Source organism: Streptomyces finlayi (assembly GCF_014216315.1).
GTDB lineage: Bacteria > Actinomycetota > Actinomycetes > Streptomycetales > Streptomycetaceae > Streptomyces > Streptomyces finlayi_A.
In genome coordinates, this window is record NZ_CP045702.1 from 5,371,381 (window position 1) to 5,429,051 (window position 57,671).

Consider the following 57,671-nt stretch of genomic DNA (forward strand, 5'->3'; position numbering starts at 1 on the left):
GGGCCAGGGGCGGGCTGCGGACATGGTCCGGAGCCCGCCCCTTCTCATGCGCCCCACCCGGTCTCAGGCATCGGCCGGGGTGGCCCGTTCGACGAACTGGATGATCACGCCGTTCGGGTCGGTGACCTGGAAGGGGCGTTCGCCCCAGGGCTCCTCCCGCGGGGGCACGGTGATCGCCACGCCCTCCGCCCGCAGCCGCTTCTCCTCGTCCTCGATGCCGGTGAGGGTGAAGGCGAGGATCAGGCCGGAGGTGTGGGCCGCACCAACCCCCGAGATCGCCGCCGTCCTCGGGGACGAGGCCCCGACGCCTTCGGTCTGCTCGAACCGGCACTCGCCGGCTACGCCGTGGCCTGATCCCGCGGGGAAGGCTCCAGGCCGGTCGCGGACAGAACAGCCTCGACCGTCTCCTCCACCGACTGCCCCGAGGTGTCCCGGGTCCGGTTGCGTTGCCACGCGACATCCGGGTCCGGGGCCGGCACGACGACATGGAACCGGCCGGTCGTCAATGTCTCCCGGTAGAAGTCGAGATGGGTCCGGGCCTGCGCGGCTGCGACCGTGGACTTCCGCTGCCGGGAACGCCGGTCGGCAGGACGGCGCAGGGGGCGGGCTCCCGGTCGATGGGGCGGGGATCGAAGCTCACCGGCTTCCCCGCCCGGCGGGCGTGGCCGCTTCCAGCTCGTCGATACTGCCGGACATGATCGTGCGCACATGCTCCGTGATGTGCTCGGCGGGCCAGTCCCACCAGGCCACGGCGAGGAGGCGGGCGACGTCCTCGTCCGCGTACCGGGTCCGGATCAGCTTGGCGGGGTTGCCGCCGACGATGCCGTAGTCCGGCACGTCGGAGACGACCACCGAGCCCGAACCGATGATCGCGCCGTGCCCGATCCGTACGCCGGGCATCACCGTCGTGCGGTAACCGAACCACACGTCGTTGCCGACGGCCGTGTCGCCCCTGCCGGGCAGGCCGGTCAGCAGATCGAAGTGATCGGCCCACGAGCCGCCCATGGTGGGGAACGGGAAGGTGGAGGGCCCGTCCATACGGTGGTTGGCGCCGTTCATGATGAACCGCACCCCTGTGCCGATCGCACAGAACTTCCCGATGACGAGCTTCTCCGGCCCGTAGTGATACAACACGTTGCGCGTCTCGAACCCGGTCGCGTCGTCCGGATCGTCGTAGTACGAGAACTCCCCGACCTCGATCAGCGGCGAGGTCACGAGCGGCTTCAGCTGCACCACCCGTGGCTGCCCCGGCATGGGGTGCAGCACCGTGGGATCGGCGGGTACGAGTGGCATGCGCGCTGCTTTCGACGGTCTCGGCTCCGGACGGGCCCATGATGGCAGCCGCCTCCCGACGGCCGCGCGCTCATTTCCGCGCCGCCGACACACCTCACCTCAGGCCCGCAGGTCGTCCCGCGCGCTCGCGGCGATGTCCGGGAAGTCCGTCACGACGGCGTCGACGCCCTGTGCGTAGTGGAAGGCGTACTCGGCGAACGCGTCACCGAACTCCATGGGAACGGTGCCCCGGCGGTACGACGCCGGCAGGTACTGGTTCTCCGCTCGGAAGGTGTACGCGCCGACCTTGAGACCGGCCGCATGCGCGTCCGCCAGCAGGGTGAGCGGCGGGACGAGCGAGGACTTGTCGGGGCCGATCCAGTCCGCGTAACGGGCGATCTCGCGCAGCCCGGCGGGCGTCAACATCTCCTTGTACGTGACCGTGTGGCCGTACGGACCGCCGCTCGTTCCGAGCGCCTGCCAGAGCGGCAGCCCGAGCCGGGCCTCGGCCATCCGGTGCAGACTGGACGGTTCGAAGGACTGGACGACGCATTCGCGGGCGCCCAGGCGGTTACGGCGGATGACGCGGATCAGTTCCGGTTCCAGGGGCAGCCCGATCGACCGGAAGTACGTCGGGTGCTTCGTCTCGGGGAAGACCGCGATCCGGCGGCCGTGCTCCTTCGACAGGGCGCGGGCCAGATCGATGACCTCCTGGAACGTCATGACCTGCTCGCGGCCGTCGAAGACCGTGTTGCGGTTGCGGACCAGCGGCAGCCGTTCCACCGCCCGCAGGGTCTTCAGCTCGGCGAGCGTGAAGTCCTCCGTGAACCAGCCGGTGACCGCCCTGCCGTCGACGGTCTTCGTGGTGCGGCGGCCGGCGAACTCCAGGTGGGCGGCGACATCGGTGGTACCCGATATCTCGTTCTCGTGGCGTACGACGAGGACGTGGTCCTTCGTCGGGACGAGGTCGGGCTCGATCCAGTCGGCCCCGGCCCGCACCCCGAAGGCGTAAGCGGCGGCGGTGTGCTCGGGGCGCCATCCGGCCGCGCCCCGGTGCCCGATGACCAGGGGACCACGAGCCGGCCCCGCGGCGACGGAGGCGCCGGAAGCGGCGGCGGGACGTGCCACCGCGGCGGTCACGGCGGCCGTCGCCAGCAGGACCGAACGTCGTCTCGGGGCGTGGTTCATGCGGAACTCCTCGCGTGGGACGGAGGAACCACACAAGCGAGGAGGGGTTACGGCACGGAGGACACGACACCGCACGCAGACGCCGGACAGGCGGACAGAACAAGCCCGTCGAGGGTGTCCCCCCATGCCTTTCGGACAAGGGGGGACCAGGGCGAAACCGGCTACCGGACGGCCCCGGCACCCTTCCGCTGCCGCCACACACCGATCCCCGCCAGCACCAGCGTCAGCAACCCCGTCGCCAGCAACTGGTTTCGTGTGTCCGGCTGTCGCAGCATCAGCAGGAAGATCCCGGCCATCGCGGCCAGCGCGACGATCGTCAACACCGGGAACAGCCACATCCGTACGACCAGCTTCTCCGGAGCCTCCCGCTCCGTCCGCCCGCGCAGGAGCAGCTGCGAGACCGCGATGAAGATCCACACCACGAGGATCACCGCCCCGATCATGTTGAGCAGCCACGGGAACACGTCGTCCGGCCGCCAGTAGCTGAGCAGCACGCACAGGAATCCGAACACGGAGGAGACGAGGACCGCCCTGCGCGGCACCCCGGACGTGACCTTGCCGAGTCGCACCGGACCCTGGCCGCGCGACACCAGCGAGCAGGCCATGCGCGAAGCGCCGTAGATGTTGGCGTTCATCGCGGAGAGCAGCGCGACCAGGATGACCACGTTCATGATCTCCGCGGCGCCGCTGATACCGAGGTGGTCCAGGGCCGCGTAGAACGGGCCGACTTCGGCGACCTTCGGGTCGTCCCACGGGACGAGGGCCACGATGACCGCCATCGAGCCGACGTAGAACAGCCCGATGCGCCACATGGCCGTCCGTACGGCCTTCGCGACACCTTGTACCGGGTTCTCCGACTCGGCCGCCGCGATGGTGACGGTCTCCAGACCTCCGTACGCGAACACGGAGGCGAGGAGCCCGATGATGAAGCCGTTGGACCCGTTGGGCAGGAAGCCCCCCTCTCCCGAGAGGTTGGACGTGCCCGGCGCGTCCGTGCCCGGCAGGACACCGAGGATCGCCAGCAGCCCGAGCACCAGGAACAGCGTGATGGCGATGACCTTGAGCGAGGCGAACCAGAACTCGAACTCGCCGAAGTTCTTCACGGCGGCCAGGTTCGTGCCGAGGAACATCACCATGAACAGCGCGACCCAGGCCCATTCCGGCGTCCCGGGCAGCCAGCCGGTGACGATCTTCGCGGCGCCGATGCCCTCGAGGCCCACCGCGACACAGAGCAGCACCCAGAACGCCCACCCGGCGGTGAAACCCGCCCAGGGGCCGATCGCACGCTCGGCATGCACGGAGAAGGAACCGGATGCCGGATTCGCCGCAGACATCTCGCCGAGCATGCGCATCACGAACATGACGAGCAGTCCGGAAATGCCGTAGGCGATGACGATCGAGGGACCGGCGGCCGCGATCCCGGCGCCGGATCCGACGAACAGTCCGGCGCCGATGACACCACCGAGGGCGATCATCGACAGATGGCGCTGCTTGAGGCCGTGGGTGAGGGCGGAATCGACCGTGACGGTGCCGGGGGAGTCGGGTCCGGCGGTGGAGGGCGGCGCGGAGGTCCGGGACATGGACAAGCTCTGTTCAGTAGCTGGGACAGGGGGCGTCACAGTCTGTGCACGCACCTCGTTCACAGGGAACGGTTGTCCGCTATACGGTCACGAGGCTCGCACAAGGTGTGCACTCGGCTACGCCGGCGGCGGCGCGTGATGACCGACGCGAAGACCGACTCCTCGCCGATGACGGTGCCCTGCCGACCGACCGACAGGACAGGACAGGGTCTTATGCGCCGTTCGCCCGGCGGTCCCTGAACTCCCGTACGCCCGCGACCAGCAGCACCAGCCCCGTCGCCCCGGCCGACCACTGCGTGGGGGGAGGTGAGTCGTGCATGGGGTGCGGGTCACTCTCGGATCGATTATGGGGAACCTACAGTCTCACGCCGTGCGTCCCGGCCCGGCGAGGAGTCCCGCCCCGCCCCCCACCTCAGTGACGAGCATCACGCCCAGGTGTGATTGTGTTCCGCGCTTTGTCTGAACCCAACCAATTCCCCAACCCCCGCTTTGTGGGCGGCTGATGGTGATCGAGCGTTAACCCGTGGGCTAACGTCGGCCGGAGTCACCCGTCCTGCTGCCCTCACCCGCGGAGTTCCGATGAGTCTCGCCGCCACCCCCGTCCGCTCCGGAGCGGTCCTCGCCGACCTGCTGCCCGCGGCCCGGATCCGCTACGCCGTCGACACGGCCCTCGTCATGGGCGGCGCCGCCCTCACCGGCATAGCGGCCCAGATCGCCGTCCCGGTCCCCGGCTCCCCGGTCCCCGTCACCGGCCAGACCTTCGCGGCGCTCCTCGTCGGCACGGCGCTCGGCGCCCGCCGCGGCTTCCTCGCGCTCGGCCTGTACGCGCTGATCGGCATGGCCGGCATGCCGTGGTTCGCGGGCGGCACCTCCGGCGCGGGCGGCGCCTCCTTCGGCTACGTGCTGGGCATGCTGCTCGCCGCCACCGTGGTCGGCGGCCTGGCCCGTCGCGGCGGCGACCGCTCCGTGCTGCGCACCGCGGGCACGATGGCCGTCGGTTCCGTCATCATCTACGCCGTCGGCGTGCCGTACCTGGCGTTCTCCACCGGCATGTCGATGAGCGCGGCCGTCGCGGCGGGCCTGACGCCCTTCCTGATCGGGGACGCCCTGAAGGCGGCCCTGGCCATGGGCGCGCTGCCCGCCTCGTGGAAGCTCATCGGGCGTCGCGACTGACGCCGTACGCCCCACCGAAGAGGCTCGCCGGGTCGTGACGCGACACCAGACCGGCGAGCCTCTCGCGTGTCCGGGGTCCGTGTAACCCTGCGGTGCGGTCCCCGCCGGCGAAGGAGAAGTACGCCCACGGGCAGCCCGCGCGCGGCGGCGTACGCCACGGCGGCGCGTACGTCACCGTCGCCACCGGGGCGAAAAGGGGTGGCAGACGTGGCAAGGCTCTCCTTCGCTCGCTGAGGGCTTGCGAAGGAGAGCCTTCCGGTAATACCCGACACGAACTGTCCGGTATCGACTACTTCTTTCCGGAGTCCACGGAGTCCACGGAATCGGCGGAGCTGGTGAACTTCACGCCGTCGTCCACCGTGCCCGGCTTCCGGCCGCGGAACTCACGTACCAGCGAGATCGCCACCACCAGCGCCGCGACCAGCAGCGAGAGAATGACCTGCTCGCGCCCGGTGTCGTCGGTCAGCATGTAGACCAGCACGAACGAGATCATCGCGATCGTCGCCCAGGTCAGATACGGGAAGAGCCACATCCGTACGACCAGCTTCTCCGGCGACTCGCGCAGGATGATGCCGCGCATCCGCAGCTGGGTGAAGCAGATGACGAGCCAGACGAAGAGCGCGACCGCGCCGGAGGAGTTCAGCAGGAACGCGAAGACGGTGTCGGGCCACTGGTAGTTGAAGAACACGGCGACGAAACCGAAGACCACCGAGGACAGGATGGCCGCCTTGGGCACGCCGCGCTTGTTCACCTTGGCGAACGCCTTCGGCGCGTCACCACGCTGCCCGAGCGAGAACGCCATCCGCGAGGCCGTGTAGAGGCCCGAGTTGAGGCAGGACAGCACCGCGGTCAGCACGATGACGTCCATGACCTGGCCGGCGTGCGGGATGCCGATGGAGTTGAGCGCGGCGACGTACGAGCCGTCCTTGACGATCGACGGGTCGTTCCACGGCAGCAGCGTCAGGACGACGAAGATCGAGCCGAGGTAGAAGATGGCGATACGCCAGATCACGCTGTTGGTGGCCTTCGAGACGGCGCGCTGCGGGTCCTCCGACTCGCCGGCCGCCAGGGTGACGATCTCGCTGCCCATGAAGGAGAAGACGACCATCAGCACACCGGTGAGGATCGCCCCCGGGCCCTCGGGGAAGAACCCACCGCTGTCCGTGAGATGGGCGATGCCCGAACCGGGGTTGTCCGAACCCGGCAGGAAGCCGAAGACGGCGAGGAAGCCGATGACGACGAAGCCACCGATCGCCACGACCTTGATCCCGGCGAACCAGAACTCGAACTCGCCGTACGAGCCGACCGAGACGAGGTTCGTCGCCGTCAGCACCACCATGACGATGAGCGCCCAGGCCCACTGCGGTACGCCGGGTATCCAGCCCTCCAGGATCTTCGCGCCTGCGGTCGCCTCGACGGCGAGCACCACGACCCAGAAGAACCAGTACAGCCAGCCGATCGAGAAACCGGCCCAGCGGCCCAGGGCCTGGTCGGCGTAGGCCGAGAAGGAGCCGGAACTCGGGCGGGCGACGGCCATCTCGCCCAGCATCCGCATCACGAAGACGACCATGAGGCCGACCAGTGCGTACGACAGGAGGATGGCGGGTCCCGCGGCGGCGATACCGGCGCTCGAACCCACGAAGAGGCCGGCACCGATGACACCGCCGATCGCGATCATCGAGAGATGACGGTTCTTGAGTCCCGCCTGAAGGCCGTCCGGCGTACCGGGGCTTTCCGGCGTACCGGGCTGATCGCCCGGCTCCACCGGAGTCGTCTGCGATGTCATGGAGCGAGTCCTTTGGTTTTCTGAGCGCGCCTTGTGGGCGTTGCCGCGGTGGGGGTGCGGGTGATCTCGCGGTCAGCCACGCATTCAAGCCCGAGAGATACCGGAATGGGAACCCCCTCTTCCGTTTCATTCACCGGATCGTTGCCACTGTGGCCTTGCGCACACCGCCCGCGCACGGTCCGCACACGACCGGCAACGGCCCCGGGTGCTCCGACCCCGCTGCCGGATACCCCGTGATGTTCGTGCCACACTCAGTCCATGCGCGTGTACCTCGGCTCCGACCATGCCGGCTACGAACTCAAGAACCACCTCGTCGAGTGGCTGACGGCCCATGGCCACGAGGCCGTCGACTGTGGTCCCCACATCTATGACGCCCAGGACGACTACCCGCCGTTCTGTCTCCGCGCCGCAGAGAAGACTGCGGCGGACCCGGACAGCCTGGGCATCGTCATCGGCGGTTCCGGCAACGGTGAGCAGATCGCCGCGAACAAGGTCAAGGGTGTCCGTGCCGCGCTCGCCTGGAGCGAGCAGACCGCCGCGCTCGGCCGTGAGCACAACGACGCCAACGTGGTGGCCATCGGCGGCCGCATGCACTCCGAGGAGGAGTCCACGAAGTTCGTCGAGATCTTCCTCGGCACCCCGTACTCGGGCGAGGAGCGTCACACCCGGCGCATCGAGATGCTCTCGGCGTACGAGGCGACCGGCGAGCTCCCCCCGATCCCGGCCCACCACCCGCAGCAGGGCTGACCGAGCCCGCCACCCGCCCCGACCGTGCCGCCGGAGTCCACCCCCGGCGGCACGGTCATCTCTTCCTCCTGTGTGGATACCCCGTGCTTTGGCTCGGGGAGGAAACTCAGCCCGTGCGGAGCAGGGCGGTGGGCTGGGATTCGCCGCCAGGGCGGATCCCGGTGCCGCGACCCGCAGGTTTGATCTTAAGTCGCGGCACCGCTAGTTTGTGAGCATGACCACGAAGCAGGTGAAGCGGGCGTTCAAGTACCGCTTCTGTCCGACCGATGCGCAGGCAGCCGAGCTGTCGCGCACGTTCGGCTGCGTTCGCAAGGTCTACAACCTGGCGCTCGCCGCACGGTCCGAGGCGTGGACGCTCCGTCAGGAGCGGGTCAACTACAACGCCACCTCCGCGATGCTCACCTCGTGGAAGAAGACCGACGAGCTGGCCTACCTGTCCGAGGTTTCGTCTGTGCCGTTGCAGCAGACGTTGCGGCATCTGCAAGGAGCGTTCGGGAACTTCTGGCAGAAGCGGGCCAAGTACCCGGCCTTCAAGTCCCGGAAGAAGTCGCGGAAGTCCGCTGAGTACACCACCAGCGGTTTCCGCTACCGGGACGGCAAGCTGACCCTCGCCAAGATGAGCGAACCGCTCGACATCGTGTGGTCCCGCCCCCTTCCCGAAGGTGCGACGCCGTCCACGGTGACGGTTTCGCAGGATCCGGCTGGGCGCTGGTTCGTGTCGATGCTGTGCGACGACATCCCCGCAACCATGCCCCAGACCACGAACACGGTCGGGATCGACGCCGGGATCACCAGCCTGGTGACGCTCTCCACCGGAGAGAAGGTCACCAACCCCAGGTTCGAGCGCAAGGACCGCGCCCGTCTCGCCAAGGCTCAGCGGGTGCTGGCGAAGAAGGCCAGGGGTGACGGAGCGAACCGGGCCAAGGCCCGGCGCAAGGTCGCCAAGGTCCATGCCCGCATTACCGACCGCAGGCGTGACCACCTGCACAAGCTGACCACTCGACTCGTTCGTGAAAACCAAACGATCGTGATCGAAGATCTCACCGTACGCAACATGGTCAAGAACCATTTTCTGGCCCGCGCCATCTCGGATGCTGCCTGGAGCACGATGCGCGGCATGCTGGAGTACAAGTGCGCCTGGCACGGAAGGGACCTGGTCGCCATCGACCGCTGGTTCCCCTCCTCCAGGCTGTGCTCCGCCTGCGGCACCTTGCAGGGCAAGATGCCGCTGAACATCCGTATGTGGACGTGTAGGTGCGGTGTCACTCACGACCGTGACGTGAACGCCGCGAAGAACGTACTGGCCGAGGGGCTCTCGGTGACAGTCTGTGGAGCCGGTGTAAGACCTCAACGGAGTTCTCCGGGCGGGCAGTCGGCAACGAAGCAGAAAACCCCACGGCGCGAGCCGTAGGAATCCCCCTCCTTCAGGAGGGGGAGGATGTCAAGTCACCACCTGTACGGAGCCGACGTGCCCGAGGGACACACGATCCACCGCCTCGCCGCGGACCACGACGAGCGGTTCGCCGGCGCCCCGGTGCGGGTCAGCAGCCCGCAGGGCAGGTTCTCCGCAAGCGCCGCCCTGCTCGACGGCCATACCTGCACGGGCGTGGACGCCCACGGCAAGCACCTGTTCCTCGGCTTCGGGGACCTCGGCTGGGTACACATCCACCTCGGCCTCTTCGGCAAGCTCGGGTTCGGTACGGCCCCGGCACCGCCGCCCACGGACACGGTCCGGCTGCGCCTGACGAACACGGACCACCACGCGGATCTGCGCGGGCCCACCACCTGCGCCCTGATCACCCCGGCCGAGAAGCAGGCGATACACGACCGCCTCGGCCCGGACCCGCTGCGGACGGGCGAGGACGGCGAGCGGGCCTGGCTGCGGATCTCCGGCAGCCGCGTCACCATCGCGGCGCTCCTGATGGACCAGAAGGTCGTCGCGGGCGTCGGCAACGTCTACCGGGCCGAGGTCCTGTTCCGGCACGGCATCGACCCGTACCGTCCCGGCAAGAGCCTCAGGCGCACGGAGTGGGACGCGATCTGGGCCGACCTCGGGCTGCTGATGCGCGAAGGCGTCCGCAACAACCGCATCGACACGGTCCGCCCCGAGCACCTGCCGGAGGCCATGGGCCGCGCGCCTCGCGTGGACGACCACGGCGGCGAGGTGTACGTCTACCGCCGCACGCACCAGCCGTGCCACATCTGCGCGACGGAGATCCGCACGGCAGACCTGGCCGCCCGCAACCTCTTCTGGTGCCCAGGCTGCCAGCCCACGTGACCGCCCGCGCCTCCTGGGGGAGGGGTGTCCTCCATCGCCGGACGGGCTTGGATTCCGACAGACCGCTCGTGCTCGGTCAGCGCGGCCCAGAGTTCACGGGCCTCCGGAGGCATCCGCACCGAGCCGAACGCTCCAGGTTCCCGAACCAGTTGTCCCACTCGGAGGGGCGCAGCACACGAAGTTGTGTCGTCATATGCCATCCGTACCAGGGCTACGCCGGACGAGCGACCCGATTTCGAACGCATTGTCACCAGGGTCCCCCTGCCCCGGAGCCGCCGAGATGGATAGGGTCCCCGCAATGGCACGTCGTGGAGGACCAGACTCGTACGCGGCCCGGTGGCGAAGATCGGCGCACCGGGCCCGCATCGCCCTGCGCAAATCCGGGGTGGACTACTTCCGCGGTGACGGCTCCGACTGGATCGCTCTCGTCGGTCTGCTGCTCACCATTCCGGCCATCACCTTCACCACCCTGCTCAACCCGCTGTGGTCCGCGCCCGCGGCCCTCGTCCTCCCGATCGTCGCGGGCGGCCTGCTGCTGCGGCCGGCCAGTCTGCTCGGTCTGTACGCGACCGCCGCCGCCGCCCTGATCGTCGAGTCCATCGCGCTCGGCCCGTACGGCGCTGAGCCGGCCCGCGTCACCCCCGGCACCGTGCTGGTGGTCGCGGCCTGCGGATTCTTCGGCCTGGTCCTCGCCCAGTTCAGGGCGAGGGTCGGGGTCCCGTGGCGTCGCGGCGGCACCATGCTCTTCGACCTGCGCGAACGCATCCGCGTCCAGAGCGCCCTGCCCAGGCTGCCCCAGGGCTGGCACCGCGAGATGGCCCTGCGCCCCGCGGGCGGCCAGTCGTTCTCCGGGGACTTCGTCGTCGCCGCCCGCACCAACGGCGGACGCACCCTGGAAGCCGTCCTCACCGATGTCTCGGGCAAGGGCATGGACGCCGGCTCCCGGGCCCTGCTGCTGTCCGGGGCCTTCGGCGGCCTCCTCGGCTCCCTGCCCCCGCACGGCTTCCTGCCCGCCGCCAACGGCTATCTGCTGCGCCAGGACTGGGACGAGGGCTTCGCCACCTCGATCCATCTCGTCCTGGACCTGGAGTCGGGCGACTACGAGCTGCTCTCCGCGGGCCACCCCCCGGCCCTCCAGCTCCACTCGGGCAGCGGCGTGTGGGAGGAGATGGCGGCCGAGGGGCCCCTGCTCGGCGTCTACGACGGGGCGCAGTTCGACGCGGTCAAGGGCCACCTCGCCCCGGGGGACGTCCTGATGCTCTTCACCGACGGTCTCGTGGAGACCTCGGACCGCGACATCGCCGAGGGAATCGACCGGCTGACGGGCGAGGCCGACCGCTATGTCGTCACGGGCTTCGAGGGCGCGGCCTGGCATCTGATCGAAGCGTGCGCCAAGGACGTCAACGACGACCGCGCACTGCTTCTCCTGTCCCGCCGCACCTGAACCACACCCGAACCGTGCGCAAGCGGTCGAAACGCCTCACGCGTCAACCGGGCAGCGCCTCGTACTCCTTGTCGCGCCCTCCCGGCAGAATCCGGGCCAGGACATGAGAGCGTCCGGCGGCCGGCGGGGCGAGGACCGCGAGGACGAGCACGTGTCCGGCGATGAACGGAACTCGAGTCGTCCGGTCCGCCCGCCGACGCGGGCGAGATCGCACCTCTTCGGACCGGTTCCCGACGCCGGATCCCCCTTCCCGCCGTCCGCCCGTAGGGTCGGCACCGTGACCACCGCTCCCCAACTGACCCTGGCCGAAGTCGAGGCGATCGCCCGCGAGGCCCACGCGAACCAGACGGACAAGGCGGGACGCCCCTACGCCGAACATCTGGCGGCGGTCGCCGACGGCGTACGGAAGCGGGGCGGGAGCGACGAACAGATCGCCGCGGCGTGGCTGCACGACGCCGTCGAGGACGACGCGCTCACGCGGCAGTGGCTGGACGGGGCGGCTCTGCCGCAGTCCGTCAAGGACATGGTCCTCGCCGTCACCAAACGGGACGGCGAGAGCCTTCCCTCGTACACCGCGCGGATTCTCGCGACCCCCGGCGCCCTGCTCGTCAAGGAGTCGGATCTCGCCCACAACGCCGACCCGGCCCGGCTCGCGGTGCTCGAACCGGCTACGCGTACCCGTCTGACCGCGAAATATGCGCAGGTACGAGGGTTGTTGGGGCTCACGGACGGGTCATAGCCCCGAACGACGGAATCAAGCCAACCCGCCGGCGGGTCTGCTCAGAGCTCGGTGGCGTCCCGCCGGAACGCCCAGTTCATGTCCGGCTCGGTGGCGAACCGCAGGACGCGACGTACGGGCGGAGTGCAGAACAGGGTCACCGCGGTTACCGCGACGAGTGAGACGAACACGATCCCGCCGGGAGAGGCCAGCCACGCGAACCGGTCGAACACCCCGGTGAATCCGGCGCCCTTCACCAGGAAGCCGTGCAGCAGATAGCCGCAGATCGTCCCGGCGCCCAGCACGGTGAACCACATGTGGCGCCGTGGCACCCAGGCCAGGAACGCGGCGGTCAGGACCAGCGCGCAGCCGAACATGGTCAGCGACATCACGGCCCCTGACCACCAGGGCGCCCCCATCTCCTGCGCGCTGTTGCTGCGATAGAACCAGCCGAGCTGCATGCGCGGCGCCGCCCAGTAGGCGAACAGCAGGGTCCCGGCCAACAACGGCAGGCTCAGCAGCCGGACTTCGCGGCGCCGCACCAGCTGGAAGTGCTCGGGCTTCAGGATCAGGCCGAGCACGAAGAAGGGCAGGAACTGCAGCACGCGCTGGAGGTCGAGGTCGTCTCCGATCGCCGGTGTCACCGAGGCGAGTACGGCGATCCCGAGTGCCACGGGCAGCGGGTGGCGCAGGGACTTCCACACCGGTGTGGTGAGCCGCCAGACGAACAGGGCGATCAGGAACCAGGTGAGGTACCACGGATCGAGCAGGCTGATCTCCTGCTCCGGCGTCCCGCCGGCGTACCTCTTGAACAGGGAGTACGCGGTCTCGAACAGCACGTAGGGCACGGCGATGCCGGTGACCAGGCGCTTCACCTTGCCCGGCGTCATCTCGAACGAGCGGGAGAAGTAGCCCGAGATGAGGATGAACGCGGGCATGTGGAACGCGTACACCACCATGTACACCGCCCGGGCTGCCCGGCTGCCGTCCATCACCGGTTCCCAGGCGTGCGCGACCGCGACGAGCACGATCGCGAGGAACTTCACGTTGTCGAAGTAGGCGTCACGCCTTTTGGCCGGTGCGGCGGTGGCGGGACCGTTCGGCACGGTGGTGGGGGGAGTGCCGGGGGCCGTCAGGGTCTGCTCGTGTCCGGGCTCCGACTCCCGGGTCGCAGGGGGGAGTGGGGCCCTCTGGAATACGCTCGGAGCTTGGAACATCTAAGACACCCTAGACCCGCCGATTGCAATTCGTAAAACCCCCGACGAATATCGCGTGTTCCCGCGCATGTGCCCGCTCATGCGGCAGCGAAACCACCGAGGTCTGACTGCTATGCACCGTTTAATCCGCCTTAAATGGTGCATAGCGGGGGGTGGTTGAGGAGTGTGAATTTCATCTCGCCGATTCCTGGGAATGGGCTGTGAATGAAGTGTGGCGATATGGAAACGGTCACGCTCATTTGAATTCCCATACGCGGCCCACAGTTACTTCACAGCCGCTTCACAGGCGGGCCCGCGGCCCGTACGCCGCACGGGCCGCGGGTGCGGGGCGCCCATGCGGCGGCTCCCGCCCCGGGGTGTGCGCGGGCGCGACTATGGCGCGATTCGGACAGGTCGTTTCGTCACCTGGCAGCAACCACAGGGGAGTTGGTGGCACGATGGATGCGACGGGGCGTGCCGGAAGGCATGCCGCCGGGCCGGCAAGACGGACCGACCAAGGGTGTGATCAGTCGTGGCCATTTCACTGTCTGTGGTGCTTCTGTTGGCGATCATCCTGGTCGTCATGATCCGTGGTGGATCCATCAAGGCAGGGCCGGCGGTCGTCGCCGTGCTTTTCGGCTTCTTCCTGGCCTCGACCGGCATGGCGCCGTCGATCAACAGGTTCATGAACTCGCTCGCGGACACCCTCAACCAGATCAGCTTCTGATCCGGCGGGTCCGCGGGCGGACGCAAACAGGTCGCCCGCGTCCGTGCGAGCGCGTACGGACGAAAGCGGAAGGCCCGGTCCGGCAGTGACTGCCGGACCGGGCCTTCTGTATGGAGCGGGCGACGGGAATCGAACCCGCGTAGCTAGTTTGGAAGACTAGGGCTCTACCATTGAGCTACGCCCGCATACGCCGCACCGCGGGTCCGTGGACCTCGGCACGAACAGCATCGTAGCGGGTCCGCGGCCTGCTCCGCACACCCGTTGCGGGACCGGCGGCCGAGCCGCCGAACTCGCACCGCCGGACACCCGCTGTGAGACGCACCGTGCAAAGCGTGCGATGCACTGCCCGACGGCATGTACCCTACGTGTCGCACCGACGGGGTGTGGCGCAGCTTGGTAGCGCGTCCGCTTTGGGAGCGGAAGGTCGTCGGTTCGAATCCGGCCACCCCGACCACAGGGAAGATCGCATTGGGGGAGTCATCCCCCTTGCCGTTACTATGCAAATTGCGTGCCCGTGTGTCCGATGAACCGGGCCCGATCCGCGAAGCCGCCCCCGGCGGTCCAGCGGAACCCAAAGAAGTCAGCCCCCAAGGAGACCGAACCGTGAAGAGCGCCGTGGAGACCCTGAACCCGACCCGGGTTCGGCTCAGCATTGAGGTGCCCTTCGAGGAGCTCAAGGACAGCCTCGACGCGGCGTACAAGAAGATCAACCAGCAGGTCACGGTGAAGGGCTTCCGTAAGGGCAAGATCCCCAACCGGGTCATCGACCAGCGGTTCGGCCGTGGTGCAGTCCTGGAGGAGGCCGTCAACGACGCCCTCCCGAAGTTCTACACCGAGGCGGTCAACGAGGGTGAGCTCAACGTTCTGGGCCAGCCCGAGGTCGACATCACCGAGCTGAAGGACGGCGAGCTGCTGTCCTTCACTGCCGAGGTTGACGTACGCCCCGAGATCGAGATTCCGGACTACTCCGGCATCGAGGTCACCGTCGACGCCCTCGAGGTCACCGACGAGGACGTCGAGAAGGCCGTGGAGCAGCTCCGCGAGCGCTTCGCCTCCACCGACCCGGTCGAGCGCGCCGCCGCCGAAGGCGACGTCGTCACGATCGACCTGGAGGCCAAGGTCGACGGAGAGGTCCTTGAGGACGGCGTGGCCGCCGGTGTCTCGTACACCATCGGTTCCGGCGAGCTCCTCGAAGGCATCGACGAGGCCGTGACCGGCCTGGAGGCCGGTGGCGAGGCCACCTTCACCTCTCAGCTGAAGGGCGGCTCCGCCGAGGGCAAGGACGCGGAGGTCACCGTCAAGGTCACCGCCGTCGCCGCCCGTGAGCTTCCCGAGCTGGACGACGAGTTCGCCCAGATGGCGAGCGAGTTCGACACGCTCGACGAGCTGAAGGCGGACAGCCGCAAGCGCCTTGAGAGCACCAAGCAGTACGACCAGGCCACCCAGGCCCAGGAGCGCGTCCTGGACGAGCTGCTGAAGCTGGCCGAGGTCCCGATCCCCGAGAAGCTCCTCGCGGACGAGGTCAAGACCCGCAAGCACAACCTCGAGCACCACCAGCTCGGCCAGATGGGCATCGACCTCGAGAAGTACCTGGAGATCCAGGGCAAGACGCTCGAGGAGTTCGAGGCCGAGACCGCCGAGCAGGCGATCAAGGGCATCAAGACCCAGTTCATCCTTGACGAGCTCGTCAACAAGGAGAAGCTGAACGTCAACCAGGAGGAGCTCACCGAGCACCTCATGCGGCGCGCCGCTTCCTCCGGCATGAGCCCCGACCAGTTCGCCCAGGCCGTCGTCGAGGGTGGCCAGGTGCCGATGCTCGTCGGCGAGGTCGCCCGCGGCAAGGCGCTCGCCGTCGTCGTCGAGGCCGCCAAGGTCGTCGACACCAACGGTGAGGTCGTCGACCTCGAGGACGACGAGGAAGAAGCCCCCGAGACCTCTGAGGCCGTAGAGGCCGCCGAGGGTGACTCCGCCGAGTCCGCCGAGGGTGACACCACGACCGCCGAGGACAAGCCCCAGGGCTGAGCCTCGTACCGATCCGCCGACGGGCTCCGGACGCTGTGCGTCGGGAGCCCGTCGACGTATCGGCGTACGACCGTCGCAACCCTTGTGCGGACTGCTTACCTTGCGCTCCCAGCGAACAGTTGGGGAAGCGGGATGGCGTTGTCCTACCTGCGCGTTAGGGTCCATGAAGGAAGGGTGGGGGAGTCCCCGCCCACCCGGTACGAAGACGCTGAGACGGCCGGAGCCGTCAGAGACGAGCAGGTGGATACGTGACGAATCTGATGCCCTACGCCGCCGGAGAGCCGTCCCTCGGTGGTGGCCTCGGCGACCAGGTCTACAGCCGACTGCTCGGCGAGCGCATCATCTTCCTCGGTCAGCAGGTCGATGATGACATCGCCAACAAGATCACCGCACAGCTGCTGCTCCTTGCCGCCGAGCCGCACAAGGACATCTACCTCTACATCAACAGCCCCGGTGGTTCGGTGACCGCCGGCATGGCCGTCTACGACACCATGCAGTACATCCCGAACGACGTCGTCACCATCGGTATGGGCATGGCGGCCTCGATGGGCCAGTTCCTGCTGACCGGCGGTGCGGCGGGCAAGCGCTTCGCGCTCCCGAACACCGACATCCTCATGCACCAGGGTTCGGCCGGCATCGGCGGTACCGCCTCGGACATCAAGATCCAGGCCCAGTACCTGCTCCGGACGAAGACGCGTATGGCGGAGATCACCGCCCACCACTCCGGTCAGACCGTGGAAACGATCATCCGCGACGGCGACCGTGACCGCTGGTACACCGCGGAGGAGGCCAAGGACTACGGCCTCATCGACGAGATCATCTCGGCCGCGTCGGGCATCCCGGGCGGCGGCGGCACCGGCGCCTGATCCGGATTCGACCGGACCGGCACCAGCTTCCGCACCTCCCGTACGCCGAGAACCCAGCCCACAGAACGCCACCAGGATGGTGAAGACCCACATGAACAACTTCCCCGGCGCCTCCGCGAGCGGCCTCTACACCGGCCCGCAGGTGGACAACCGCTACGTCATCCCGCGCTTCGTGGAGCGCACCTCGCAGGGCGTGCGTGAGTACGACCCGTACGCGAAGCTCTTCGAAGAGCGCGTGATCTTCCTCGGCGTCCAGATCGACGACGCCTCGGCCAACGACGTCATGGCGCAGCTCCTGTGCCTTGAGTCGATGGACCCGGACCGCGACATCTCGATCTACATCAACAGCCCCGGCGGCTCGTTCACCGCGCTCACCGCGATCTACGACACGATGCAGTTCGTGAAGCCGGACATCCAGACGGTCTGCATGGGCCAGGCGGCCTCCGCCGCCGCCGTCCTGCTGGCGGCGGGCACGCCGGGCAAGCGCATGGCGCTCCCGCACGCCCGTGTGCTCATCCACCAGCCGTCCTCGCAGACCGGCCGTGAGCAGCTCTCCGACCTGGAGATCGCGGCCAACGAGATCCTCCGGATGCGCACCCAGCTCGAAGAGATGCTGGCCAAGCACTCCACCACCCCGCTGGAGAAGATCAGCGAGGACATCGAGCGCGACAAGATCCTTACCGCGGAGGACGCCCTGGCGTACGGTCTGGTGGACCAGATCGTCTCCACCCGTAAGACGACAGCAGGCGCTTCCGTCTGAGTCGGTCTTTCCCCTTGGCACATTCCGTTCGCACGGCCTCGGCCGTGTGAACCGTGCCAAGGGGGGCCCGTACGGGGGGTCAGGCAAGGTACCGTCGGATAGAGGCACCAGGAGCCGCTGAACCAGGCGTCTCCCAGGCGAAGGGGAAGCACCTCGTGGCACGCATCGGTGATGGCGGCGACTTGCTCAAGTGCTCGTTCTGCGGAAAGAGCCAGAAGCAGGTGAAGAAGCTCATCGCGGGACCCGGTGTGTACATCTGCGATGAGTGCATCGATCTCTGCAACGAGATCATCGAGGAGGAGCTCGCCGAGACCTCGGAAGTGCGGTGGGAGGAGCTTCCCAAACCGCGCGAGATCTACGAGTTCCTCGAGGGGTACGTCGTGGGGCAGGAGCCCGCGAAGAAGGCCCTCTCGGTCGCTGTGTACAACCACTACAAGCGGGTCCAGGCCGGCGAGAACAGTGGTGGCGGCAACCGCGACGACGCGATCGAGCTCGCCAAGTCCAACATTCTGCTGCTGGGCCCCACGGGCTCCGGCAAGACGCTCCTCGCGCAGACGCTGGCCCGCATGCTCAACGTCCCGTTCGCCATCGCCGACGCGACGGCGCTGACGGAGGCCGGCTATGTCGGCGAGGACGTCGAGAACATCCTGCTGAAGCTGATCCAGGCCGCTGACTACGACGTCAAGAAGGCCGAGACGGGGATCATCTACATCGACGAGATCGACAAGGTCGCCCGCAAGAGCGAGAACCCGTCGATCACCCGCGATGTCTCGGGCGAGGGCGTGCAGCAGGCCCTGCTGAAGATCCTCGAGGGCACCACCGCCTCCGTACCGCCGCAGGGCGGCCGGAAGCACCCGCACCAGGAGTTCATCCAGATCGACACGACGAACGTGCTGTTCATCGTGGGCGGTGCCTTCTCCGGTCTGGAGAAGATCATCGAGTCGCGGGCCGGCGCCAAGGGCATCGGCTTCGGCGCGACGATCCGCTCGAAGCTGGAGATCCAGGCGAGCGACCAGTTCCAGGAGGTCATGCCGGAGGACCTGGTGAAGTTCGGGATGATCCCCGAGTTCATCGGCCGCCTCCCGGTACTGACCTCGGTCCACAACCTGGACCGCGAGGCACTCCTCCAGATTCTGGTCGAGCCGCGCAACGCACTGGTGAAGCAGTACCAGAAGCTGTTCGAACTCGACGGCGTGGAGCTGGAGTTCGAGCGCGAGGCGCTGGAAGCGATCGCCGACCAGGCGATCCTGCGCCAGACGGGCGCGCGCGGTCTGCGCGCCATCATGGAGGAAGTCCTCCAGTCCGTGATGTACGAGGTGCCGTCCCGCAAGGACGTCGCCCGCGTGGTCATCACCTCGGACGTCGTCCGCAACAACGTCAACCCGACGCTGGTCCCGCGCGAGCCGCGCACGATCGGCAAGAACGACGGCGGCCGGCACGAGAAGTCCGCGTAGCGGCAGAAGTTCTCACACGTACGCCGAAGGGGCGCCCACCGGACAACCGGTGGGCGCCTTCTTCTTGACAAAATATATTAGCTAGGGCTAATATATTTGTCGTGGACGGTCCGTACGAACTCAGATTCTTCGCAGATGTCCTGGAGTGGATTCAAGACCTCGCCAAGGAAGACCCGGACAGTCACGACCACGTCATTGCTGCCTTGGAGCGGCTCCAGGAGTGCGGTCCCGCCTTGCGGCGCCCGACGGTGGGGGCCATTGACGGCAGCCAGTTCCGCAACATGCGGGAGCTCCGTCCTCGGAGCGGGAGCTCGGTCAGCATCAGGATGCTCTTCGTTTTCGACCCTGCGCGACGGGCGGTCTTTCTTGTTGCGGGGAACAAAGCGAGCGGTCGTCAGTGGACGGCCTGGTACCCCAAGGCGATCAAGCAGGCTGATGCCAACTACATCGCTCACCTTGAAGCTCTGAAGGAGGAGGACGACTGATGAAGCTTGGCAGCATGGCCGACCTCACGGCCGACATCACGCCGGAGAAGCGTGCCCGCGTCGACGCCATCAAGAGCGAGATGGTCGACGCGGAGAGAGGCCACGAACTGGCCTCCCTCCGCAAGGCGCAGGGGATGACCCAGGTGCAGGCAGCAAAGGCAATGGGAGTGACGCAAGGGCGCATCAGCCAGATCGAGCGTGGCGGTGTCCGTCTGGATACGTCGACGATGTCGGCCTACCTCCAAGCCATCGGCGGCGAGCTGACGATACTGGCTACGGTCGGAAACGTGTCAGTGAAGCTCTGATCCCGGAGGTCCGACACCGGTCCCGCGCGAGCCGCGCACGATCGGCAAGAACGACGGCGGCCGGCACGAGAAGTCCGCGTAGTTCGTAGTCAAGTCAAAGGGGGGCCCGGTCAGTTCGCTGACCGGGCGCCCCTTTGGTCTGTTCCCCGCGAACTACGTAACTAAGCGAGTATGCACGCGGTGTACCGGGTGGCCCAGGTCGTGACGCCTGCCTGCTGCAAAAGGCTCATGCATGCATCACTAGGCTGTGCACCCCAAACGTGAGCGGGCCAACTGCATGCGTACTGCACCTTCGTCCCGACAACGACGCCGTTCTGTATAAGTTTGTTGATGCATTGTGCTTGGGTTGCTGAAGCGGGTGTTGCGGTGGCCAGCGGTACCGCCGTCAGTGCTGCAGCCAGAACGAACCCGGTGAGCAGGCTCGTACTGATGGCTGAATAGCATCGACGATTGAGAGGGTCGCGGTGCGAGTGCGCGTTGTGCTCTGGCGTGCGTTGGCGATTACTTGACTTCGACGCGCACGTCGTTGCGGAGCTTGGCCGCGTTGTTGGCTGCGTCTTCCATCGAAGTGCTCTTGCCGGTCATCATCGCGGCCATATCCATGTCCAGAACGTAGACCACCGTGCTGTGGTCACCCCAGATGCAGACCGGCATCGTGGTGGGCTTAGAACTGCCCGTGCCGCTGGCGCCCGTGATCTTGGACTCCTGGCACTTGAGGACGCCGTTCTCGAATCCGGCCGGGGTGAACGCCTGGGGGTTGCCGACGAGTTCGCCCTTAGGCTCGCTGCCCGTGTCCTTCTCGGCCTCTGCCTTCATGTTGGCGAACATGGCGTCGACGACCTTCTCGGGGTCCTCGATGTCTCCGTAGACGCCGCTGAATGACAGCATCTTCTGCGTAGCCGCATCCCCAGAGGTGTAACTCGCGCTGACGTTCTTGGCGTTGGTCACCCCCCATGCTTCCGCTTCCTTGAGGTCCTTCTCCGACATCTGTTCGTTGCCCTGATCGGGGGCCTTCTTGTACGAGCCCCCAAGCACCGTTTCAGGCGTCGCGAGCTTGTACGTCTTCCCGTCGTTCGCGACCGAGCTGCCGCCCCCCGACGTCAGGAAGTACACGCCACCGGCGATCACGGCCAGGGCCACGACGGCGCCCGTCACGATCAGGCCGGTCTTCTTCTTGGGCGCGGCCGGCGGCATCGGCATCTGGCCGCCGTAGGCCGGCTGGCCGCCGTACGGGGGCGTGGGCGGCTGCTGGCCGTACGGGCCGGGCTGCTGGCCCTGCTGCGGGTAGCCGTAGCCCTGCGGGGGCTGCTGCGGCGGAACACCCTGGGGGGCCTGCTGCGGGTACCCGTAACCGGGCTGGCCCTGCGGCGGACCCTGCGGCGGCTGGCCGCCGTACGGGCCCGGCTGCTGTCCGTACGGTCCGGGCTGGCCCTGCGGCGGCTGCCCACCGTACGGACCCGGCTGGTTGTAGCTCATGCTGCTGTCCCCTCCAGAATGCTTATGCGTTGCGAACATCCTGGCTGACGCGGCCGTGACGTGGGGCATCGGGCGGCACACCGTTACTGAACAACCGGTTTCAGTGCGGGACCGTGACGGCCCTAAACTGTCCCTCGTGACCGAGAACACTCAGCAGCAGACAGCCAGCAACCCCGAACTGCCGACCCAGTACGCGCCGGCCGAGGTAGAGGGGAAGCTGTACGAGCGCTGGGTGGAACGCGGGTACTTCAAAGCCGACGCCGCGAGCGAGAAGCCGCCGTACACGATCGTCATCCCGCCGCCGAACGTCACCGGCGCACTGCACCTGGGGCACGCCTTCCAGGTCACGCTGATGGACGCCCTCACCCGGCGTAAGCGCATGCAGGGCTTCGAGACCCTGTGGCTGCCGGGCATGGACCACGCGGGCATCGCCACCCAGAACAAGGTCGAGCAGCAGCTCGCCGAGGAGGGCAAGTCACGCCAGGACCTGGGGCGTGACGCGTTCACCGAGCGGGTCTGGCAGTGGAAGGACGAGTTCGGCGGCCGGATCCTCGGCCAGCTGAAGCGTCTCGGTGCCGGCCTGGACTGGTCCCGTGAGCGGTTCACCATGGACGAGGGCATGTCCAACGCCGTCCAGACCATCTTCAAGCGGCTGTACGACGACGAGCTGATCTACCGGGCCGAGCGCATCATCAACTGGTGCCCGCGCTGCCTGACGGCGATCTCCGACATCGAGGTCGACTACCAGGACGACGACGGCGAGCTGGTCTCGCTGAAGTACGGCGAAGGCGACGACACTCTCGTCGTCGCCACCACACGGGTCGAGACCATGCTCGGCGACACCGCCGTCGCGGTGCACCCCGACGACGAGCGGTACGCGCACCTCATCGGCAAGCGGATCAAGCTTCCGCTCACCGACCGGACCATTCCCGTCGTGGCCGACACCCACGTCGACCCCGAGTTCGGCACCGGCGCCGTGAAGGTCACGCCCGCCCACGACCCGAACGACTTCGCCATCGGCCAGCGGCACGGCCTGGAGTCCATGACGATCATGGACGAGCGCGGGGTCATCACGGTCCACGGCCCGTTCCAGGGACTTGACCGCTTCGAGGCGCGCTCCGCGATCGTCGCCGCCCTGCGCGAGCAGGGCCGGGTCGTCGCCGAGAAGCGCCCCTACGTCCACTCCGTTGGCCACTGCTCGCGCTGCAAGACGACGGTCGAGCCGCGTCTGTCGCTCCAGTGGTGGGTCAAGGTCGAGACGCTCGCCAAGGCCGCGGGCGACGCGGTCCGCGACGGGCGCGTCGAGCTGCACCCGAAGGAGATGGAGAAGCGGTACTTCGACTGGGTCGACAACCTCAACGACTGGTGCATCTCGCGCCAGTTGTGGTGGGGCCACCGCATTCCCGTCTGGTACGGCCCCGACGGCGAGGTCGTCTGCGTCGGACCGGACGAGGAGCCGCCGAGCGGCGAGGGCTGGACCCAGGACCCTGACGTCCTCGACACCTGGTTCTCCTCCGGCCTGTGGCCGTTCTCCACGCTGGGCTGGCCCCAGGAGACGCCCGACCTCAAGAAGTTCTATTCGACCGACGTCCTGCTCACCGGCCACGACATCATCTTCTTCTGGGTCGTCCGGATGATGATGTTCGGCCTGTACGCGATGGACGGCGAGGTTCCGTTCAAGACCGTCTCCCTGACCGGCCTCGTCCGCGACGAGTTCGGCAAGAAGATGTCCAAGTCCAACCCGAACGCGGTCGACCCGCTGGACTGGATGGACAACTACGGCTCCGACGCCGTCCGTTTCACCCTCGCCAAGGGCGCCAACCCCGGTGCGGACGTGCCGATCGGCGAGGACTGGGTCCAGGCGTCCCGTAACTTCGCCAACAAGATCTGGAACGCGACCCGCTTCGCGATGATGAACGGCGCGACCGTCGAGGGTCCGCTGCCTCCCGTCGAGGAGATGTCCGCGACCGACCGCTGGGTTCTGTCGCGGCTCAACGCGACGGTCGCCGAGGTCGACGCGCTGTACGACGACTTCCAGTTCGCCAAGCTCAGCGAGGCGCTCTACCACTTCGCGTGGGACGAGGTCTTCGACTGGTACGTCGAGCTGTCCAAGACGACGTTCTTCGCCGGCGGCGAGCAGGCCAAGGTGTCCGCCCGCGTCCTCGGCGAGGTCCTGGACGTGACGCTCCGGGTCCTGCACCCGATCGTCCCGTTCGTCACGGAGCAGCTCTGGACGACCCTCACCGGCGGCGAGTCCCTCGTCGTCGCCGACTGGCCCACCGACTCCGGCTTCCGCGACCCCGCCGCGGAGAAGGAGATCGAGCTGGTCCAGCAGGTCGTCACCGAGGTCCGCAGGTTCCGCTCCGACCAGGGGCTCCAGCCGGGCCAGAAGGTTCCGGCCCAGCTGACCCTGACCGGTACGGCGCTCGCCCCGCACGAGGCGGCCATCCGTCAGCTGCTGCGTCTCCAGCCCGCCGAGGAGGGCTTCCAGGCCACGGCGACGCTGCCGGTCGCGGGCGCCACCGTGGCGCTCGACCTCTCCGGCACGATCGACGTCGCTGCGGAGCGCAAGCGCCTGACGAAGGACCTGGACGCGGCCCGGTCCGAGGTCAAGCAGGCCAACGGCAAGCTCGGCAACGAGGCGTTCGTGGCGAAGGCCCCGGAGCACGTCGTCGAGAAGATCCGTGGCCGCCTGACCAAGGCCGAGGCGGACATCGCGCGAATCCAGGGACAGCTGGACAGCCTGCCCGCAGCCTGATCATCGCCCACGAGTAAGGCCCGGACCTCGGTCCGGGCCTTACTCGTACTGCGGAGAAGGAGTGGGGGAGGGCGGGTAGCGGGCCGTGTCGGTGGTCCTCCGTAGACTGGTCCCGTGACCGAGCAGCCCGACCCCAGCGACAACAGCTTCGACGAGATCGTCGACGCCGAGACCCAGCGCGACCCCGACCTGGCGGTGATCGAGGCCGGGAGCCGCACACTGCGCACCCATTCGGGACCGCCGGAGGGCGCCGAGGTTCCCACCCGTCCCACCGACCCGGAGACCGACAAGGCACTGCGCGCCGTCGAGCGGGAGCTCGCCGGCCGCTGGGGCGAGACCAAGCTCGAACCGTCGGTGACCCGCATCGCGGCACTGATGGACGTGCTCGGTGACCCGCAGCGCGCGTACCCCTCCATCCACATCACGGGGACCAACGGCAAGACGAGCACGGCCCGCATGATCGAGGGCCTGCTGAACGCCTTCGACCTGCGCACCGGCCGCTACACCTCGCCGCACGTCCAGTCGATCACCGAGCGGATCAGCCTGGACGGCGCCCCGGTCGAGGCCGAGCGCTTCATCGAGACGTACGAGGACATCAAGCCGTACGTCGAGATGGTCGACGCCCAGCAGGAGATCCGGCTGTCGTTCTTCGAGGTGCTGACGGGCATGGCGTACGCGGCCTTCGCCGACGCGCCGGTCGATGTCGCGGTCGTCGAGGTCGGCATGGGCGGCACCTGGGACGCGACGAACGTCATCGACGCCACGGTCGCGGTCGTCACCCCCATCTCGCTGGACCACACGGACCGCCTCGGCAACACGCCCGCGGAGATCGCGGGGGAGAAGGCCGGCGTCATCAAGCAGGACGCGACGGTCATCCTGGCGCAGCAGCCCGTGGACGCAGCTCAGGTGATGCTGAAGAAGGCCGTCGAGGTGGACGCCACCGTGGCCCGCGAGGGCATGGAGTTCGGCATCGTCTCCCGGGAGATCGCGGTCGGAGGCCAGTTCCTGACCCTGCGCGGACTCGGCGGCGAGTACGACGGGATCTTCCTCCCGCTGTACGGCGCCCACCAGGCCCGCAACGCGGCGGTCGCGCTCGCCGCGGTCGAGGCCTTCTTCGGCATCGGCTCCGAGCGGAGCGGCTCGCTGGGCATCGAGGCGGTCCGCAAGGCGTTCGCCTCGGTCGTCTCGCCGGGCCGCCTCGAAGTCATGCGCAGCAGCCCGACCGTGGTCCTGGACGCCGCCCACAACCCTGCGGGCGCCCGCGCCGCAGCGGAAGGGCTGACGGAGGCGTTCAGCTTCTCGCGGCTCATCGGAGTGGTCGGCACGAGCGGCGACAAGGACGTCCGGGGGCTGCTCGAAGCCTTCGAGCCGATCTTCGCCGAGATCGTCATCACGCAGAACTCCAGCGGTCGTGCGATGAACGTGGACGAGCTGGCCGCGATCGCCGTGGAGGTCTTCGGCAACGACCGCGTGCAGGTCGAGCCGCGCCTCGACGACGCGCTGGAGGCGGCGATCACCCTGGCCGAGGAAGAGGACGAGTACGCGGGAGCGGGCGTCCTCGTGACCGGTTCCGTGATCACCGTCGGCGAGGCCCGACTGCTTCTGGGAAGGGGCTGACCGTGCGTATGCTCTGCGCGTCGACACTGATCGGCGAGTTCTTCGTCATCGGCTTCGCCGGCCTGGTGGCCATGAAGTCGGACGGCCTGTCCACGGCCACGGTGTGGACGGTCTGCGGCATCGGCATGGTGCTCTCCGTGCTCCTCTGCGGCCTCATCACCCGCCCCGGCGGCGTACAGCTGGGCTGGGCGTTCCAGATCGCCCTGGTGCTGAGCGGCTTCTTCGTCCCGGCGATGTTCGTCCTCGGTCTGGCCTTCGGCGCCCTGTGGTGGGCCTCCGTGCACTACGGGCGCAAGATCGACGAGGCGAAGGCCAGGTGGGCGGCGCAGGAGGCGGCACAGACCCCGGCGGCGGGCTGATGTCCATCGTGCCGTCGCCCGTCGGTGACGGCACGTAAACCCGGCCGCCGGCCCGTTCGGGTACCCCTGTAATCTCGCTTTTCACCGCACCCGTATGCCTGCAAGGAGCCGTACATGACTCAGCGCACCCTCGTCCTTCTGAAGCCCGACGCCGTCCGGCGTGGGCTGATCGGCGAGATCGTCGGCCGCATCGAGCGCAAGGCCGGCTGGCAGATCACCGCGCTGGAGCTGCGCACGCTCGACCAGGAGACTCTGGAGCAGCACTACGGGGAGCACAAGGGCCGTCCGTTCTACGAGCCGCTCGTCGAGTTCATGGCATCCGGCCCCGTCGTCGCTCTTGTGGCCGAAGGCGAGCGGGTGATCGAGGGCGTCCGCGCCCTCGCCGGTCCGACCGACCCGATCGCCGCCGCGCCCGGCTCGATCCGTGGTGACTTCGGCTCCATCACCCGCGAGAACCTCATCCACGCCTCGGACTCCGCGGAGTCCGCAGAGCGAGAACTGAAGCTGTTCTTTCCCGGACTTTCCTGACCTCGGATCAGCCAAACAGCGCTCATGACCTGGGGCGACCGAAGTAATTCGGCCGCCCTTCGGCATAGGGTCAGCGATCGCGGGAACGCATCCTTCCGACGTATCGTCACCATGAGTGGAGCGGGTACCCGTTCCACCCGCATTGGCGAAGGACCGTCGCGCTGTGTCCGTGCTCACGGCACTACGATGGAAGCTTCCACGCCCACAGCGCCAACCTCGCCTACCAAAAACAAGCCAATCGCTTCAATTGGGAAGGCCCGACGCATCCTCATGGGGAACAAGGGGAACTCAATGTCGTTCATCGGCCGTGACATGGCTATCGACCTCGGGACTGCCAACACGCTGGTGTACGTCAGGGGGCGCGGCATCGTTCTGAACGAGCCGTCCGTCGTGGCCATCAACACCAACACGGGCGGCATCCTCGCGGTCGGCTCCGAGGCCAAGAAGATGATCGGCCGCACGCCGGGCAACATCGTTGCCGTGCGGCCGCTGAAGGACGGCGTGATCGCCGACTTCGAGATCACGGAGCGCATGCTCCGCTACTTCATCCTCAAGATCCACAAGCGCCGCTATCTGGCCCGCCCCCGCGTCGTCGTCTGTGTGCCCTCCGGCATCACAGGGGTCGAGCGACGCGCCGTCATCGAAGCATCGACGCAGGCCGGCGCGCGTCAGGTGCACATCATCGAGGAGCCCATGGCGGCTGCCATCGGCTCGGGCCTGCCGGTCCACGAGGCCACCGGGAACATGGTCGTCGACATCGGCGGCGGCACCACCGAGGTCGCGGTGATCTCGCTCGGCGGAATCGTCACTGCCCAGTCGATCCGGGTCGCCGGTGACGAACTGGACAACGCGATCATCCAGCACATCAAGAAGGAGTACTCGCTCCTCCTCGGTGAGCGGACCGCCGAACAGATCAAGATCACGATCGGTTCCGCGTACGAGCTGGAGAAGGACGAGCACACCGAGATCCGGGGCCGCGACCTCGTATCGGGGCTCCCCAAGACCGTCGTCATCTCGGCCGCCGAGGTCCGCAAGGCCATCGAGGAGCCGGTCAACGCGATCGTCGACGCGGTGAAGACGACGCTGGACAAGTGCCCGCCGGAGCTCTCCGGTGACGTCATGGACCGGGGCATCGTCCTCACCGGTGGCGGCGCGCTGCTGCGCGGTCTCGACGAGCGGCTCCGCCAGGAGACCGGCATGCCGATCCACATCGCCGAGGACCCGCTGGACTCCGTGGCGCTCGGCGCCGGCAAGTGCGTCGAGGAGTTCGAGGCGCTCCAGCAGGTGCTGGACGCCCAGCCGCGCAGGTGACCGATCCCTCGGTCGGCCCCCACGCCCCGACGGGTGCGGGGGCCGGGCGGACGCTGCCGCCCCGCATGACACAACGTTGACATACAGGCACGAACATTCCGACGAGGAAGGCACGGCCGCCGCACGTGAGGGACACACGAGAGAGCCGGCTGCTCCTGGTGCTGCTGATCGCCACCGCGTTCGCACTGATCACGGTGGACATCCGTGGCGGCGAGGAGTCACCGGTGGACGGCGCCCGGCAGGCCGCCGCAACGGTCTTCGGACCGGTCGAGAACGGCGTCGCGGCAGCAGTGGACCCGGTGGGCAACGCCATAGGCGCCGTACGGGATTCCGGTGACCGGCACGACCGGATCGCGGCCCTCGAACACGAGAACGCGGCGCTGAAGGCGAAGCTCGGCAGCGACGACCGCAACCGCAGCCGCGTCCGACAGCTCGACGCGATGATGAAGAACGCGGGCGCCGGGCAGTACGGCATCAAGGCCGCCGAGGTCATCGCCATAGGAGCGGCCCAGGGCTTCTCCTGGACGATCACCATCGACGCCGGTGCCAACGACGGCCTCAAGCGCGACATGACCGTACTCAACGGTGAGGGGCTGGTCGGCCGGGTCACCACCGTCGGACCGAACACCGCGACCGTCCTGCTGGCCAACGACCCCGACTTCACCGTCGGCACCCGGATGGAGAAGACCGACGAACTCGGCTTCGCCACCGGCCAGGGTTCACGGCCGCTCTCGGTCCAGTTCCTCAACGGCAAGGCCAAGGTGAAGAACGGCGACCGCCTCGTCACCTTCGGCTCAAGCAAGGACAAGCCGTTCGTGCCCGGAGTCCCCGTCGGTGAGGTCGTCCGCGTCGACCCGTCCGGCGGCGCCCTGACCCGGACGGTCTACGTGAAGCCGTACGTCGGCTTCACCAAGCTCGACATCGTCGGCATCGTCGTCCAGGCACCGCGCGAGGACCCCCGCGACATGGTCCTGCCCAAGCAGCCGAAGAAGCCCGAGAAGCCCAAGCCCACACCGACGGTCACGGTCACCCTCCAGCCCAACGGCGACCTCGTCGACGGCAGCGGAAAGGTCGTCGGGAACGTCAACGAGACCGACAAACCCGCGGAGAACCCCGCCGACCCGCAGGGCAACGCCGACCCCGCCGACCCGCAGGGCAACGCCGACCCGGCCGATCCCGCCGGCAACACCGCACCCGACCAGGAGTAGAGCTGATCCCCATGCGCCTCAACCGGACTCTGCTCTCCGTCGCCCTGGTCGTGTTCGCCCTCGTCGTCCAGGTATCCGTACTCGCCCGGCTCCAGCTCCCCGGCGCCGTCCCCGACCTGCTGCTGCTCGTCGTGGTCGCCCTCGCCCTCGTCTACGGGCACGTCAGCGGCGCCCTCATCGGCTTCGGCGCGGGGCTCCTCGCCGATCTGGCACCTCCCGCCGACCACGCCGCCGGGCGCTACGCCCTGGTGCTCTGCATCATCGGCTACCTCGTGGGCCTGGCCAGGCCGGAGAACGGGCAGCTCAAGTCGGCGTTCGTCCCGATGGCCGTCGTCGTCGCCGCGGCCGTCGGATCGACCCTGCTGTACGCGGGTGTCGGCGCCCTCGTCGGTGACACGGCCGCCCGCCATGTTGGCCTGGGCAGTCTGCTGTTCACCGCCGCGGTCTACGATCTGCTCCTCGCGCCGTTCACCGTGCCGCTCTTCATGGCGATCGCCAGACGTACCGACAACGACCCGCTCGCCGAGAGTTCGAGCGGCGGCGGCGGCGGCGTCGCCGCCGGCTGGCTCTCCTCGGGCACAGGACTTCGTATCGGCAGCCAGCGCGGCGGACTGCGCGTCAAGGCCGCCCGCAACCGCGCCGCACGCGCCGGAAGGATCAAGGGGGTCAAGCGACTGTGAGGCCGGACCAGCACCTGACCACCACCGGGGGCGCCGCGTGAGCAACATTCCCGAGACCGGACGGACCCAGCGGGTCCAGATCCGCCTCATCGTCATTCAGGTCCTCGTCTTCTCCCTGCTGCTGACACTCGGCGGCCGTCTCTGGTACCTCCAGATCCGCAACGGACAGGAGTACACCGACGAGGCCAAGAACAACCACGTCCAGCAGGTCGTCCAGCCCGCCGTCCGCGGCGCCATCCTCGACGCGCGCGGCGTACCCCTCGCCGACAACGAGACCCGTCTCGTCGTCTCCGCCAGCCGCACCGAGCTGATGAAGATGAAGGACGACGGCGAAGGCGTCCTCACCCGGCTGGCCGAAGTCCTGGACATGAAGCCCAAGGACGTCCTCGACAAGGTCCGCCTCTGCGACTCCAAGACGCCTCAGCCCTGCTGGAACGGCTCGCCCTACCAGCCCATCCCGGTGACGGACGAGGCCACCACGCAGCAGGCCCTCCAGATCCGTGAGCGCGCCGAGGACTTCCCCGGCATCACCGCCGAACCCACCGCCGTACGCCGCTACGCGGCACCCGGCAAGGCCAACACCGCCCAGGTCCTCGGCTACCTCTCGCCGGTCACCGACGAAGAGCTCACCAAGGCCCAGGACAGCGACTCCCCGTACCTCCGCTCCGACCAGGTCGGCCGTTCCGGTCTGGAGCGCACGTACGACAAGGAACTGCGCGGCAAGGCCGGCGTCACCCGCTACGAGGTCGACAACCTCGGCCGCGTCATCGGAGAGGCCGAGAACGACAAGGCGGAGCCCGGCGCGAGCGTCGTCACCTCCATCGACGCACGGGTCCAGGCCGTCGCCGAGTACGAACTGAACAAGGCGATGGAGACGGCCCGCAAGGAGATGGACCGCAACACCAACGAGCTCTACAAGGCCGACTCGGGCGCTGTCGTCGTCATGGAGTCGAAGACCGGCCGAATCGTCTCGATGGCCTCCCTGCCCACCTACGACCCCAACGCCTGGGTGGGCGGCATCTCCGCCAAGGACTACGCGAAACTCACCGGCAAGAATTCCAACTTCCCGCTGCTGAACCGGGCCATCCAGGGACAGGCAGCCCCCGGATCCATCTTCAAGGTCGTCTCCTCGACCGCCGCGGTCAACGCCGGCTACTCCTTCGACGGCAACTACCCCTGCCCCAGCTCCTACTCCATCGGCGGACAGGTCTTCAAGAACTTCGAGTCCCAGGGCTACGGCAGCATCACGCTCGGCCGCGCCCTCGAAGTCTCCTGCGACACCGTCTACTACGGCCTCGCGCACAAGGAGTGGCAGCGGGACGGCGGCACCCAGCCGAAGAAGAAGGCCAACGACTGGTTCTACAAGACGGCCCATCAGTTCGGTCTCGGCAAGGAGACCGGCATCGACCTCCCCAACGAGGTCACCGGCCGCGTCCCCGACCGCCAGTGGAAGGAGAACTTCTTCCGGCTGAACAAGGACGGCTGGTGCAAGCAGGGCAAGAAGAACGGCACGTACGTCGAGATCATCGCGTACGAGAACTGCCTCGAGGGCGACAAGATGCGCGCCGGTGACTCCGTCAACTACTCGATCGGCCAGGGCGACACCCTCGTCACACCGATCCAGATGGCGACGATCTACGCGGCCATCTCCAACGGCGGCACGCTGTACAACCCGACCGTCGGCAAGGCCATCGTCAGCGGCGACGGCAGGACCGTCCGCGAGATCGCGCCGAAGTCGCACGGCAAGCTCCCCTTCCAGGGAGACACGCGCGACGAGATAGACGAAGCCCTCGCGGGTGTCGCGACCCGGGGCAGCGCCGCCTGGCGGTTCGGCGGCTGGCCCCAGGACAAGATCCCGATGCACGCCAAGACGGGCACGGCCGAGGTCTACGGCAAGCAGACGACCTCCTGGTTCGCCACCTACACCGATGACTACTCGATCGTCATGACGATCTCCCAGGGCGGTACGGGTTCCGGCGCGTCCGGGCCCGCCGTGCGCAACATCTACAACGCGCTCTACGGCCTCGACGCCGCAGGCAAGCAGGACCCGAAGAAGGCCCTCCTGCCCAAGCCGCAGAAGACGCTGCCGAAGATCCAGCCCGACGGATCGATCAACGCACCGACGATCAAGCCCTACGTCCCGCAGAAGCCCCTCCAAGAGGGACAGCAGGCACTCGCGGGAGCACCGGGAAGGCGCGACTGATGGCCGGCTTCTCCGTCTCCCGATACGGCCCCGAGCGGTCCTCCTGGGGCAGGATCACCGCCCGCGACTCCCTCGTACGGCGGCTCGACTGGCCGCTGCTCGGCTCCGCGCTCGCGCTCTCCTTCATCGGCTCGCTGCTGGTCTGGTCGGCGACCCGCAACCGTGACGCGCTCACCCAGGGCGACCCGTACTTCTTCTTCTTCCGGCACGCGCTCAACACCGGAATCGGCGTCGCCCTGATGATCGGGACCATCTGGCTCGGCCACCGCACCCTCCGCGGCGCCGTCCCGGTCCTCTACGGCCTCTCGGTGGTCCTGGTCCTGGCGGTCCTCAGCCCGCTGGGCGCCACGGTCAACGGCGCCCACGCCTGGATCAAGATCGGTGCCGGCTTCTCCCTCCAGCCCTCCGAGTTCACCAAGATCACGATCATCCTCGGTATGGCCATGCTGCTCGCCGCCCGCGTCGACGCCGGCGACCAGCTGCACCCCGACCATCGCACCGTCGCCAAATCGCTCGGCCTGGCGCTCATCCCGATAGCGATCGTCATGCTGATGCCCGACCTCGGCTCCGTCATGGTGATGGCCGTCATCGTCCTCGGCGTGCTCCTCGCCTCCGGCGCGTCCAACCGCTGGGTCTTCGGACTCCTGGGAGCGGGCAGCGTCGGCGCCGTCTCGATCTGGCAGCTCGGCCTCCTGGACGACTACCAGATCGCCCGGTTCGCCGCCTTCGCGAACCCGGCACTGGACCCGGCGGGCGTCGGCTACAACACCAACCAGGCCCGTATCGCGATCGGCTCGGGCGGCCTCTTCGGGACCGGCCTCTTCAAGGGCTCGCAGACCACCGGCCAGTTCGTCCCCGAGCAGCAGACGGACTTCGTCTTCACCGTCGCCGGAGAGGAACTGGGCTTCCTCGGCGCGGGACTGATCATCGTCCTCCTCGGCGTCGTCCTGTGGCGCGCCTGCCGGATCGCCCGCGAGACGACCGAGCTGTACGGCACGATCGTCGCCGCCGGGATCATCGCCTGGTTCGCGTTCCAGTCCTTCGAGAACATCGGAATGACCCTCGGCATCATGCCGGTCGCCGGACTGCCGCTGCCGTTCGTCTCGTACGGAGGGTCATCGATGTTCGCCGTGTGGGTGGCGGTCGGGCTGCTCCAGTCGATCCGGGTCCAGCGGCCGATCACCGCCTGATCCACGGCCGGACGGCCGCCGCCCCCTGGCCCCTGAGCGCGCAACCCGTCTAGATTCGGTATATGGCGGACGCGAAGCGCGAGATCGAGCGGAAGTACGAAGCCACTTCCGATACCCGGCTGCCCGACCTGACGAGGGTGGCCGGGGTTTCGGACGTCACCCACCACGGCGTCACCGAACTCGACGCCGTCTACTACGACACGGAGGACCTCCGGCTCGCGGCCGGCTCCCTCACCCTGCGGCGCAGGACCGGCGGCGCCGACGAGGGCTGGCACCTCAAACTCCCGGTCGCCCCCGGGGTCCGCGACGAGATCCGGGCCCCGCTCGGCGACACCCTGCCGCACAGCCTCGCCGGACTGCTCCGCTCCAGGGTCCGGGACGCCGACGTACTCCCCGTCGTCCGGCTGCTCTCAGCCCGGGACGTCCACCACCTCGTCGACGCGGACGGCGCCCTCCTGGCCGAGCTGAGCGTCGACGAGGTCCTCGCCGAACGGCTCACCGGGCGGGGCCGGGGCACCACCGCCGCGTGGACCGAGATCGAGGTCGAACTCGCGGACGACGGCGACCCCGCCTTCCTCGACGCCGTCGAGAAACGGCTTCGCAAGGCCGGAGTACAGCCCTCCGCCTCCGCCTCCAAGCTGGCCAGGGCCCTCACGGAGACGACCCCCGCCGAGACGCGCCGGCCACCGGAGAGGAAGCGGGCGAAGCAGAAGAAGACCCAGCCGCTCCCGACCGCGGGCGACCACGTCCTCGCCTACGTCCGCGCCCAGGCCGAGGCCCTCATCGCCTACGACCCGGCCGTACGCCGAGGACTCCCGGACTCCGTGCACCAGATGCGCGTCGCCACCCGCCGGCTGCGCAGCGCCTTCAAGACGTACCGGAAGATCCTCGACCGGACGGTCACCGACTCCCTCGGCGCCGAGCTGAAGTGGCTGGCCGACGAGCTCGGCGTCGACCGCGACCGGGAAGTCCTCGACGAACGCCTCCACACCCGCATCGCCGGACTGCCGTCCACCCTGCTGCTGGGCCCCGTGCGCAGCCGCCTGCGCATCTGGTCGGTGACCCGGCGCACCGGCTCGGAACGCCGCATCACGGCCGTACTCGACGGAAAGCGCTACGTGGCGCTCCTGGAGTCCCTCGACGCGCTCCTCGCCGACCCGCCCCTGCTGCCCGCCGCCGCCCGGGAGCCCCGGGACGCGCTGCCCCGTGCCGTACTCAAGGACTACGAGCGGCTCGCCACCCGCGTCGGCCACGCCGTGGACCAGCCGCCCGGCGAGGACCGGGACTTGGCCATGCACGAGGCCCGCAAGGCGGCTAAGCGCGCGCGGTACGCGGGGGAGGCGGCCCGGCCCGCGCTCGGCAGATCGGCCAAGCGGTTCGCCAAGCGGATGAAGGCCGTACAGGAGGTCCTCGGCGACCACCAGGACAGCGTGCTCGCCCGTGACGCCCTGCGGGACCTGGGGATCCAGTCGCACGCGGCGGGGGAGAGCGCCTTCACCTGGGGACTCCTCCACGGACAGGAACAGGCGGCCGCCACGGACATGGAGCGGACACTGCCCGAGGTCTGGGCCAGGGCCTCCCGGCCCGGCGTCCGGTCGGCGTTGAAGGGCTGAGCCCCGGGGTACGCTGGATGGTCACCCCTGCCAGCTCACGAAGGTCCCCAGATGTCTGCCGAGTCGGTCTTCCCACAGCTCGAAGCTCTGCTCCCGCATGTGCAGAAGCCTATCCAGTACGTCGGCGGTGAGCTCAACTCCACCGTCAAGCCGTGGGACGAATGCGACGTCCGCTGGGCCCTGATGTACCCGGACGCGTACGAGGTCGGACTGCCCAACCAGGGCGTCATGATCCTGTACGAGGTTCTCAACGAGCGCCAGGGAGTCCTCGCCGAACGCACGTACAGCGTCTGGCCGGACCTCGAAGCGCTGATGCGCGAGCACAAGGTGCCGCAGTTCACCGTGGACAGCCACCGGCCCGTCGGGGCGTTCGACGTGTTCGGCCTGAGCTTCTCCACCGAGCTCGGCTACACCAACATGCTCACCGCCCTGGACCTCGCGGGCATCCCGCTGGAGGCCGAGGACCGCACCGTCGACGACCCGATCGTGCTCGCGGGCGGCCACGCGGCCTTCAACCCCGAGCCGATCGCGGAGTTCATCGACTGCGCGGTCATCGGCGACGGCGAGCAGGCGGTCCTGGAGATCACCGAGATCGTCCGCGCCTGGAAGGCCGAGGGCCGCCCCGGCGGGCGTGAAGAGGTGCTGTTCCGCCTCGCGAAGACCGGCGGCGTCTACGTCCCGCGCTTCTACGACGTCGAATACCTCCCCGACGGCCGCATCGGCCGCGTCGTGCCCAACAAGTCGGGCGTGCCGTGGCGGGTGTCCAAGCACACCGTCATGGACCTCGACGAGTGGCCGTACCCGAAGCAGCCCCTCGTCCCCCTCGCCGAGACCGTCCACGAACGGATGTCCGTCGAGATCTTCCGCGGCTGCACCCGCGGCTGCCGTTTCTGCCAGGCCGGCATGATCACGCGCCCCGTGCGGGAGCGAAGCATCACCGGCATCGGCGAAATGGTCGAGAAGGGCCTCAAGGCGACCGGCTTCGAAGAGGTCGGTCTGCTCTCGCTCTCCTCCGCCGACCACTCGGAGATCGGCGAGATCGCCAAGGGCCTCGCCGACCGGTACACCGAGGACAAGATCGGTCTCTCGCTGCCCTCGACCCGTGTCGACGCTTTCAACGTGGACCTGGCCAACGAGCTGACGCGTAACGGCCGTCGCTCCGGCCTCACGTTCGCGCCCGAAGGCGGCTCCGAGCGGCTGCGCAAGGTCATCAACAAGATGGTCTCGGAGGAGGACCTGATCCGTACGGTCTCCACCGCGTACGGCAACGGCTGGCGCCAGGTGAAGCTGTACTTCATGTGCGGCCTGCCCACCGAGACCGACGAGGACGTCCTCCAGATCGCCGACATGGCGGTCAAGGTGATCGCCAAGGGCCGCGAGGTGTCCGGACAGAACGACATCCGCTGCACCGTCTCCATCGGCGGCTTCGTCCCCAAGCCGCACACCCCGTTCCAGTGGGCGCCGCAGCTCAGCGCCGAGGAGACCGACGCCCGGCTGAAGAAGCTCAGGGACAAGATCCGCGACGACAAGAAGTACGGCCGCTCGATCGGTTTCCGCTACCACGACGGCAAGCCCGGCATCGTCGAGGGCCTGCTCTCGCGTGGCGACCGCCGCATCGGCTCCGTCATCCGCGCGGTCTACGAGGCCGGCGGCCGCTTCGACGGCTGGCGCGAGCACTTCAGCTACGACCTGTGGATGAAGAGCGCCGAGAAGACGCTGCCCGACTTCGGCGTGGACGTCGACTGGTACACCACCCGGGAGCGGACGTACGAGGAGGTCCTGCCCTGGGACCACCTGGACTCCGGTCTCGACAAGGACTGGCTGTGGGAGGACTGGCAGGACTCGCTCGACGAGACCGAGGTCGAGGACTGCCGCTGGACGCCCTGCTTCGACTGTGGCGTGTGTCCGCAGTTCGACACATGGCCACAACTGAGCGAGAGCGGTAAGAAGCTGCTGCCGCTCTCGGTTGTGAAGTAGAAGGCGTCGCACTCCGCATCCGAGTGACAACTCGGTGACGAAGGCCCGGTTCCGTAAACCACGGACCGGGCCTTCGCGTCATCCCCGTCATGGACCAGGAAGCGCAGCCCACTCCGTACGGAAAGCACCAGGCGCCCGCGCGGTACGAGCCGGGCGACGGCTGTCTGACCACCCTGGTCAGGATTCCGGTGCGGATCGTGGTGCTGGTGTTCGTCCTGCCCGTACGGATGGTCTGGGACGTCCTCGTCGCAGGCGCCCGTGGCGCGGACCGCGTCCTCCTGCGTCCGCTCGGCCGGGGGCTGGCCCGGCTCTTCGACGTACTGGTCGCGACTCCGGCGGTGTGGCTGTACCGCTCCGTCCTCACCCCCCTCGGCCACGCGCTGCGGTGGCTCGCGACCGCCCTCCTGGTGTGGCCGTGGGTCGGTCTGTGGCGTTACGTCGTCGTCCCCGTGGTCCGCTACGGCATCGCCGTTCCGCTCGGCTGGTTGTACGCCGCCGTCCTCACCCCGCTCGGGCACGGCCTCGGGTGGATCGGCCGCACGCTGCTCGCACCCGCCGGACGGGGGATCGCCCGCGCGCTGGGGTGGGTGCTGACCGCGCTGTTCGTGTGGCCGGTGGTGGGCCTGTGGAAGTACGTCCTCACCCCGCTGGGCCACGCGCTCACCTGGATGGCGCGGAACCTGGTCGCGCTGCCGCTGATGTGGTCGTACCGGCGGCTGCTGACCCCGCTCGGCCACGGCACCGTGTGGCTGCTCACCGTCCTGCTCGTCGTCCCCGTCGTCTGGACGTACCGGCGGATCCTGGCCCCGGTCGGCCGCGAGCTCCTTGCCGCGTTCGCCATGGGGTGGCGCATCGCCGGGTTCATCTCGCGCGCAGTCGGCCGGGTGCTGGCCTGGCTGGCGTGGAATCTCGTCGGCGCGCCGATGATTTGGGCATATCGAAGGGTGTGCACCCCGGTCGGACATTTCGTCCGGGACCACGTCCTGGCACCGGCCCGGCGGGCGGTTCTGGAGGCGGGACGCGCGGCGCGCAGCGCGCTGGGCGCGGCACGGGAAACCGTGCGACAGGCCCGCCGCGACGCGTGGAGAGCACTCGCAGGAAAGCGACGGGTGGCCCAGCCCCGGGAACTCAACGGGTCCGCTGCGCGTAGGCTGGGTGGCGAGCACCATGCAACGACTGATCCCAGCGCGGCGCCCGCACCCGAGATCTCCCCGCTGACAGCGCAAGCCGTCAAGCGGGGGTGAGCCGGAGCGGACACCCCGGGGCACCCCATACTTCGTGGGCGGTACGCCACCGCGTCCGCCCCGCACCGAGGAGAAGAACCACTGGGCAAGCGACAGCCCGAAGGTCCGCCGCCCGCACCGGCAGTGCAGCGCATCCGACTGCGCTACACGAAGCGGGGCCGCCTCCGGTTCACCAGTCACCGAGACTTCCAGCGTGCCTTCGAGCGGGCGCTGCGCCGCTCCGAGGTGCCCATGGCGTACTCGGCGGGCTTCACGCCCCACCCGAAGGTCTCCTACGCCAATGCCGCTCCCACCGGCACGGGCAGCGAGGCCGAGTTCCTGGAGATCGCGCTCACCGAGGCGCGTGACCCGGACACCCTGCGGGACCTGCTCAACGAGTCGCTGCCCGACGGCCTGGACGTCACCGACGCGGTGGAGGCCCGCACATCGGGTCTCGCCGACCGGCTGACCGCCTCCGTATGGGAGCTGCGCCTCGACGGTGTGACCGTCGAGGACGCGGCGAAGGCCGTTTCCGCCTTCATGGCAGCCGAGGCCGTAGAGGTCCAGCGCCGTGCGAAGAACGGGATGCGCACCTTCGACGCCCGCGCCGCCGTCGCCGACCTGCAGGCTCTTGATCCACCGGCTGATAGGCCCGGGGACAAGCCCTGTGCGATACTGCGGCTGGTAGTGCGGCACGTGACACCTGCCGTGCGACCCGACGACGTCCTGTCCGGTCTCCGCGTTGTGGCCGACCTGGCGCCGCCGGTCCCCGCAGCGGTGACCAGGCTGGCGCAGGGGCTCTTCGACGAGGAGTCCGGCACGGTGACCGACCCGCTCGCGCCCGACCGCGAGGCAGCCCCGACCGCTACGTCAGCGGTCGCCCCGGCCGCCGTCGCGACGGCGCCGGAAGGTGCAGGTTCCGCGTAAGGCGGTCGTTGTAGCGCGGCCCTCCGACCCGGGAACCACTTGGGTCGGGCCGCGAACTGACCAGAAGACTTTCGCCAGGCCGTACGCACACCGCGTACGGAACCGGCGAGCCAGACATCAGCTCCCGTGCGGCGCCCGCGCCCCGGACGGCGGTATCGCGCACATCACGCGAACCGTGCCGGACCGGAATCAGGCGCGGCGCCCGGGAGCGTGACGGGAGAACAGCCCGCATGCTTGAGCCGACCGAACCCGGAACCAACGGGAACACCGAAGACAGCAACAGCCCCGGCGACAAGCTGCCGCCGCGCCGCAGGCGCCGCGCTGCCTCGCGTCCCGAGGGACCGCCGACCGGCGCGCCGGGAACGGCAGTCGCCGAGGACGTCGCGTCGGCCATACCGGCCGATGACGCCGCGCAGTCCGCGACCACCGGCACGGACGATGCCGCACCTCCGCGTGCCCGCCGCCGTGCGGTCCGCAAGGCGACCGCTCCGGCGGGAGCCCCCGGCGCGACCTCCGAGACCGCTGAGGCTGCTGCGGCCCCTGCGGCCGTAGAGACCCCTGTGACGGTCGAGGCCGCAGCGCCCGCCGAGGCCGAGGCGTCCGCCGCCCCGCCGCGTGCCCGCCGCCGTGCGGTCCGTAAGGCCACGGCTTCAGCCGGTGCGCCGCAGACCGCCGCCGAATCCGTGACCGAGCAGGCCCCGGCCGAGCCGGCCGCCGAGCCGGCCGCGGACATCACTGAAGCATCCGAGGCAGCCGAGGCCCCGGCGGCTCCGCGTGGCCGCCGCCGTGCCGTGCGCAAGGCGACCGCTCCGGCGGGCGCCCCGCAGTCCGCCGAGACCCCCGCAGTCGTGGAGGCCCCCGCAGTCGTGGAGGAGCCCGCCGCCCCCGTCGAGGAGCCGGCAGCCGTACCGGTCGTCGAGGCCCCCCGTGGCCGTACCCGGCGCCGCGCGTCGGCCCCTGCCGGTACGCCGCAGGCCGAGGCACCCGCCGAGCCCGAGACAGTCGTGGAGCCGGTTGCCGAGGCCCCCGCGACGGCCGCGGCCGTCGAAGCGCCCCAGGCCGATGCCGCACCTCCGCGTGGCCGCCGCCGTGCGGTCCGTAAGGCGACCGCTCCGGCGGGCGCCCCGCAGTCCGCCGAGACCCCCGCTGTCGCGGAGGATGTCGTCGAGACCGGCGAGACCCTTCCCGCAGCCGTGGCCGAGGAGCTCGCCGCCGAGCCCGAGCAGGTCGAGGAGGCCGCCCCGCGCGGCCGCCAGCGCCGCAGGGCCACCGCGACGGCCGGCAGGCCGGAGTTCACCGGAAAGGTCGAGGAGCCCGTCCGTAGGAGCCGTCGCGCGGAGCGTCCGGCCGTGGCCGTCTTCCAGGCCCCGGTCTTCGCCGAGCCGATGTTCCAGACCCCGGAGACCGCAGCCGCCGCAGCCGCCGCCACAGGTCCCGAGGCGGAGCAGGACGAGGTCGAGGAGGCCGAGCAGGCCCCCGTGGCCGAGTCCGCCACCGCCGAGACGGTGGAGCAGCCGGCGGAGCCCGCCGAGGCCGCGCCGCAGGGCGGCTCGCGCCGTCGTCGCCGTCGCCGCGGTGAGGCCGCCGAGGCCGCCGAGGCCGAGCCGGTCGCAGCGGGCCCCATCGGCCTTCCGGTCGAGGAGCCTGTCGAGGAAGAGCCCGAGGCCGAGGCGGACGCCGAGCACGAGGGCGAGGAGACGGACGAGTACGGGGACCGGCCTTCGCGCCGTCGCCGTCGTGGTGGCCGTCGCCGCCGTCGTGGTGAGAGCAACGACCTGGACGACGCCGAGCACGGCGAAGAGGCCCCCGCGGACCGTTCCGAGGACGAGGGCGGGCGCACCAAGGAGCACGACGACCACGACGGCGACAACGAGGACGAGGACGACGACTCGGCCTCCGGCTCCAGCAGCAGCCGTCGCCGTCGTCGCCGTCGCCGTCGCAGCGGTGAGTCCGCGGCCGAGGCCGACAACGGTGTGGACGACCCGGAGCGTACGGTCGTCAAGGTCCGCGAGCCGCGTGAGCGCCGTGCGAAGGAAGCCGAGCGCGAGCCGGGCACCGGGTTCGACGAGGTCCAGTCCATCAAGGGCTCGACCCGTATGGAGGCCAAGAAGCAGCGCCGCCGCGAAGGCCGCGAGCAGGGCCGCCGCCGGGTGCCGATCATCACCGAGGCGGAGTTCCTGGCACGCCGCGAGGCCGTCGAGCGGGTGATGGTCGTCCGTCAGAGCGGCGAGCGCACCCAGATCGGCGTCCTCGAGGACAACGTGCTCGTCGAGCACTACGTCAACAAGGAACAGGCCACCAGCTACGTCGGCAACGTCTACCTGGGCAAGGTGCAGAACGTACTGCCGTCCATGGAGGCCGCGTTCGTCGACATCGGCAAGGGCCGCAACGCCGTGCTGTACGCCGGTGAGGTGAACTTCGAGGCGCTCGGGATGGCCCACGGGCCCCGCCGTATCGAGTCCGCGCTGAAGTCCGGCCAGTCGGTCCTCGTCCAGGTGACGAAGGACCCGATCGGTCACAAGGGTGCCCGCCTGACCAGTCAGGTGTCGCTGCCCGGCCGCTATCTGGTCTACGTGCCCGAGGGCTCGATGACCGGGATCAGCCGCAAGCTGCCCGACACCGAGCGGTCCCGCCTGAAGACGATCCTCAAGAAGATCGTCCCCGAGGACGCGGGCGTCATCGTGCGCACCGCCGCCGAGGGCGCGAGCGAGGACGAGCTGCGCCGTGACGTCGAGCGGCTGCAGGAGCAGTGGGAGGACATCCAGCGGAAGTCGAAGAACAGCGGCAGCTCCAACGCGCCGACGCTGCTCTACGGCGAGCCGGACATGACGGTCCGGGTGGTCCGCGACATCTTCAACGAGGACTTCTCGAAGGTCATCGTCAGCGGTGACGAGGCGTGGGACACGATCCACGGCTATGTCTCGCAGGTGGCACCGGACCTGACGGACCGGCTGTCCCGCTGGACCTCGGAGGTCGACGTCTTCGCGACGTACCGGATCGACGAGCAGCTGATGAAGGCGCTGGACCGCAAGGTCTATCTGCCGAGCGGCGGCTCGCTGGTGATCGACAAGACCGAGGCGATGGTCGTCGTCGACGTCAACACCGGCAAGTTCACCGGGCAGGGCGGAAACCTCGAGGAGACCGTCACCAAGAACAACCTGGAGGCGGCCGAGGAGATCGTGCGTCAGCTGCGGCTGCGCGACCTCGGTGGCATCGTCGTCGTCGACTTCATCGACATGGTGCTGGAGTCCAACCGGGACCTCGTGCTGCGGCGTCTGTTGGAGTGCCTGGGCCGTGACCGTACGAAGCACCAGGTCGCCGAGGTCACTTCGCTCGGCCTGGTCCAGATGACCCGCAAGCGGGTCGGCCAGGGTCTGCTGGAGTCCTTCTCCGAGACCTGTGTCCACTGCAACGGACGCGGTGTCATCGTCCACATGGAGCAGCCGACCATGGCCGGCGGCGGTGGTGGTGGCAAGCGCGCCAAGAAGCGTGGCCGCGTTGGTGTGGACCAGGTCCACGAGCACGACCACGAGCAGGCCGACGAGCACGAGAGCGAGCACGAGCACGAGAGCGAGGCCGAGGTCGCGGCGGAGGTCGCCGCTCCGGTGGCGCTGCCCGAGCCGGAGTTCGTCCCCGACGAGGAGCTGTACAGCAGCCCGGCCGAGGCCGAGGCGGCCGCGGGCCGTCGTGGCCGTCGGCGCGCGACCCGGAAGGTGTCGGCTCCGGCCGGCACCCCGAAGGCCGCGGCCGAGCGAGTGAGGGCACCCGAGCCGGTGGCCGAGCCCGAGCCGGTCGTCGAGCCCGAGCCGGTCGTCGAGACCCCGGTGGCCGCTCCGGCCGCCGAGGCCGAGGCGCCGGTCCAGGGCCGTACGCGTCGCCGTGCGACCCGTAAGGCGACCGCACCCGCGGGTTCGCCGAAGCAGGCCGAGACGGTGGAGCCGGTCGCCGAGGAGGACCCTGTCGTCGGGTCACCTGTCGTCTCGGTCCCGGTCGAGGAGCCTGTCGCCGAGGCGCCCGTGGCCGCCGAGGCCGAGGCCCCGGCTCCGGTCGCGGCACCGCGTGTGCGGCGCCGGGCCACCCGTAAGGCCACCGCACCGGCGGGCTCGCCCGCCGGCGCCGAAGAGGCGGAGGTCGTCGTGGTGACGGCCGGGCCCGCGGCCGAAGCCGCTTCGGAGGCCGCCTCCGGCACCGCTTCCGACACGCCGGAGACGGACGCGGAGACGGACGCCGAGACCGAGACGGAAGCGGAGGCGCCGGCCAAGAAGACGGCCCGCAAGGCCGCCGCCAAGAAGGCTCCGGCCAAGAAGGCGGCAGCCAAGAAGACGGTCGCCAAGAAGACCGCCGCGAAGAAGACGACCGCGAAGAAGGCCGCCTCGAAGAAGACGGTGGCCGCCGAGCAGTCGTCGCCCTCCGTGACGGCTTCGGCCCCGGCCTCGCCCGCCGAGTCCGAGTAGGCCAACTGAGCACGTCCTCAGCGGTCGTGCGACACCACGTGCCCCGCCCCGGACTCCCGGGGCGGGGCACGTGCCTGTTTCCGAACTGATGGCTCTGCTGGTCAACAGGCCAGAAATGGCACGAGAAATCCCTGATAATGTGACGGCGGTTGCTGTGCTGTCAGAATCCTCTTTATGGAAACTACACACGGTGACCGGGTGACCGGTGAAGGACAGGCCGGCCCCGGATTCCTCGGCAGGGTGTCGGCATTCCGCCGGTGGGGTTAAGCGCGACCTCGTAAGACGTCCCGCACCTCAGATCTCTGCCAGTAAAGAGCTCTTGCGGTGTTCAAGGAGGACGTCCATGACGAGCATCAACGAGCAGCCGATTCCTGCTGCCCGCCCGGTCATCGGTGAGGAAGAGATCGAGGCCGCCGTACGCGTGCTGCGCAGCGGACGCGTGGTGCAAGGGCCAGAAGTGGCGGCATTCGAGGAGGGCTTCTCGGAGGTGGTCGACGGCCGCCACTGCGTCGCCGTCAACTCCGGCACCTCCGCACTGCATCTCCTGCTGCTCGCGCTGGGCATCGGCCCGGGTGACGAAGTGATCGTCCCCTCGTTCTCCTTCGCCGCGTCCGCCAACGCCGTCCGTCTCGTCGGCGCCGACGTCGTCTTCGCCGACATCGAGCCCGGCAGCTTCGGCCTGGACCCGGCAGCCGTCGAAGCGGCGATCACGCCGCGTACCGCCGCGATCATGCCGGTGCACCTCTACGGTCACCCGGCGGCGATGGACAAGCTCATGCCCATCGCGGACAAGCACAAGCTCGCCGTCGTCGAGGACGCCTGCCAGGCGCACGCCGCCGCCCTCAACGGGACGCCGGTGGGTGCCTTCGGAGCCGGTGGAACGTTCAGCTTCTACCCGACGAAGAACATGCACTCCCTCGAAGGCGGCATGGTCACCACGGCCGACGCCGAGCTCGCCCGCACCCTGCGCCTCCTGCGCAACCAGGGCATGGAGCAGCGGTACGCCAACGAGATCGTCGGCGCCAACATGCGTATGACGGACGTGTCCGCAGCGGTCGGCCGTGTGCAGCTGGCGAAGCTCAACGGCTGGACCGAGCAGCGCCGCGCCAACGCCGCGTACCTCGACGCGCACATCACCACCCCGGCCGTGACCATCCCGCCGGTCGCCGAGGGCGCACGCCACATCTACCACCAGTACACGATCCGGATCCAGGGCGACCGCGACGCCGCGATGGCCGTGCTCACCGAGGCGGGCGTCGGCAACGCCGTCTACTACCCGACGCCGATCCACCGGCTGAGGCCCTACTGGGAGCCGGACCAGAAGGCCGGCCGCACGTGGGACCTGCCGGAGACCGAGCGCGCCGCCGCCGAGGTCGTCTCGCTGCCCGTCCATCCCTCGCTCTCCGAGCGGGACCTGGAGCGCATCGCCGACGCCGTGAACACCCTGGGAGCCGAGCTGTGACCGCCGTACTCAAGGCCGGACTGATCGGCCTCGGTTCCATGGGGCGTCACCACGCCCGGGTGCTCGCCTCTCTCGACGGCGTCACGCTGGTCGGTGTCGTCGACCCGATGGGGGACAAGAACGGCTGGGCGCAGGGCGCTCCCGTGCTGTCCACGGTCGAGGAGCTCCTCGCCCTCGGTATCGACTACGCCGTCGTGGCATGCCCCACCGGGCTGCACGAGGAAGTCGGTCTGCAGCTCGCCGACGCCGGAGTCTGCGCCCTGATCGAGAAGCCGCTCGCGGACACCGTCGAGGGCGCCCGCCGTCTCGTGGACGCCTTCGAGTCGCGCGCTCTGGTGGCCGGTGTCGGCCACATCGAGCGCTGCAACCCGGCGCTGCTCTCCCTGCGCAGCCGCCTGGAGGCCGGCGAGCTCGGTGACGTGTACCAGGTCGTCACCCGCCGCCAGGGACCCTTCCCGCACCGCATCGCCGATGTCGGCGTGGTGAAGGACCTCGCCACGCACGACATCGACCTGACGGGCTGGGTGACCGGCCAGACGTACACCTCGATCGCCGCGCACACCGTGTCCAAGTCCGGCCGCCCGCACGAGGACATGGTCTCCGCCGTCGGCAAGCTCTCCGACGGCACGATTGTGAACCACCTGGTCAACTGGCTGAGCCCGCTCAAGGAGCGCTTCACCTCGGTCACGGGCGAGCGCGGCTGCTTCATCGCCGACACCCTCACCGCCGACCTCACGTTCCACTCCAACGCCGCGGTGACCACCGAGTGGGAGGCGCTCCGCGCGTTCCGCGGTGTCTCCGAGGGCGACATGATCCGTTACGCGATCCCGAAGCGCGAGCCGCTGCTCGTCGAGCACGAGCTCTTCCGGGACGCTGTGCTGGGGGAACCGGCCGACATCTGCACCCTGCGGCAGGGTCTGCGTACGGTGGAGGTGGCAGCATCGGTCCTGGAGTCGGCTGCTAGTGGCGTAACTGTTCGGCTGGATACCGACAGTGCGGCGGGCTGACTTCCCAACAGTGGGCGTACTGCTCGTCACTCCGGTCCTCTTCGCACTTCCATGGAGTGCGAAGAGGGTACCGGCTCGTTTGTCTTGCACCGGAGGAAGTACCCAATGAAATCCCCTGCCCGCCGACCGCGGCTTGCAGTGATTGTCGCCAACGGCATCACGGGCGACTCGCGGGTCCAAAAGACAGCTGTGGCGGCAGCTCGCGACGGCTGGGACGTTACGTTGATCGGGAGGAGCGACACCAAACAGGTCCAGCGGTCCAGGATGGGCCCGATCGAGGTGATCAGGGTTCCCGTGACCTCGGAGTTCGTGAAGTCGGTGAAGTCCCGCAAGGCCCATCCGTTGCGCGGTGCCGTGACTCAGTTCCGCATCCACGACCAGGCGGCGCTGAACCGTTACCGTGCCTCTTACCGGGCCTGGGTACGTCAGACGTCTGCCGAAACCACCTGGTCGGAGCCGCCTCGTCGAGCCTTGCTGAAGGCCGCACTGCGTGCCCGTCGTGCCGTTCATCGGCTGCGGGTCCGCGCCTTCAAGTGGGAACAGCGCCGAACGCCGAAGGACCGGGTCCCGGTCCGTGACTGGCGCCTCGACTGGCCGCAGCTGGTGGATCTGGATCTGGCTTTCGGTCCCGTGATCGAGGAACTCAAGCCCGACGTCATCCACGCCAACGACGCCACCATGATCGTGACCGCTGCACGCAGCGCCGCGCGGCTCCGGGCGAGCGGGCATCGTTGTGCCTGGCTCTATGACGCGCACGAGTACGTCCGCGGTGTCGAGTGGCCCAACCCGCGGCAGGCCTGCGCCATTCCCGCGGCCGAGGCCGAGTTCATCGGTCGTGCCGACGCTGTCGTCACCGTCTCCACGGAGCTGGCCGAACTGCTCAAGGATGACCACAAGCTTTCCCGGCTGCCTCTGGTGGTGGGCAACTCCCCGGTCCGTGAGGTGATCGGGTCCGGAGCGGTGCGGTCGTCCGTCCGCGAGGTGTGTGGCCTGGATCCTCAGGTTCCGCTCATGGTGTACTCAGGATGGCTGGGCCCTGAGCGAGGGGTGGACGCGGTCATCGACGGACTCCCCGAGCTCCCCGGTGTGCACTTGGCGCTTGTCTGCAGCCGGGTGACGCCGCTGCTGGAGGAGCTGCTGGCAACTGCCGCGACGCTTGGCGTGCGAGACCGCATCCATCTGGTGCCCTATGTAGCGCCGCACGAGGTGGCCGACTATCTGTCCTCCGCGGATATCGGTCTGACGCCCTTCAGGCGGGTCCCCAACTGTGAGGTCTCCCTTCCGACGAAGGTTTCCGAGTACCTTCAGGCCGGCCTCCCGCTGGTTACGAGCGATGTGCGTGTGATCAAGGCATACGTGGAGGAGAAGGGGCTCGGCGAGGTTTTCACGTGGGACGATCCGACGAGTTTCGTGGCTGCCGCGTCCCGCGCCCTGAAGGGCCGCCGCGAGCTCGCCGAGCGCATCACCGAGGCTGTGCTCAAGGAGCTCTCCTGGGAGCATCAGAGCGCCGGGCTGCTGGAGCTGTACCGCACGCTGTCGAAGAAGACCCCGCCGGTCTCGCGGGCGGATGTGCCGTGGACGCTCCAGGAGTCCCCGGGTGCCGAGCGGATGGGTGCGAACAGCGGCAAAGCCGGAGCGCCGGTCTGGAACACGCTCGGGTCCACGCGGGTCAAGTTGGGCGTCGGACCAGCAAACTACGCCGGTCAGGGAGCTGCCTTCGCCCAAGCCCTGTCACAGGCAAACCCTGATGTTTCCGTCGAAGTCGTGATGAATCAGCGTGTCGACACGTTCGACTATCCCGCAGACGTGTACGTCGACGCCGCCCGACTCGGTGACCTCGACGTTCAGCTTCAGCAGGTGAAGCGAGTTGTGGGGCGGTACACCCACATGATCGTCGATGCTTTCATGCCGGTCTTCGGAGGGCTCAACGGCGACACGGTCGCGGGCGATCTTGCCGCACTGCGCAAGGCTCGTATCAAGGTGGCGCTCCTGTCGCACGGCAGCGATATCCGGCACCCGGCCCGGCATCTGGAACGGCACGAGTACTCGTTGTTCCGGGATGCTCCGGAAGGTGTGGCCAAGAAGCTTCAGGACAAGGCGGAAGTCAACCGTCGGACCGCCGATGAATGCGGACTGCCGCTCTACGTCACGACTCCCGATCTTCTCGATGACTTGCCGACCGCGAAGTGGGCGCCGCTCGTCGTGGATGTCGCATCGTGGGCGACCGATGAGCCCGTGATGGTGCGAAAGCGACCCATCGTGCTGCACGCTCCCTCCAAGCGCTGGACGAAGGGTACGGACCGCATCATGCCCGTGCTCACCGAACTGCATGACAAGGGCGTGATTGACTTCAGGCTCGCCGAGGGCATTCCCTGGGCCGAGATGCAGGCACTGGTCAAGGAGAGCGACGTGGTCCTCGACCAGTTCACTACGGGCAGCTATGGCACATTCGCCGTGGAGGCGATGGCAGCCGGTAGGCCCGTGATCGGTTACATCAGCGATGCGGTGCAGGCCACCACGCATGGTGCCCTTCCTATCGTCAGCGCCACCCCCGACACCTTGCACGAGGTGTTGGGTTCTCTGATCGACGACCGGGACGAAGCCGCTTCCATCGGACGTGCCTCGGTCGAGTTCGCCCGCACTTATCACGATGGACACTGGACCGCGCAGGTACTGAGCGGTTTTCTCAAGTGACTGGTCCAGAAAGGTTGTTGATGGAGACGCAGGAAGTCGGCGGCGACAGGCCCAGCAAGGGCCGGGTGGTCATGCTGGTCGATAACAAGGTCGAGGGCGACTCGCGGGTGCAGAAGGCCGCGGAGTCCATGGCCGCAGCCGGCTGGGACGTGACACTGCTCGGTCTCGTGCGCAGCGGCAAAGGGCGCAGTTGGAAGCTGGGCAACGCTGAGGTGCGGTTGCTGGCGCTGAAGACACCGCTGGCGAAGCGGCATGCCGAGCGCCACCGTTCGCTGCTGCGTCGTCCACTGGCGTATCCGCCCGGCCCTCTCGCTGCCTACCGCAGACAGTGGGCGAAGGCCTGGCGGGTAGATGTCACGACGCGTCGCGATGCACTCAAGGTGGCCCCGCAGGCGGTTGGCACGCCGATGTTCCGGAATGTGGAGGCTGCCCGTCTTGCGGTGGCCGGACCGGCTTCGAGGTTCATGCAGCGCTGGATCGACTACCGCTCACGGCAGTCCACAGAGATGCAGAAGGCCGGCCGTCGGCTCCAGGGGCCGTTGGACCGGGTGTTCACCGCGTCATGGAAGGCCGCCAAGGGGAAGCGGGCTTGGCGGAGGCTCGAACCGGCTCTGTGGGACTACGAGCTTACGTACGGTAAGGAGATCGAGGCCCTCAAGCCCGATCTGATCCATGCCAATGACTTCCGGATGCTCGGAGTCGGCGCCCGCGCCATGGTCCGCGCGAGGGCGGCGGGCCGTCAGGTCAAGCTGGTCTGGGATGCGCATGAGTTTCTGCCCGGCGTGCGTCCATGGGAGGACAACGCCCATTGGATTCCGGGCAATACGGCACACGAGAGCGAGTACGCTCCGTACGCTGACGCGGTCGTGACCGTCTCCGAGGGCCTTGCCGACCTGCTGCGTGAGCGCCACTCCTTGAACGATCAGCCCACGGTCGTGCTCAACGCACCCGACCGCCCCGGAGTGCCGCTCGACGAAGCCGAACCCGTTCCGAATCTGCGGGAGTTGTGCGGCATCGGTCCGGACGTTCCGCTGGTCGTCTACAGCGGTTCGCCCGGCCCTCAGCGTGGTCTCGGCGACATGGTGGAGGCGCTGCCACATCTGGACGGCGTGCACATGGCATTCGTCGTGCCCAACCCGGCCGCCGCTTACATAAAGGGCCTCCTCGCCAGGGCTGAGGAACTGGGAGCGGGCGACCGCCTGCATGCGGTGCCGTACGTACCGCATTGGCAGGTTGTGGCGTTCCTGTCCGCGGCGGATGCGGGCTGCATCCCGATCCACCACTGGCCCAACCACGAGATCGCTCTGATCACCAAGTTCTTCGAGTACTCGCACGCTCGGCTGCCACTGGTTGTCAGCGATGTGAAGACCATGTCCGAGGTCACCCTTTCGACCGGTCAGGGCGAGGTCTGCACAGCAGAGGACATTCCCGAGCTGGTCCGTGCGATCAAGCAGGTGCTCGCCGACCCGGAGCGGTACCGCGCCGCGTACGACAAGCCAGGACTGCTCGATACCTGGACCTGGGAGAGGCAGGCCGAGATTCTCGACGGGCTCTACACCACCCTGCTCTCCGACCTTGCAAAGGCGAAGGCGAGACTATGACGATCGTCCCTGACGTCAGCGTGGTGGTCGCCGTCTACAACACGATGCCCTACCTGACGGAGTGTCTGAACTCCCTCGTCGGGCAGAGCATCGGCCTGGACCGTCTCGAGGTCGTGGCGGTCGACGACGGTTCGACCGACGAGAGCAGCGCCGAGCTCGACCGGTTCGCCGAACGGTATCCCGGCACGGTCAAGGTCATCCACCAGGCCAACTCGGGCGGGCCCGCAGCGCCCAGCAACCGGGCACTGGATGTGGCCACCGGCCGCTTCGTGTACTTCGTAGGCTCTGACGACTACCTGGGCAAGGAAGCCCTGGAGCGAATGGTGTCCTACGCGGACGAGCACGGCTCGGACGTGGTGATCGGCAAGATGGTCGGAACCAACGGCCGTTACGTCCATCAGAAGCTGTACGCGAAGAATGATCCGGACATCAGTCTGTACGACTCGAGTCTGCCTTTCACGTTGGCGAACACCAAGCTCTTCCGCCGGGAGTTGGTCGAGAAGCATCACCTGCGTTTTCCTGAGGATCTGCCGGTCGGCAGCGACCAGCCATTCACGATCGAGGCGTGTGTCAGGGCCGGCAAGATCTCGGTCCTCTCGGACTACACGTTCTATTACGCGGTGAAGCGCGGCGACGCCAGCAACATCACGTACCGGGCCAATCACCTCGCCCGCCTTCGCTGCACGGCCGCGATCATGAAGCATGTGGCCTCTCTTGTCGATGCCGGCCCGCAGCGGGACGCCTTGTTCAAGCGGCACTTCACCTGGGAGCTCGCCAAGCTCGTCCAGGACGACTTCCCAGCGCTGGAACCGGAGACCCGCCGCGAGGTCTGCGCCGGTGTCGCCGCGCTCGCCGACGAATACCTGAGTGACGCTCTGCGGGACTCTCTGGACGTCAAGCGCCGGGTGCGGATCTGCCTGGCGCAGGCGGGTGCCGTAGACGAGCTGATCCGGGCGATCACCGAGGAGGCGGAGAACGGTGCGCCGTCCTTCCACCTCGAGGACGGCCGGGCCTTCGCCCGCTACCCGGGCTTCCGCGATCAGGCACTTGGCCTCTCGGACCGCTGTTACGAACTGGTCGGCGAGGCGGTGCCCGGACGGCTGGCGAAGGGGACGGAGCTGGTCAGCGCGGAGTGGGACCAGACCGGCGATGACCTGCGCCTGGACCTGACGGTACGGATCGGAGTCGTGGGTGACACCGGCTCCGCCGCCGTGCGTCTCATGACGGGTGCCATGCCCAAGAGCGCGGACAAGCCCGGGGCACGCCGACTGCCCCCGGGAAACGGGCTTCCCGCGCTGGAGAGCGAGTTCACTCGCCGCGTCACCGAGGACGGGCAGGCGACTCTGCTGCGTGGCCGCATCCCGATTCAGCCCGTCAAGTCGAAGCGAGGCGTCCGCGTCTACGCCGACGTGGCAGGCTCGACGTATGAGATTCCCGTGCGGACCGACGGGCTGCCGATGCCGCTGGCACGCCGGTGGGGGCAGACCAACCCGTACCGCGTCTCGGCAAGCCCGAATACCAAGGGTCGGCTCGTGATCACCACGGCTCCGCTGTGGGAGAGCAAGCGCGGCGCGGTTCCGCGGCTGCGTCGCATGCTGTCCAGGCTGCTGAAGAGGAAGTAACCCGATGAACATCTGTGTAGTCGCGCTCGGCAAGATCGGTCTTCCGCTCGCCGTGCAGTTCGCCGCCAAGGGCCACAAGGTCATCGGCGCGGACGTCAACGAGAAGGTCGTCGAGCTGGTCAACGCGGCCACCGAGCCGTTCCCCGGCGAGTACGACCTCGACGTCAAGCTCAAGGAGACGGTGGCCGCGGGCCTGCTGTCCGCGACGACGGACACGACGGCCGCGGTCGCCGCGTCCGACGCCGTCGTGGTCGTCGTACCGCTCTTCGTGGACGCCGAGGGCACCCCGGACTTCGGCTGGATGGACTCGGCGACGAAGGCCATCGCCGCGGGCCTGAAGCCCGGCACCCTCGTCTCGTACGAGACCACCCTGCCGGTCGGTACGACCCGTACGCGCTGGGCGCCGATGCTCGCCGAGGGCTCCGGCCTCACCCCGGGCGAGGACTTCCACCTGGTCTTCTCCCCGGAGCGGGTGCTCACCGGCCGCGTCTTCGCGGACCTGCGCCGCTACCCGAAGCTCGTCGGCGGCATCGACGAGGCCTCGGCGCAGCGCGGTGTCGAGTTCTACGAGGCCGTCCTCGACTTCGACGACCGCGAGGACCTGCCGCGCCCGAACGGCGTCTGGGACCTGGGTACGGCGGAGGCGTCGGAGCTGGCGAAGCTCGCCGAGACGACCTACCGCGACGTCAACATCGGTCTGGCCAACCAGTTCGCCCGGTTCGCCGCCAAGACCGGCATCGACATCAAGAAGGTCATCGAAGCCTGCAACAGCCAGCCGTACAGCCACATCCACCAGCCGGGCATCGCCGTCGGCGGCCACTGCATCCCGATCTACCCGCGGATGTACCTGTGGAACGACCCGGAGGCGACCGTCGTGCGCTCGGCCCGCGAGGCCAACGCCGCGATGCCTGAGTACGCGGTGGACCTGCTGGCCGCCGCCTACGGCGACCTGGAGAGCGCCGGGGTGCTGGTGCTCGGTGCCGCCTACCGCGGCGGCGTCAAGGAGACCGCGTTCTCCGGCGTCTTCGGCGTCGTCGAGGCGCTGAAGGCGCGCGGCGCCATGCCGTTCGTCTCGGACCCGATGTACACCCCCGAGGAACTCACCGCGCACGGGCTCGTCCCGCACGAGGGCCAGGCCGTCACCGCGGTCATCCTCCAGGCGGACCACGCCGAGTACCGCGAACTGGCCGCCGCGGACCTCCCGGATGTCCGCGTCCTGGTCGACGGGCGGCGGACGACTGACCCGGCGAACTGGGAGGGCGTCCGCCGCGTCGTCATCGGCGGCTGATCACCTTCAGCTATGCACACGGGGCTCTGACCGGCAGTGATCGGTTGGAGCCCTGTGTGTGTCCGGCTGCAATCGCGTCAGACAGTGGTCCGCTCGGCACGGCCCGACGCCTCGCGTGCCTCCCGCTCCAACCGTGCGCGCAGCCAGCGCTGCGACGGACGTTCCACCAGCCGGTGCAGCAGCCAGGCCGCCATCAGAATGGCCGCGGTGGTCACCAGGAGCGTGGGCCAGGCCCCCAGGGGTCCGTACAGGTTCCGGATCAACGCCCATCCCAGCTCTTCGTGCAGCAGGTAGAGCGGGTAGACGAGCGCGCCAAGGGTGGCGAATCCGGTCCAGCGGATCCTGTCGAGCTTGTGGAGAGCGACGGCCAGGACGAGCAGGTAGAAGACTGTCACCAGCGTCAGCGCGATGTAGGGCTGCCGGTCCATGCCTTTGTCCTGGCGCAGCGTGTCGGCATGCTGGACCAGGTCGCTCTGCATGACCAGCCAGCTTGCGGCGAGCAGGCCCCACAGTTTGAGGTCTGGGCCGAATCGGTATATCAGGTACATTGCGATGCCGCCGACGAAGAGAGCTGTGTTGAGCGGCTGGGCGAAGATCCCGAGAAGCGGGACTTGGTTGTTGTCCTGCTGGATCAGCACGCTGCTCAGCAGCCAGAGCCAGCAGAACACGCTGACACGGTGGTAGTCGAGCCCCTTCCAGATCACCAGAAGGAAGATCAGGTAGAACGTGAGCTCAGCCCACAGCGTCCAGTACGCACCCACCAGATGCTGAGCGGACAGCGGTACTTGGAGCATCGTCAGATTCGTCAATGACTCGCTGATGCTGGGACCGGTCCGTGATCCGTCCGGCAGCACCCGCCACACCACGAAAGCGGCGACAGCCGAGAACCAGTACGCGGGGAACAGTCTGAGGAACCGGGCCCTTGCGAATTGGCCGGGCGTGCGGTCCCAAGCGGACAGGCAGATAACGAAGCCGCTGATCAGGAAGAAGAGCTGGACACCATAGGAACCGTAGGAGGTCACCGGGAAGAGCCAGGGGAACAACTCCTTGGGATTCACCCCCCAGTTGGCCTTCGTTGCCGCGTCCACCCCGGTGAAGTGAAAGGCGAGCACGGCCATCGCGGCGACGATCCGCAGCGCGTCCAGGGCATGCAACCGTGGCGCCGGGGCCGGGCGGGCGCTCAATTCAGGGGTTGTTGCGGCGCTCGTCGGTTGGTTGGACGCCAGAACCTCGGTCTGTGGCATGTCGGCCTCGTTCGGCTTGCACTGGGCACCGTTGGCCGGTGCTGTCACGGTCATCCTAAGGAGCGTGTGTCCAGTCCATGACCGGGTGCCCGCCGCGAGCCGGTCGGCTTCGCCGGGGTGGCTCACTCCGCCATGATTGGGGGAGAGACGGCTGACCGTTCGGGCAGGTTCGGTGACCGGCGGGGAAGTGAGGCCGTCGAGACGGACGACCCGGCGGAAGGCGAGCATCAATGCCTTGGCGGCGGAGGAGGCGGCAGCGCTTCACCGACCGGCCTTGTGGCGCCGGCCGGCGCACACCACTCGGCTGCGTATGCCTGAGTGAGACGACGGGGTACGCATCCGAGGGTGTGCCGAGCTTCCGCAGCCGATGTCAGCGCGTCAGCCCTGGTGCGGGAGTCCTGGATGCGGTGGGCGCCATGCCGAGAACTCTCTCCGCCAGAACCGGCTTCTTGATGTGTACCAGCCGGGCGGTTGCCCAGCGCGTGAGGCCGACGAGCCGTTCGTCGGAGGGGCGAGGTGTCAGTACATTGAAGCTCTTCAGCGGGATCTAGCGAGGAACCCCGGGCCTTCAGGCCCGGGAGGAATCGCTTCTCAAGATTGCTCTGACCCGCAGGTCACGACGGACGCTTCTGCTGCTCGATGTACTCCTTGATGACGGACAGCGGTGTTCCGCCACAGCTCGCCGCGAAGTATGAGGGCGACCAGAAGTGCGCGCCCCACAGGTAGCGGCGGATGTGGTCCGGGTACTCCTGGCGAAGCCTGCGGGCGGACACGCCCTTGAGGGAGCCCACCAGCTTGGAGATGGAAACTTTGGGCGGATAGTGCACGAGAAGGTGCACGTGGTCGCGTTCGCCGTTGAACTCGACCAGCTCCGTTTCGAAGTCGGCGCAGACGGACCGCATGACCTCCTCGCAGCGGCGAAGGATCTCGTCGGTGAAGGGTCCGCGCCGGTACTTCGGTGTGAAGACCAAATGAGCATGGAGAGTGTGGACAACCGTTCGACCCCTGTGAATATTGGGGTTTGGTTCCCAGCGTGGTGACATAGGTCAATTGTAGTACGATGCTCCGCATGAAGATCGTCGTGCAGGTCAAGCTGATGCCGGATGCCGTACAGGCGCCGGCCATCGGTGCGACCCTGCGCACGGTCAACGACCGCGCCACCTGGGTATCGGGTGTCGCGTTCGCACACGGTGTACCGCGTGAGTACGAACTGCGCAAGCACACCTACGCCGAGCTGAAAGCCTCCGGTCTCGGAGCGCAGGCCGCCCAGCACACGATCAAGAAGGTCCGCGACGCCTACACCACGCTGAAGGCGAACATCCGGGCCGGGAACCTGGGCAAGCCAGGGTCGAAGCGGCGCGTCAAGGCGGAGTCGAAGCCCATCGCGTTCCGGCCGGATGCGGCGCACCCGTACGACGACCGGTGCCTGTCCTGGCAGTACGACGCACAGACGGTGTCGATCTGGAGCGCAGTCGGACGGTTGAAGGATGTCCGCTTCGCCTGCTCCCCGGATGCGCTCAAGACGCTCCGCGAGTACCGCAAGGGCGAGTCGGATCTGATCGAACGCGACGGAGTGTTCTACCTGATCGCGGTATGCGAGGTTCCCGCAGCCTCGGTCAATGAGAACCCGGCCGGGTTCATCGGCGTGGACCTGGGCATCGTCAACATTGCCACCACCTCCACCGGCTACCGAGCCGCCGGGCGCGGCCTCAATCGACACCGAAAGCGGCAGATCGAACTCCGCCGCAAGCTCCAGGCCAAGGGCACCCAGTCAGCCAAGCGCCGGTTGAAGCACCGCAGCCGCAAAGAGGCACGGCACGCCGCGAACATCAACCACATCATCTCGAAGAAGATCGTCACCACCGCTGAACGCACCGGACGCGGTATCGCCCTGGAAGACCTCACGGGCATCCGCGAGCGGGTACGGCTCCGCGAGGACCAGCGGGCACAACTGCACTCGTGGAGCTTCCACCAGCTCGGCTCCTTCCTTGAGTACAAGGCACGCCGGGCCGGGGTGCCGCTGGTGTACGTCGATCCGGCGTACACCAGCCAGCGATGCTCCCAGTGCGGACACACCGACCGGAAGAACCGAGTCGATCAAGCGACGTTTGCGTGCAGGGCCTGCGGGTTCCTCGTCAACGCGGACGACAATGCGTCCCACAACATCGACCGCAAGGGCAAAGCTGTGTGGACTGCGGGGCGTGAGTCACGCGTCCCTGCCACCCCATAGGGGTGTCTGGACGGAGGAGACAACCCCGCAGCCAGTTGGGCTCTACCTCCAAGCCCGGCCCTTCAGGGCCGGGTCAAGTTGACAGTGCCTGGCCGACTCGCTCGGTGAGAACGCCGTCCCTCTCGTCGTGCAGCGCGCCCGTCTGCGGGCACTCCCAGGCACCCGGCTCGGCCGCGTGCTCGACGAGCTTCACCCCGGTCCGGCCCACCCAGCCGATCCGACGGGCCGGGACACCCACGACCAGACCGAAGTCCGGTACGTCCTTGGTGACCACGGCGCCCGCAGCGACCATGGCCCAGCGCCCAATCCGTACCGGTGCGACACAGACGGAACGCGCGCCGAGGGAAGCACCCTCCGCGACCTTCACGCCGACGGCCTCCCAGTCCCCGCCGCGCTTCTGCTTGCCCTCGGGGTCCACGGAGCGCGGGTTGTGGTCATTGGTGAGCACCACGGCCGGGCCGATGAAGACCCCGTCGCCGAGCTCGGCCGGCTCGTACACGAGGGCGTAGTTCTGGATCTTGACGTTGTCGCCGATCTGCACACCGGTGCCTACGTAGGCACCGCGGCTGACCACACAGCCCTCGCCGAGCCGTGCACCTTCACGGATCTGCGCGAGCTCCCAGACACTGCTGCCGTCGCCGATCTCGGCACTTTCGTCGACCTGGGCGGTGGGCTGGACTCTGTAGTTCACGTGGTGCGCCTTCCAAAGAGCGGACTTGCCGCAGAGTTTACGATCCTGGCCAGGCGGGCCGCCCACACCACCCCTGGCTCCGGCTCGTTGAGAGCGAGCGGCCATTGGAAGGTCCCGGCGGCGAAGACGAGTGCCCTCTCGCCGTTCTCGCGCAGGCCGGTGTCTGGGTTCGGCGCCGCGACCCATGACGTTTTCGTGATCGGTTGCGTAGAGAACAACCATGATCACGAAGGCCTGCGGGCTTCTTGCGTCCGGGGCGCCCACCCTGGAGCAGCACGTTCCGGCGGCGCAGCAGCGGTGCTCATCG

Annotated in this window: 43 protein-coding genes, 2 tRNA genes and 2 pseudogenes; 35 read left to right on the forward strand and 12 right to left on the reverse strand. The window is 68.5% G+C overall.

Going from position 1 to position 57,671, the window contains the following annotated elements; genetic code table 11:
• Positions 1-63: 63 nt before the first annotated feature.
• The 4 genes from F0344_RS36105 to F0344_RS24720 form a co-directional block, all read right to left on the reverse strand.
• Positions 64-453 carry a VOC family protein gene (locus tag F0344_RS36105; protein WP_258050098.1) on the reverse strand — a complete coding sequence of 130 codons (390 nt, stop codon included), beginning with the start codon at positions 451-453 and terminating at the stop codon, positions 64-66.
• A 183-nt stretch (positions 454-636) separates the two neighbouring features.
• The gene (locus tag F0344_RS24710) at positions 637-1,293 is read right to left on the reverse strand and encodes a CatB-related O-acetyltransferase (protein ID WP_185300864.1); all 657 of its coding nucleotides are present in this window, start codon (positions 1,291-1,293) and stop codon (positions 637-639) included.
• 99 nt (positions 1,294-1,392) lie between these two features.
• Positions 1,393-2,460 carry a glycerophosphodiester phosphodiesterase family protein gene (locus F0344_RS24715; RefSeq protein ID WP_185300865.1) on the reverse strand — a complete coding sequence of 356 codons (1,068 nt, stop codon included), beginning with the start codon at positions 2,458-2,460 and terminating at the stop codon, positions 1,393-1,395.
• A 161-nt stretch (positions 2,461-2,621) separates the two neighbouring features.
• Positions 2,622-4,040, reverse strand: a complete 1,419-nt coding sequence (locus tag F0344_RS24720; protein ID WP_185300866.1) for an amino acid permease — start codon at positions 4,038-4,040, stop codon at positions 2,622-2,624.
• A gap of 579 nt (positions 4,041-4,619) precedes the next feature.
• Here F0344_RS24720 and F0344_RS24725 point away from each other — a divergent pair.
• On the forward strand, positions 4,620-5,213 hold the full coding sequence (locus tag F0344_RS24725) for a biotin transporter BioY (protein WP_185300867.1): 594 nt from the start codon (positions 4,620-4,622) through the stop codon (positions 5,211-5,213).
• A gap of 289 nt (positions 5,214-5,502) precedes the next feature.
• Here the strand turns inward: F0344_RS24725 and F0344_RS24730 are convergent, their stop codons facing one another.
• Positions 5,503-6,999 carry an amino acid permease gene (locus tag F0344_RS24730; protein WP_258050099.1) on the reverse strand — a complete coding sequence of 499 codons (1,497 nt, stop codon included), beginning with the start codon at positions 6,997-6,999 and terminating at the stop codon, positions 5,503-5,505.
• Positions 7,000-7,257: 258 nt separating this feature from the next.
• Between F0344_RS24730 and F0344_RS24735 the strand changes: the two genes are divergently transcribed.
• From F0344_RS24735 to F0344_RS24750, 4 genes are all read left to right on the forward strand, one after another.
• A complete protein-coding gene (locus tag F0344_RS24735) occupies positions 7,258-7,746 on the forward strand; it encodes a ribose-5-phosphate isomerase (RefSeq protein WP_185300868.1) in 489 nt (162 codons plus the stop codon).
• A 214-nt stretch (positions 7,747-7,960) separates the two neighbouring features.
• Positions 7,961-9,157, forward strand: a complete 1,197-nt coding sequence (locus tag F0344_RS24740; RefSeq protein ID WP_185300869.1) for an RNA-guided endonuclease InsQ/TnpB family protein — start codon at positions 7,961-7,963, stop codon at positions 9,155-9,157.
• Positions 9,158-9,214: 57 nt separating this feature from the next.
• Positions 9,215-10,024 (forward strand): Fpg/Nei family DNA glycosylase, encoded by an 810-nt coding sequence (locus tag F0344_RS24745; RefSeq protein ID WP_185302874.1) that lies wholly within the window; start codon positions 9,215-9,217, stop codon positions 10,022-10,024.
• Between the two features lie 298 nt (positions 10,025-10,322).
• Positions 10,323-11,468, forward strand: a complete 1,146-nt coding sequence (locus F0344_RS24750; RefSeq protein ID WP_185300870.1) for a PP2C family protein-serine/threonine phosphatase — start codon at positions 10,323-10,325, stop codon at positions 11,466-11,468.
• A 43-nt stretch (positions 11,469-11,511) separates the two neighbouring features.
• On the opposite strand, the pseudogene F0344_RS24755 reads toward F0344_RS24750, so the two are convergent.
• A pseudogene (locus F0344_RS24755) lies at positions 11,512-11,637 on the reverse strand (cation:proton antiporter); the annotation flags it as partial.
• A gap of 108 nt (positions 11,638-11,745) precedes the next feature.
• On the opposite strand from F0344_RS24755, the pseudogene F0344_RS24760 reads away from it, so the two are divergent.
• Positions 11,746-12,235: pseudogene (locus F0344_RS24760) on the forward strand (HD domain-containing protein); the annotation flags it as partial.
• A gap of 13 nt (positions 12,236-12,248) precedes the next feature.
• On the opposite strand, the gene F0344_RS24765 reads toward F0344_RS24760, so the two are convergent.
• On the reverse strand, positions 12,249-13,403 hold the full coding sequence (locus F0344_RS24765) for an acyltransferase family protein (RefSeq protein WP_185300872.1): 1,155 nt from the start codon (positions 13,401-13,403) through the stop codon (positions 12,249-12,251).
• Between the two features lie 511 nt (positions 13,404-13,914).
• Between F0344_RS24765 and F0344_RS24770 the strand changes: the two genes are divergently transcribed.
• Positions 13,915-14,109, forward strand: coding sequence for a hypothetical protein (locus F0344_RS24770; protein WP_185300873.1), 195 nt, complete (start codon positions 13,915-13,917; stop codon positions 14,107-14,109).
• Positions 14,110-14,220: 111 nt separating this feature from the next.
• On the opposite strand, the gene F0344_RS24775 is transcribed toward F0344_RS24770, so the two are convergent.
• Positions 14,221-14,294, reverse strand: a tRNA-Gly gene (locus tag F0344_RS24775).
• A gap of 192 nt (positions 14,295-14,486) precedes the next feature.
• Between F0344_RS24775 and F0344_RS24780 the strand changes: the two genes are divergently transcribed.
• From F0344_RS24780 to F0344_RS24810, 7 genes are all read left to right on the forward strand, one after another.
• Positions 14,487-14,563 (forward strand) — tRNA-Pro (locus tag F0344_RS24780).
• Between the two features lie 149 nt (positions 14,564-14,712).
• Positions 14,713-16,131 (forward strand): trigger factor, encoded by a 1,419-nt coding sequence (tig, locus tag F0344_RS24785; RefSeq protein WP_185300874.1) that lies wholly within the window; start codon positions 14,713-14,715, stop codon positions 16,129-16,131.
• A 260-nt stretch (positions 16,132-16,391) separates the two neighbouring features.
• Complete coding sequence (locus F0344_RS24790; protein ID WP_185302875.1) at positions 16,392-16,997, forward strand: ATP-dependent Clp protease proteolytic subunit; 606 nt, start codon at positions 16,392-16,394, stop codon at positions 16,995-16,997.
• Positions 16,998-17,073: 76 nt separating this feature from the next.
• Positions 17,074-17,757 carry an ATP-dependent Clp protease proteolytic subunit gene (locus F0344_RS24795; protein WP_308460991.1) on the forward strand — a complete coding sequence of 228 codons (684 nt, stop codon included), beginning with the start codon at positions 17,074-17,076 and terminating at the stop codon, positions 17,755-17,757.
• 155 nt (positions 17,758-17,912) lie between these two features.
• A complete protein-coding gene (clpX, locus tag F0344_RS24800) occupies positions 17,913-19,211 on the forward strand; it encodes an ATP-dependent Clp protease ATP-binding subunit ClpX (RefSeq protein ID WP_185300875.1) in 1,299 nt (432 codons plus the stop codon).
• A 101-nt stretch (positions 19,212-19,312) separates the two neighbouring features.
• The gene (locus tag F0344_RS24805; protein WP_185300876.1) at positions 19,313-19,696 is read left to right on the forward strand and encodes a type II toxin-antitoxin system RelE/ParE family toxin; all 384 of its coding nucleotides are present in this window, start codon (positions 19,313-19,315) and stop codon (positions 19,694-19,696) included.
• Entirely contained in the window at positions 19,696-20,001 is a 306-nt protein-coding gene (locus F0344_RS24810) for a helix-turn-helix domain-containing protein (RefSeq protein WP_185300877.1), read from the forward strand. Before F0344_RS24805 ends, F0344_RS24810 begins: the two co-directional genes overlap by 1 nt.
• A 501-nt stretch (positions 20,002-20,502) precedes the next feature.
• Here F0344_RS24810 and F0344_RS24815 read toward each other — a convergent pair.
• Complete coding sequence (locus F0344_RS24815) at positions 20,503-21,477, reverse strand: hypothetical protein (RefSeq protein WP_185300878.1); 975 nt, start codon at positions 21,475-21,477, stop codon at positions 20,503-20,505.
• Positions 21,478-21,613: 136 nt separating this feature from the next.
• Here F0344_RS24815 and F0344_RS24820 point away from each other — a divergent pair, with 136 nt between their 5' ends.
• The 20 genes from F0344_RS24820 (at position 21,614) to F0344_RS24915 (ending at position 53,199) form a co-directional block, all read left to right on the forward strand.
• Positions 21,614-24,235 carry a valine--tRNA ligase gene (locus F0344_RS24820; RefSeq protein ID WP_185300879.1) on the forward strand — a complete coding sequence of 874 codons (2,622 nt, stop codon included), beginning with the start codon at positions 21,614-21,616 and terminating at the stop codon, positions 24,233-24,235.
• Positions 24,236-24,349: 114 nt separating this feature from the next.
• Positions 24,350-25,852 carry a bifunctional tetrahydrofolate synthase/dihydrofolate synthase gene (gene folC / locus F0344_RS24825; RefSeq protein WP_185300880.1) on the forward strand — a complete coding sequence of 501 codons (1,503 nt, stop codon included), beginning with the start codon at positions 24,350-24,352 and terminating at the stop codon, positions 25,850-25,852.
• Positions 25,853-25,854: 2 nt separating this feature from the next.
• Entirely contained in the window at positions 25,855-26,211 is a 357-nt protein-coding gene (locus F0344_RS24830; RefSeq protein ID WP_185300881.1) for a DUF4233 domain-containing protein, read from the forward strand.
• A gap of 114 nt (positions 26,212-26,325) precedes the next feature.
• The gene (ndk, locus tag F0344_RS24835) at positions 26,326-26,739 is read left to right on the forward strand and encodes a nucleoside-diphosphate kinase (protein WP_185300882.1); all 414 of its coding nucleotides are present in this window, start codon (positions 26,326-26,328) and stop codon (positions 26,737-26,739) included.
• 291 nt (positions 26,740-27,030) lie between these two features.
• Complete coding sequence (locus tag F0344_RS24840; RefSeq protein WP_185300883.1) at positions 27,031-28,050, forward strand: rod shape-determining protein; 1,020 nt, start codon at positions 27,031-27,033, stop codon at positions 28,048-28,050.
• Between the two features lie 125 nt (positions 28,051-28,175).
• Positions 28,176-29,258, forward strand: coding sequence for a rod shape-determining protein MreC (mreC, locus tag F0344_RS24845; RefSeq protein ID WP_185300884.1), 1,083 nt, complete (start codon positions 28,176-28,178; stop codon positions 29,256-29,258).
• Between the two features lie 11 nt (positions 29,259-29,269).
• Complete coding sequence (gene mreD, locus F0344_RS24850; protein ID WP_185300885.1) at positions 29,270-29,938, forward strand: rod shape-determining protein MreD; 669 nt, start codon at positions 29,270-29,272, stop codon at positions 29,936-29,938.
• Between the two features lie 37 nt (positions 29,939-29,975).
• Positions 29,976-32,141, forward strand: a complete 2,166-nt coding sequence (gene mrdA, locus F0344_RS24855) for a penicillin-binding protein 2 (protein WP_185300886.1) — start codon at positions 29,976-29,978, stop codon at positions 32,139-32,141.
• Entirely contained in the window at positions 32,141-33,331 is a 1,191-nt protein-coding gene (rodA, locus tag F0344_RS24860) for a rod shape-determining protein RodA (protein ID WP_185300887.1), read from the forward strand. Before mrdA ends, rodA begins: the two co-directional genes overlap by 1 nt.
• Positions 33,332-33,393: 62 nt before the next feature.
• Positions 33,394-34,944, forward strand: coding sequence for a CYTH and CHAD domain-containing protein (locus F0344_RS24865; protein ID WP_185300888.1), 1,551 nt, complete (start codon positions 33,394-33,396; stop codon positions 34,942-34,944).
• Between the two features lie 51 nt (positions 34,945-34,995).
• A complete protein-coding gene (locus F0344_RS24870) occupies positions 34,996-36,921 on the forward strand; it encodes a TIGR03960 family B12-binding radical SAM protein (protein WP_185300889.1) in 1,926 nt (641 codons plus the stop codon).
• A gap of 89 nt (positions 36,922-37,010) precedes the next feature.
• On the forward strand, positions 37,011-38,165 hold the full coding sequence (locus tag F0344_RS24875) for a hypothetical protein (protein ID WP_185300890.1): 1,155 nt from the start codon (positions 37,011-37,013) through the stop codon (positions 38,163-38,165).
• A 123-nt stretch (positions 38,166-38,288) separates the two neighbouring features.
• Positions 38,289-39,071: a TIGR03936 family radical SAM-associated protein gene (locus F0344_RS24880; RefSeq protein WP_185300891.1), complete on the forward strand. Its 783-nt coding sequence runs from the start codon at positions 38,289-38,291 to the stop codon at positions 39,069-39,071.
• Positions 39,072-39,301: 230 nt separating this feature from the next.
• Positions 39,302-43,525: an Rne/Rng family ribonuclease gene (locus F0344_RS24885; protein WP_185300892.1), complete on the forward strand. Its 4,224-nt coding sequence runs from the start codon at positions 39,302-39,304 to the stop codon at positions 43,523-43,525.
• 343 nt (positions 43,526-43,868) lie between these two features.
• The gene (locus tag F0344_RS24890; protein ID WP_185300893.1) at positions 43,869-44,987 is read left to right on the forward strand and encodes a DegT/DnrJ/EryC1/StrS family aminotransferase; all 1,119 of its coding nucleotides are present in this window, start codon (positions 43,869-43,871) and stop codon (positions 44,985-44,987) included.
• On the forward strand, positions 44,984-45,994 hold the full coding sequence (locus F0344_RS24895) for a Gfo/Idh/MocA family protein (RefSeq protein ID WP_185300894.1): 1,011 nt from the start codon (positions 44,984-44,986) through the stop codon (positions 45,992-45,994). The genes F0344_RS24890 and F0344_RS24895 overlap by 4 nt, the downstream gene beginning before the upstream one ends.
• Before the next feature lie 105 nt (positions 45,995-46,099).
• Complete coding sequence (locus F0344_RS24900) at positions 46,100-48,688, forward strand: glycosyltransferase family 4 protein (protein WP_185300895.1); 2,589 nt, start codon at positions 46,100-46,102, stop codon at positions 48,686-48,688.
• A 20-nt stretch (positions 48,689-48,708) separates the two neighbouring features.
• Positions 48,709-50,289, forward strand: coding sequence for a glycosyltransferase family 4 protein (locus F0344_RS24905; RefSeq protein WP_258050100.1), 1,581 nt, complete (start codon positions 48,709-48,711; stop codon positions 50,287-50,289).
• Complete coding sequence (locus F0344_RS24910; RefSeq protein WP_185300896.1) at positions 50,286-51,911, forward strand: glycosyltransferase family 2 protein; 1,626 nt, start codon at positions 50,286-50,288, stop codon at positions 51,909-51,911. The genes F0344_RS24905 and F0344_RS24910 overlap by 4 nt, the downstream gene beginning before the upstream one ends.
• Before the next feature lie 4 nt (positions 51,912-51,915).
• A complete protein-coding gene (locus F0344_RS24915) occupies positions 51,916-53,199 on the forward strand; it encodes a nucleotide sugar dehydrogenase (protein ID WP_185300897.1) in 1,284 nt (427 codons plus the stop codon).
• A gap of 77 nt (positions 53,200-53,276) precedes the next feature.
• Here F0344_RS24915 and F0344_RS24920 read toward each other — a convergent pair whose 3' ends face one another.
• Both F0344_RS24920 and tnpA read right to left on the reverse strand, forming a co-directional pair.
• On the reverse strand, positions 53,277-54,497 hold the full coding sequence (locus tag F0344_RS24920; RefSeq protein WP_258050101.1) for an acyltransferase family protein: 1,221 nt from the start codon (positions 54,495-54,497) through the stop codon (positions 53,277-53,279).
• Positions 54,498-55,057: 560 nt separating this feature from the next.
• Positions 55,058-55,486 carry an IS200/IS605 family transposase gene (gene tnpA / locus F0344_RS24925; RefSeq protein WP_185297066.1) on the reverse strand — a complete coding sequence of 143 codons (429 nt, stop codon included), beginning with the start codon at positions 55,484-55,486 and terminating at the stop codon, positions 55,058-55,060.
• A 26-nt stretch (positions 55,487-55,512) separates the two neighbouring features.
• Here tnpA and F0344_RS24930 point away from each other — a divergent pair, with 26 nt between their 5' ends.
• The gene (locus F0344_RS24930) at positions 55,513-56,673 is read left to right on the forward strand and encodes an RNA-guided endonuclease InsQ/TnpB family protein (protein WP_185297065.1); all 1,161 of its coding nucleotides are present in this window, start codon (positions 55,513-55,515) and stop codon (positions 56,671-56,673) included.
• A 73-nt stretch (positions 56,674-56,746) separates the two neighbouring features.
• On the opposite strand, the gene F0344_RS24935 is transcribed toward F0344_RS24930, so the two are convergent.
• Positions 56,747-57,364 (reverse strand): acyltransferase, encoded by a 618-nt coding sequence (locus F0344_RS24935; RefSeq protein ID WP_185300898.1) that lies wholly within the window; start codon positions 57,362-57,364, stop codon positions 56,747-56,749.
• Positions 57,365-57,671 lie beyond the last annotated feature (307 nt).

Bases quoted from the DNA above. Each gene is read 5' to 3' on its own strand.
- F0344_RS24710 (WP_185300864.1), bottom strand. From the start codon at position 1,293: ATGCCACTCGTACCCGCCGATCCCACGGTGCTGCACCCCATGCCGGGG.
- F0344_RS24715 (WP_185300865.1), bottom strand. From the start codon at position 2,460: ATGAACCACGCCCCGAGACGACGTTCGGTCCTGCTGGCGACGGCCGCC.
- F0344_RS24720 (WP_185300866.1), bottom strand. From the start codon at position 4,040: ATGTCCCGGACCTCCGCGCCGCCCTCCACCGCCGGACCCGACTCCCCC.
- F0344_RS24725 (WP_185300867.1), top strand. From the start codon at position 4,620: ATGAGTCTCGCCGCCACCCCCGTCCGCTCCGGAGCGGTCCTCGCCGAC.
- F0344_RS24730 (WP_258050099.1), bottom strand. From the start codon at position 6,999: ATGACATCGCAGACGACTCCGGTGGAGCCGGGCGATCAGCCCGGTACG.
- F0344_RS24735 (WP_185300868.1), top strand. From the start codon at position 7,258: ATGCGCGTGTACCTCGGCTCCGACCATGCCGGCTACGAACTCAAGAAC.
- F0344_RS24740 (WP_185300869.1), top strand. From the start codon at position 7,961: ATGACCACGAAGCAGGTGAAGCGGGCGTTCAAGTACCGCTTCTGTCCG.
- F0344_RS24750 (WP_185300870.1), top strand. From the start codon at position 10,323: ATGGCACGTCGTGGAGGACCAGACTCGTACGCGGCCCGGTGGCGAAGA.
- F0344_RS24765 (WP_185300872.1), bottom strand. From the start codon at position 13,403: ATGTTCCAAGCTCCGAGCGTATTCCAGAGGGCCCCACTCCCCCCTGCG.
- F0344_RS24790 (WP_185302875.1), top strand. From the start codon at position 16,392: ATGCCCTACGCCGCCGGAGAGCCGTCCCTCGGTGGTGGCCTCGGCGAC.
- F0344_RS24795 (WP_308460991.1), top strand. From the start codon at position 17,074: ATGGTGAAGACCCACATGAACAACTTCCCCGGCGCCTCCGCGAGCGGC.
- F0344_RS24810 (WP_185300877.1), top strand. From the start codon at position 19,696: ATGAAGCTTGGCAGCATGGCCGACCTCACGGCCGACATCACGCCGGAG.
- F0344_RS24815 (WP_185300878.1), bottom strand. From the start codon at position 21,477: ATGAGCTACAACCAGCCGGGTCCGTACGGTGGGCAGCCGCCGCAGGGC.
- ndk (WP_185300882.1), top strand. From the start codon at position 26,326: ATGACTCAGCGCACCCTCGTCCTTCTGAAGCCCGACGCCGTCCGGCGT.
- F0344_RS24840 (WP_185300883.1), top strand. From the start codon at position 27,031: ATGTCGTTCATCGGCCGTGACATGGCTATCGACCTCGGGACTGCCAAC.
- mreD (WP_185300885.1), top strand. From the start codon at position 29,270: ATGCGCCTCAACCGGACTCTGCTCTCCGTCGCCCTGGTCGTGTTCGCC.
- rodA (WP_185300887.1), top strand. From the start codon at position 32,141: ATGGCCGGCTTCTCCGTCTCCCGATACGGCCCCGAGCGGTCCTCCTGG.
- F0344_RS24865 (WP_185300888.1), top strand. From the start codon at position 33,394: ATGGCGGACGCGAAGCGCGAGATCGAGCGGAAGTACGAAGCCACTTCC.
- F0344_RS24870 (WP_185300889.1), top strand. From the start codon at position 34,996: ATGTCTGCCGAGTCGGTCTTCCCACAGCTCGAAGCTCTGCTCCCGCAT.
- F0344_RS24875 (WP_185300890.1), top strand. From the start codon at position 37,011: ATGGACCAGGAAGCGCAGCCCACTCCGTACGGAAAGCACCAGGCGCCC.
- F0344_RS24885 (WP_185300892.1), top strand. From the start codon at position 39,302: ATGCTTGAGCCGACCGAACCCGGAACCAACGGGAACACCGAAGACAGC.
- F0344_RS24890 (WP_185300893.1), top strand. From the start codon at position 43,869: ATGACGAGCATCAACGAGCAGCCGATTCCTGCTGCCCGCCCGGTCATC.
- F0344_RS24900 (WP_185300895.1), top strand. From the start codon at position 46,100: ATGAAATCCCCTGCCCGCCGACCGCGGCTTGCAGTGATTGTCGCCAAC.
- F0344_RS24905 (WP_258050100.1), top strand. From the start codon at position 48,709: ATGGAGACGCAGGAAGTCGGCGGCGACAGGCCCAGCAAGGGCCGGGTG.
- F0344_RS24910 (WP_185300896.1), top strand. From the start codon at position 50,286: ATGACGATCGTCCCTGACGTCAGCGTGGTGGTCGCCGTCTACAACACG.
- F0344_RS24915 (WP_185300897.1), top strand. From the start codon at position 51,916: ATGAACATCTGTGTAGTCGCGCTCGGCAAGATCGGTCTTCCGCTCGCC.
- F0344_RS24920 (WP_258050101.1), bottom strand. From the start codon at position 54,497: ATGACCGTGACAGCACCGGCCAACGGTGCCCAGTGCAAGCCGAACGAG.
- tnpA (WP_185297066.1), bottom strand. From the start codon at position 55,486: ATGTCACCACGCTGGGAACCAAACCCCAATATTCACAGGGGTCGAACG.
- F0344_RS24930 (WP_185297065.1), top strand. From the start codon at position 55,513: ATGAAGATCGTCGTGCAGGTCAAGCTGATGCCGGATGCCGTACAGGCG.